At 70.6% G+C, this 57,671-nt stretch carries 44 protein-coding genes and 7 pseudogenes (1 of these 51 running past the window's edge); 37 read left to right on the forward strand and 14 right to left on the reverse strand.

The features are described 5' to 3' along the window. Nucleotides 1–327: 327 nt before the first annotated feature. The 4 genes and pseudogenes from cseB to KUM40_RS27525 all read left to right on the forward strand — a co-directional run bounded on the left by cseB (nucleotide 328) and on the right by KUM40_RS27525 (nucleotide 4,640). Nucleotides 328–1,068: a two-component system response regulator CseB gene (gene cseB / locus KUM40_RS27510; protein ID WP_308401248.1), complete on the forward strand. Its 741-nt coding sequence runs from the start codon at nucleotides 328–330 to the stop codon at nucleotides 1,066–1,068. 1 nt (nucleotide 1,069) lies between these two features. After that, on the forward strand, nucleotides 1,070–2,329 hold the full coding sequence (locus KUM40_RS27515) for a HAMP domain-containing sensor histidine kinase (RefSeq protein WP_217168892.1): 1,260 nt from the start codon (nucleotides 1,070–1,072) through the stop codon (nucleotides 2,327–2,329). Between the two features lie 218 nt (nucleotides 2,330–2,547). Continuing rightward, entirely contained in the window at nucleotides 2,548–3,654 is a 1,107-nt protein-coding gene (locus KUM40_RS27520) for a D-alanyl-D-alanine carboxypeptidase family protein (protein ID WP_217168893.1), read from the forward strand. Nucleotides 3,655–3,661: 7 nt separating this feature from the next. Continuing rightward, nucleotides 3,662–4,640: pseudogene (locus KUM40_RS27525) on the forward strand (endonuclease/exonuclease/phosphatase family protein). A gap of 525 nt (nucleotides 4,641–5,165) precedes the next feature. Here the strand turns inward: KUM40_RS27525 and KUM40_RS27530 are convergent. Next, complete coding sequence (locus KUM40_RS27530; protein WP_217168894.1) at nucleotides 5,166–5,825, reverse strand: hypothetical protein; 660 nt, start codon at nucleotides 5,823–5,825, stop codon at nucleotides 5,166–5,168. A gap of 126 nt (nucleotides 5,826–5,951) precedes the next feature. Beyond that, a pseudogene (locus KUM40_RS27535) lies at nucleotides 5,952–6,113 on the reverse strand (oxidoreductase); the annotation flags it as partial. Nucleotides 6,114–6,172: 59 nt separating this feature from the next. On the opposite strand from KUM40_RS27535, the gene KUM40_RS27540 reads away from it, so the two are divergent. Next, nucleotides 6,173–6,607 (forward strand): hypothetical protein, encoded by a 435-nt coding sequence (locus tag KUM40_RS27540; protein WP_254395761.1) that lies wholly within the window; start codon nucleotides 6,173–6,175, stop codon nucleotides 6,605–6,607. Nucleotides 6,608–6,839: 232 nt separating this feature from the next. Further along, nucleotides 6,840–7,103: a hypothetical protein gene (locus KUM40_RS27545; RefSeq protein ID WP_217168895.1), complete on the forward strand. Its 264-nt coding sequence runs from the start codon at nucleotides 6,840–6,842 to the stop codon at nucleotides 7,101–7,103. Nucleotides 7,104–7,277: 174 nt separating this feature from the next. Here the strand turns inward: KUM40_RS27545 and KUM40_RS27550 are convergent, their stop codons facing one another. Next, nucleotides 7,278–8,567, reverse strand: coding sequence for an MFS transporter (locus KUM40_RS27550; protein ID WP_217168896.1), 1,290 nt, complete (start codon nucleotides 8,565–8,567; stop codon nucleotides 7,278–7,280). 198 nt (nucleotides 8,568–8,765) lie between these two features. On the opposite strand from KUM40_RS27550, the pseudogene KUM40_RS27555 reads away from it, so the two are divergent. From KUM40_RS27555 to KUM40_RS27565, 3 genes and pseudogenes are all read left to right on the forward strand, one after another. Beyond that, a pseudogene (locus KUM40_RS27555) lies at nucleotides 8,766–8,939 on the forward strand (VOC family protein); the annotation flags it as partial. Between the two features lie 153 nt (nucleotides 8,940–9,092). Further along, a complete protein-coding gene (locus tag KUM40_RS27560; RefSeq protein WP_374227432.1) occupies nucleotides 9,093–9,398 on the forward strand; it encodes a helix-turn-helix domain-containing protein in 306 nt (101 codons plus the stop codon). After that, a pseudogene (locus tag KUM40_RS27565) lies at nucleotides 9,395–9,980 on the forward strand (glyoxalase). The gene KUM40_RS27560 and the pseudogene KUM40_RS27565 overlap by 4 nt, the downstream one beginning before the upstream one ends. A 231-nt stretch (nucleotides 9,981–10,211) precedes the next feature. On the opposite strand, the gene KUM40_RS27570 reads toward KUM40_RS27565, so the two are convergent. Continuing rightward, nucleotides 10,212–10,754 carry an AAA family ATPase gene (locus tag KUM40_RS27570; protein ID WP_217168897.1) on the reverse strand — a complete coding sequence of 181 codons (543 nt, stop codon included), beginning with the start codon at nucleotides 10,752–10,754 and terminating at the stop codon, nucleotides 10,212–10,214. Between the two features lie 361 nt (nucleotides 10,755–11,115). On the opposite strand from KUM40_RS27570, the gene KUM40_RS27575 reads away from it, so the two are divergent. Both KUM40_RS27575 and KUM40_RS27580 read left to right on the forward strand, forming a co-directional pair. Continuing rightward, nucleotides 11,116–11,691: a snapalysin family zinc-dependent metalloprotease gene (locus KUM40_RS27575; RefSeq protein ID WP_217168898.1), complete on the forward strand. Its 576-nt coding sequence runs from the start codon at nucleotides 11,116–11,118 to the stop codon at nucleotides 11,689–11,691. A 169-nt stretch (nucleotides 11,692–11,860) separates the two neighbouring features. Continuing rightward, complete coding sequence (locus KUM40_RS27580) at nucleotides 11,861–12,781, forward strand: endo-beta-N-acetylglucosaminidase H (protein WP_217168899.1); 921 nt, start codon at nucleotides 11,861–11,863, stop codon at nucleotides 12,779–12,781. 296 nt (nucleotides 12,782–13,077) lie between these two features. Here KUM40_RS27580 and KUM40_RS27585 read toward each other — a convergent pair whose 3' ends face one another. Both KUM40_RS27585 and KUM40_RS27590 read right to left on the reverse strand, forming a co-directional pair. After that, a complete protein-coding gene (locus tag KUM40_RS27585; protein WP_217168900.1) occupies nucleotides 13,078–13,425 on the reverse strand; it encodes a VOC family protein in 348 nt (115 codons plus the stop codon). A 422-nt stretch (nucleotides 13,426–13,847) separates the two neighbouring features. After that, a pseudogene (locus KUM40_RS27590) lies at nucleotides 13,848–14,566 on the reverse strand (NAD(P)-binding domain-containing protein). 31 nt (nucleotides 14,567–14,597) lie between these two features. On the opposite strand from KUM40_RS27590, the pseudogene KUM40_RS27595 reads away from it, so the two are divergent. Further along, nucleotides 14,598–14,758, forward strand: a pseudogene (locus tag KUM40_RS27595) (winged helix-turn-helix transcriptional regulator); the annotation flags it as partial. A 405-nt stretch (nucleotides 14,759–15,163) separates the two neighbouring features. Next, a complete protein-coding gene (locus KUM40_RS27605; RefSeq protein ID WP_217168901.1) occupies nucleotides 15,164–15,445 on the forward strand; it encodes a hypothetical protein in 282 nt (93 codons plus the stop codon). Between the two features lie 313 nt (nucleotides 15,446–15,758). Here KUM40_RS27605 and KUM40_RS27610 read toward each other — a convergent pair whose 3' ends face one another. Together KUM40_RS27610 and KUM40_RS27615 are read right to left on the reverse strand one after the other, a co-directional pair. Next, on the reverse strand, nucleotides 15,759–15,971 hold the full coding sequence (locus tag KUM40_RS27610) for a hypothetical protein (RefSeq protein ID WP_217168902.1): 213 nt from the start codon (nucleotides 15,969–15,971) through the stop codon (nucleotides 15,759–15,761). Between the two features lie 49 nt (nucleotides 15,972–16,020). Next, nucleotides 16,021–16,932, reverse strand: a complete 912-nt coding sequence (locus tag KUM40_RS27615) for an enolase C-terminal domain-like protein (protein ID WP_217168903.1) — start codon at nucleotides 16,930–16,932, stop codon at nucleotides 16,021–16,023. On the opposite strand from KUM40_RS27615, the pseudogene KUM40_RS27620 reads away from it, so the two are divergent. Then, nucleotides 16,927–17,172: pseudogene (locus KUM40_RS27620) on the forward strand (helix-turn-helix domain-containing protein); the annotation flags it as partial. The gene KUM40_RS27615 and the pseudogene KUM40_RS27620 sit on opposite strands and share 6 nt — an antisense overlap. Nucleotides 17,173–17,209: 37 nt before the next feature. Here KUM40_RS27620 and KUM40_RS27625 read toward each other — a convergent pair. Continuing rightward, a complete protein-coding gene (locus tag KUM40_RS27625) occupies nucleotides 17,210–21,055 on the reverse strand; it encodes a glycoside hydrolase domain-containing protein (protein ID WP_217168904.1) in 3,846 nt (1,281 codons plus the stop codon). A gap of 212 nt (nucleotides 21,056–21,267) precedes the next feature. Between KUM40_RS27625 and KUM40_RS27630 the strand changes: the two genes are divergently transcribed. The 9 genes from KUM40_RS27630 to KUM40_RS27670 all read left to right on the forward strand — a co-directional run bounded on the left by KUM40_RS27630 (nucleotide 21,268) and on the right by KUM40_RS27670 (nucleotide 36,534). Continuing rightward, nucleotides 21,268–22,650: a sugar porter family MFS transporter gene (locus KUM40_RS27630; RefSeq protein ID WP_217168905.1), complete on the forward strand. Its 1,383-nt coding sequence runs from the start codon at nucleotides 21,268–21,270 to the stop codon at nucleotides 22,648–22,650. Nucleotides 22,651–22,786: 136 nt separating this feature from the next. Continuing rightward, the gene (locus KUM40_RS27635; RefSeq protein ID WP_217168906.1) at nucleotides 22,787–24,505 is read left to right on the forward strand and encodes a class I mannose-6-phosphate isomerase; all 1,719 of its coding nucleotides are present in this window, start codon (nucleotides 22,787–22,789) and stop codon (nucleotides 24,503–24,505) included. Further along, nucleotides 24,505–25,425 (forward strand): ROK family protein, encoded by a 921-nt coding sequence (locus tag KUM40_RS27640; protein WP_308401250.1) that lies wholly within the window; start codon nucleotides 24,505–24,507, stop codon nucleotides 25,423–25,425. The genes KUM40_RS27635 and KUM40_RS27640 overlap by 1 nt, the downstream gene beginning before the upstream one ends. Nucleotides 25,426–25,530: 105 nt before the next feature. Further along, on the forward strand, nucleotides 25,531–26,514 hold the full coding sequence (locus KUM40_RS27645; RefSeq protein WP_217169782.1) for a LacI family DNA-binding transcriptional regulator: 984 nt from the start codon (nucleotides 25,531–25,533) through the stop codon (nucleotides 26,512–26,514). A gap of 284 nt (nucleotides 26,515–26,798) precedes the next feature. Then, complete coding sequence (locus KUM40_RS27650; RefSeq protein ID WP_308401251.1) at nucleotides 26,799–28,085, forward strand: ABC transporter substrate-binding protein; 1,287 nt, start codon at nucleotides 26,799–26,801, stop codon at nucleotides 28,083–28,085. After that, nucleotides 28,082–29,035, forward strand: a complete 954-nt coding sequence (locus tag KUM40_RS27655) for a carbohydrate ABC transporter permease (RefSeq protein ID WP_217168909.1) — start codon at nucleotides 28,082–28,084, stop codon at nucleotides 29,033–29,035. Before KUM40_RS27650 ends, KUM40_RS27655 begins: the two co-directional genes overlap by 4 nt. A 2-nt stretch (nucleotides 29,036–29,037) precedes the next feature. After that, complete coding sequence (locus KUM40_RS27660; RefSeq protein WP_217168910.1) at nucleotides 29,038–29,853, forward strand: carbohydrate ABC transporter permease; 816 nt, start codon at nucleotides 29,038–29,040, stop codon at nucleotides 29,851–29,853. Nucleotides 29,854–29,894: 41 nt separating this feature from the next. Beyond that, nucleotides 29,895–32,942, forward strand: a complete 3,048-nt coding sequence (locus KUM40_RS27665; RefSeq protein WP_217168911.1) for a glycoside hydrolase family 38 C-terminal domain-containing protein — start codon at nucleotides 29,895–29,897, stop codon at nucleotides 32,940–32,942. Nucleotides 32,943–33,024: 82 nt separating this feature from the next. After that, a complete protein-coding gene (locus KUM40_RS27670) occupies nucleotides 33,025–36,534 on the forward strand; it encodes a hypothetical protein (RefSeq protein ID WP_217168912.1) in 3,510 nt (1,169 codons plus the stop codon). A 25-nt stretch (nucleotides 36,535–36,559) separates the two neighbouring features. Here KUM40_RS27670 and KUM40_RS27675 read toward each other — a convergent pair whose 3' ends face one another. Next, a complete protein-coding gene (locus KUM40_RS27675; RefSeq protein ID WP_217169783.1) occupies nucleotides 36,560–37,696 on the reverse strand; it encodes a sorbosone dehydrogenase family protein in 1,137 nt (378 codons plus the stop codon). A 216-nt stretch (nucleotides 37,697–37,912) separates the two neighbouring features. Between KUM40_RS27675 and KUM40_RS27680 the strand changes: the two genes are divergently transcribed. After that, nucleotides 37,913–39,886 carry a serine/threonine-protein kinase gene (locus KUM40_RS27680; RefSeq protein WP_217168913.1) on the forward strand — a complete coding sequence of 658 codons (1,974 nt, stop codon included), beginning with the start codon at nucleotides 37,913–37,915 and terminating at the stop codon, nucleotides 39,884–39,886. Between the two features lie 9 nt (nucleotides 39,887–39,895). Here KUM40_RS27680 and KUM40_RS27685 read toward each other — a convergent pair whose 3' ends face one another. Then, nucleotides 39,896–40,684, reverse strand: coding sequence for an FHA domain-containing protein (locus KUM40_RS27685; RefSeq protein WP_217168914.1), 789 nt, complete (start codon nucleotides 40,682–40,684; stop codon nucleotides 39,896–39,898). 157 nt (nucleotides 40,685–40,841) lie between these two features. On the opposite strand from KUM40_RS27685, the gene KUM40_RS27690 reads away from it, so the two are divergent. From KUM40_RS27690 to KUM40_RS27730, 9 genes are all read left to right on the forward strand, one after another. Continuing rightward, the gene (locus KUM40_RS27690) at nucleotides 40,842–41,045 is read left to right on the forward strand and encodes a DUF2997 domain-containing protein (RefSeq protein ID WP_217168915.1); all 204 of its coding nucleotides are present in this window, start codon (nucleotides 40,842–40,844) and stop codon (nucleotides 41,043–41,045) included. Next, a complete protein-coding gene (locus tag KUM40_RS27695) occupies nucleotides 41,033–41,623 on the forward strand; it encodes a 4Fe-4S cluster-binding domain-containing protein (protein WP_217168916.1) in 591 nt (196 codons plus the stop codon). Before KUM40_RS27690 ends, KUM40_RS27695 begins: the two co-directional genes overlap by 13 nt. Further along, a complete protein-coding gene (locus tag KUM40_RS42220) occupies nucleotides 41,624–43,171 on the forward strand; it encodes an AAA family ATPase (protein ID WP_217168917.1) in 1,548 nt (515 codons plus the stop codon). It begins immediately after the preceding gene. 123 nt (nucleotides 43,172–43,294) lie between these two features. Further along, nucleotides 43,295–45,550, forward strand: a complete 2,256-nt coding sequence (locus tag KUM40_RS27705; RefSeq protein WP_217168918.1) for a hypothetical protein — start codon at nucleotides 43,295–43,297, stop codon at nucleotides 45,548–45,550. A gap of 5 nt (nucleotides 45,551–45,555) precedes the next feature. Beyond that, nucleotides 45,556–47,820: a hypothetical protein gene (locus tag KUM40_RS27710; protein ID WP_217168919.1), complete on the forward strand. Its 2,265-nt coding sequence runs from the start codon at nucleotides 45,556–45,558 to the stop codon at nucleotides 47,818–47,820. Between the two features lie 501 nt (nucleotides 47,821–48,321). Beyond that, complete coding sequence (locus KUM40_RS27715) at nucleotides 48,322–48,486, forward strand: hypothetical protein (RefSeq protein WP_217168920.1); 165 nt, start codon at nucleotides 48,322–48,324, stop codon at nucleotides 48,484–48,486. After that, nucleotides 48,483–50,093, forward strand: coding sequence for an Hsp70 family protein (locus KUM40_RS27720; protein ID WP_217168921.1), 1,611 nt, complete (start codon nucleotides 48,483–48,485; stop codon nucleotides 50,091–50,093). Before KUM40_RS27715 ends, KUM40_RS27720 begins: the two co-directional genes overlap by 4 nt. 64 nt (nucleotides 50,094–50,157) lie before the next feature. After that, on the forward strand, nucleotides 50,158–50,565 hold the full coding sequence (locus KUM40_RS27725; RefSeq protein WP_217168922.1) for a DUF1257 domain-containing protein: 408 nt from the start codon (nucleotides 50,158–50,160) through the stop codon (nucleotides 50,563–50,565). A gap of 700 nt (nucleotides 50,566–51,265) precedes the next feature. Next, entirely contained in the window at nucleotides 51,266–51,619 is a 354-nt protein-coding gene (locus KUM40_RS27730; RefSeq protein ID WP_217168923.1) for a hypothetical protein, read from the forward strand. Nucleotides 51,620–51,698: 79 nt separating this feature from the next. Here KUM40_RS27730 and KUM40_RS27735 read toward each other — a convergent pair whose 3' ends face one another. Further along, nucleotides 51,699–52,070: a helix-turn-helix domain-containing protein gene (locus tag KUM40_RS27735; RefSeq protein WP_217168924.1), complete on the reverse strand. Its 372-nt coding sequence runs from the start codon at nucleotides 52,068–52,070 to the stop codon at nucleotides 51,699–51,701. Between the two features lie 97 nt (nucleotides 52,071–52,167). On the opposite strand from KUM40_RS27735, the gene KUM40_RS27740 reads away from it, so the two are divergent. After that, entirely contained in the window at nucleotides 52,168–53,007 is an 840-nt protein-coding gene (locus tag KUM40_RS27740; protein WP_217168925.1) for an SDR family oxidoreductase, read from the forward strand. A 67-nt stretch (nucleotides 53,008–53,074) separates the two neighbouring features. On the opposite strand, the gene KUM40_RS27745 is transcribed toward KUM40_RS27740, so the two are convergent. Further along, entirely contained in the window at nucleotides 53,075–53,614 is a 540-nt protein-coding gene (locus KUM40_RS27745; protein ID WP_217168926.1) for a GNAT family N-acetyltransferase, read from the reverse strand. A gap of 276 nt (nucleotides 53,615–53,890) precedes the next feature. Between KUM40_RS27745 and KUM40_RS27750 the strand changes: the two genes are divergently transcribed. The 3 genes from KUM40_RS27750 (at nucleotide 53,891) to dacB (ending at nucleotide 56,593) form a co-directional block, all read left to right on the forward strand. Beyond that, complete coding sequence (locus tag KUM40_RS27750; protein ID WP_217168927.1) at nucleotides 53,891–54,682, forward strand: N-acetyltransferase; 792 nt, start codon at nucleotides 53,891–53,893, stop codon at nucleotides 54,680–54,682. After that, nucleotides 54,679–54,903 carry a translation initiation factor IF-1 gene (gene infA / locus KUM40_RS27755; protein WP_217168928.1) on the forward strand — a complete coding sequence of 75 codons (225 nt, stop codon included), beginning with the start codon at nucleotides 54,679–54,681 and terminating at the stop codon, nucleotides 54,901–54,903. Before KUM40_RS27750 ends, infA begins: the two co-directional genes overlap by 4 nt. Before the next feature lie 334 nt (nucleotides 54,904–55,237). Next, nucleotides 55,238–56,593: a D-alanyl-D-alanine carboxypeptidase/D-alanyl-D-alanine-endopeptidase gene (gene dacB, locus KUM40_RS27760; protein ID WP_217168929.1), complete on the forward strand. Its 1,356-nt coding sequence runs from the start codon at nucleotides 55,238–55,240 to the stop codon at nucleotides 56,591–56,593. Nucleotides 56,594–56,972: 379 nt separating this feature from the next. Here the strand turns inward: dacB and KUM40_RS27765 are convergent, their stop codons facing one another. After that, on the reverse strand, nucleotides 56,973–57,671 hold the 3' portion of the coding sequence (locus KUM40_RS27765) for an SDR family oxidoreductase (protein ID WP_217168930.1). The gene runs 66 nt beyond the window's last position; 699 of the gene's 765 nt are visible here — the last part of the coding sequence; its start codon lies beyond the right edge, outside the window — the gene reads right to left on this strand; it ends in the stop codon at nucleotides 56,973–56,975.

The following is a 57,671-nucleotide window of genomic DNA, read 5'->3' on the forward strand; positions in this document are numbered from 1 at the left end:
TCCCCCGGCGCGAGAGCGCGTCGATCAGGACCAGGTGCCGGAACTTGAGCCGGCCGTCGAGCAGGCGGGGGATCTCCACCCCGCGACTCTATCCACCGTCTCGGCGACACGGCCCACTCCGGGTCGATCCCGGCACGGCCCACTCCGGGATCCCGGCACGGCCCGCTCCGGGTCGATACGCGGCTGATACGCGGCCGAGTCGTGCCGGATGCCCGGTGGCGACGTGCGGAAGGCAGAATGCGGACGGCACGAGGTGACAGGCCACCGCGCGGGAATCCGGCGGTGTGCGGCAGACAGAGAGCGGCAGGAAGAGAGAGGTCGGGCCCAGTGACCGAGGAGGACGCCCCGGCGCCAGTGACGATCCTGCTGGTCGAGGACGACGAGGTCATCCGCAGGTCCGTCACGCTGGCGCTGGAACGCTACGGCTACCGCGTCGTCTCCGCCGATGACGGCCTGACCGGTCTCGAGCTGTTCCGCGAGGGCCGCCACGACCTGCTGCTCCTCGACGTGATGCTGCCCGGACTCGACGGCATCGGGCTGTGCCGCCGGATCAGGGAGACCGGCATGGACCCGATCCTGATGATGTCCGCGCGCGGTGACGCCCTGGACGTGGTCTCCGGCCTGGAGGCGGGCGCCGACGACTACGTGGTCAAGCCCGTCGACACCTCGGTCCTGCTGGCCCGTATCCGCTCGCTGCTGCGGCGGGCGGTCTACGCCCCTGCCGCGGCGACCCCGCCCTCGGCGGGTCAGGTGCCGCCCGGACCGTCCCGGCCCGGCGAACGCGCCCCGCTCGTCTTCGGCGACCTGACCATCGACACCGCGGGCCTCGTGGTCTCGCTGGCGGGCCGGCCCGTCGCGCTGGCCCCGACCGAGCTGCGGCTGCTGCTGGAGTTCGCCGCCAGTCCCGGCACCGTGCTCGACCGGCAGACCCTGCTGCGCAACGTGTGGGACTACGGCTGGGACGGCGACAGCCGCGTGGTCGACCTGTGCGTCCAGCGGCTGCGGAAGAAGATCGGAGCCGACCGCGTCGAGACCGTACGCGGGTTCGGCTACAAGTTGCGGCGCTGACGTGGGTGCCCTGCGCGACCTGCTCAACTGGCGTTCGCTGCGCTGGAAGACCGCGCTGCTCGTCGCCGTGTGCTGCTGCGCCGTCGCGCTGACCGTCGGGACGCTGGTGCACTCCAGCACCCTGACCCGGTCGATGAACGACGGCGGCGCCAAAGCCGTCGCGACGCTGGCCCGGCACCTGGAGGACTACGAGCGGGGCGGCGTCCCGCCCCCTGGACTCCACACCGGGCCCGGGGAACTTCCCGACGAGCTGCTGCAACGGCTCCGCGATCGGCGGGATGCGGGACGGGGCGACGTCACCTGGTACGAGGAACCGGGCCCCGGGGACCATCCCTCGATGTGGGCGGCCCGCACGTACCGCGGTGAGCCCGTCGCCGTGGACATCGACATGACGGCCGACCTGCTCACCCGCCGCGCCCTGGACCGGCACATGTGGAAGTACTCCCTTGTCGTCCTGGCCGTCGTCGTCCCCGTGTCGGCGCTCGCCGCGGAGCTGCCGCACCGCCGGCTGCGGAGGGTGGCGCGCACCGCCCGCCGGATCGAGTTGGGCGACCTCACCGCGAGAACCGGGGACGGCCGCGGCAAGGACGAGATCACCGCCATCTCGGCCACGGTCGACTCGATGGCCGACAGCCTGCACCAACGGCTGCTGACCGAGCAGCGCTTCACCGCGGACGTCGCCCACGAACTGCGCACCCCGCTGATGGGCCTGGTCACCGCGAGCGGACTGCTCCCCGAGGGGGAGGCCACCGAGCTGGTCCAGGACCGGGTGCGGGTCCTGCGGGCCCTGGTCGAGGACCTGCTGGAGATCTCCCGGCTCGACGCGGGCGCCGAGCGGTCCGAACCGAGGCGGGTGCCACTGGCCGAGGCGGTCCTGGAGTCACTGCAGCGCGCCGGGCTGGAAACGCGGATCACCACACAGGACGCCCGGTGCGCCGAGACCGACCCGCGCCGTCTCGACCGGATCGTCACCAATCTCGTCGTCAACGCCCACCGCCACGGTCACGCGCCCGTCGAGGTGACGGTGACGGGCACCGCCGTGACCGTGCGGGACCACGGCCCCGGCTTCCCGCACGAGCTGCTCACCGGCGGGCCCCGGCGGTTTCGCACCGGGACGCCGGAACGCGGCCGCGGCCGCGGCCACGGCCTGGGCCTGACCATCGCGCTCGGCCAGGCCAAGGTCCTCGGGGCGTCGCTGTCGTTCGTCAACGCGCCCGACGGCGGGGCCGTCGCCACCCTGCGGCTGCCGGCCGCCGACTGACACGACCACGGCAGGACCGCGGGCACCGCACGCCCCCCGCACCGCCTCGCACGCCCCTCATACGGCCCCGCACGCCCCTCGTACGGCCCGTGCTGTTACGGAACGGATGACCGGCCGAGCGGGAGCGGAGACACCGTCACGGCTGTGCGGACATCCGCCGCACCGAGAGTGGCCGCGATGCGTGAACGCCGCGCACCGTGACCCCTGGAGGTGCTCCCATGCACCCGACGCCCGAACCCGGCGAACGTGACCTCCCCCGCACCCCGCCGCCGCGGTCGCGGCCGGTCGACGCGTGGCCGGCGTCCTGGCTGCCGCACCGCCTGCGGCGACGTCGCCCGGCGCTCCTCGCCGCCGGCGCGACCGCCCTGGTCACCCTGGTGGCACTCGGGAGCGTGCTCGGCACCGGCGCAGCCGGGAACGACGTGCCATCCGCCGCAGGTCTCCTCGGCGGGTCCGAGGGGCGGCAGGGCAAGTCCGTGACCGCGTCGCTGCCCTGGCCGGACGAGGGCCAGGCAGCCGTCTGGGTCGAAGGGTTCGGGGAGCACGGCGCCCCGGGCACCCACGGACCGCGGCGGCCGGTGCCGATCGCCAGTGTCACGAAGGTGATGACGGCGTACGTGATCCTGCGCGACCATCCGCTGCGCGACGGCGGGTCCGGCCCCCTGGTCACCGTCGACCAGCAGGCCGCCAACGAGTCCTTCTCCGGATCCGAGTCCACCGTCGAGGTGAGGCAGGGGCAGCGGCTGAGCCAACGGCGGCTGCTGGAACTGATGCTCATCCCCTCCGGCAACAACATCGCCCGGCTGCTGGCTCGTTGGGACGCGGGGTCGCAGGAGGCGTTCGTCGCCAGGATGAACCGCGCCGCCGACGACCTCGGCATGGACCAGACCACCTACACAGGGGCCAGCGGCATCGAGCCCACCACGACGAGTACCGCGGCCGATCAGGTGAAGCTGGCTCGGCGGGTCATGCGGGACAAGGCCTTCAGGTCCGTCGTCGCCCTGCCGCACACCACCGCCGCAGTGGGTTCCGGCACGCTTCCCAACGGCAACGAGCTGCTCGACACACCGGGCGTGATCGGGATCAAGACCGGCTCCAGCACCCCCGCCGGGGGCGCGCTGATGTGGGCGGTCACCGTTGCGGACCGACGCGGGCAGCAGCATCTCGCCCTCGGCGTGGTCCTGCACCAGAGCGCGGGCACCAGCCCGCAGGAGGGCCTGCGAACCGTCTTCGACACCAGCCGCACGCTCGTCGAGGGGGTCCGGCACCGAGTGTCCGCGGCCGAGCCCGCCACGACGTCCGGCACCCCTTCCCGAACCCGGTGAGACGACTTTGACCTCTGTCCTCGACGCTTCGTGCGCCCCGCCCAAACCCGCTCGCCCCCGACGGCCGCGCCCTCACCCCGGCATCTGGCGCCGGGGGCGGATCGCCGCCCTCCTCGCGCCGTTGGCCACACTCGTGATGCTGGGGCATGACCGGATCCCCGACCGGGCCGGCCACCTCGGCAGTCTCACCGAGACCTTCCTGCCCTGGACGGGCCTGGTCGTACCGCTGCTCCTCGTGTGCGCGGCGCTCCGCGACCGCCGCCGCGGCCGCACTGCTGCCCGCCCTCGTGTGGGGCGCGCTCCACGGCGGGACACTCGCCGACAAACGCGCGCGCGGCGACGACCTGACCGTGGTGACGCACAACGTCAACGAGCACAACCCGCACCCGGCCCGCACCGCCCGTGCCCTGGCCGTCTCCGACGCCGACGTGGTGGCCCTGGAGGAGTTGGGGGACGACTCCGCCGTCTACGAAAGGGCGTTGGCCGCCGACTACCCGTACCACTCGGTGCGGGACACGGTGGGCCTGTGGAGCCGCTATCCGCTGGCCGACACCCGCACCGTCGACATCGCCCCCTGGCCGCGCGCCCTGCGTGCCACCGTCCGCACCCCCGAGGGGCCGGTCGCCGTGTACGTCGCCCACCTCCTGTCCGTCCGGCTCAGCCCCACGTCGGGCTTCGGCACGGACGCCCGCGACCGCGCCGCCGGCCGTCTCGCGGCGGCCCTGCACGCCGAACCGCTCCCCCGCGCCCTGCTCATGGGCGACCTCAACGGCACGACGGACGACGGCGCCCTGTCCGCCCTCACCTCCCCGATGCACTCGGCCCAGGAGGTGGCGGGTGCCGGATTCGGGCTGAGCTGGCCGGCGGCGTTCCCGCTGGCCCGCATCGACCACATCCTCGTACGCGGTGTGGAGCCGCGATCGGCGTGGACCCTCCCGGCCACCGACAGCGACCACCTGCCGGTGGCGGCGTCCGTACGGCTGTAGGGGGCGGGGCGCCAGCCGGCGAGCTGCCAGTCGCCGGCCCGCACCACGAGCACGCCGAGAGCCTCGGGCCGGAAGCCGGAGTGCTCCTGGGGCGTGTTGCGGACCGGCGTGCAGCACACCCGGTGAGCCGCCACCTGAAGACTCTGCCCGGTACGCCCTGGTCAACGGTCTGGCGGCAGACCTCGTTGCCGTCCGCGTCCGGCGGCTCGTCCGTACTGGCCGGGGCGCCGCTCGTGTCCCCATCCCCATCCCCGTCCTTGGCCGACGGGGATGGGAACGGCACGTGCTGGGCGCCGCACCCGGCGGCACGGTGGAGGGGGCTGTCACCATCTCTTGCGCCGAAGGCTCCACCGCCGCCCCGCCCCCGCTGTTCAGCGACCGGGCGGGCGGCCCGGGGCGGGCCGTGACGCCCCGACGGCGGGGGAACCGCGCACCCGGGGTTCACTCCACGGGTGCGGCCCATGACCTGGGACGGACACGGAGCCGGTTGATGTTGTCGAGCTCCGAGCCGTCGGGGCCGCCCCGCTAACGCGAGGAGCGCGCGTGATCGCCTGGACGGCCTCCTGGCCAGCCGTGTCGGATGAAGACTTCGCGGACGCCGGCCAGGTCCGCTTCCTTCCCCTTCTCGTCTTCGTACCGGCCGCTCTCGTCCCGGATCGCCACGACGGTTTCCGGAGTGAGGTCCTGGCCGAAGCGGTAGACGTCCAGGCAGTAGTCGAAGCCGGACTCGCCGAAGAGGTCAATGTCCTCGCGGCGGCAGTACTCCACCAGGCCGTCGGACACGTGCCAGCGCGTGCCGTCGTACCAGAAGACACCGCCCGCGTAGTGAATCGTCCGGCCCGTCGCGGAGTCCGTGAGGTTCAGCGACTCGTAGTTCTCGGGGCGGTCGCGGACCAGGGTGACGAGGGACTCGGGGACGCCCTGGTAGAAGGACTCCTGAAGGGCGAAATCCTCCTCGGCGTACAGATTAAGCACCGACTCGTGGTCGAACGTCAGCAGCAGCACACGGCCGTCCTGCGCGAAGTACCAGACCGCGGACTGGCCGCCGCCGTCGTTCCAGGCCAGACGGCGTGCGCCGGCCGACGTCACCGGTTCGACCCCGGCCAAGTCGTCCACGACGGCCGCACGGCGCCGCACTTCCGGGAGGGGTGTCGCTTCCAGGGCATCCCATGTCGCGTTGCTCATTGCCGCAGGCTATCCACCGCCCATGACAAGGCCGTCACCAACTACCTCGCCACGTGGCCGGTCATGTCCAACTCGGCGATCTCCCCGTCGCAGAGCGGGAGTCCCGCACCGGTGACGTACTCGCACAGACTGCAGGGGGTGAAGCGTGAAGCCGCCGAGCGGGAAGAAGGGAACGTAGGCGATGCCGATGCCCTGGCCGGCGAGGGTGTCGATCAGCTCGTCGTGCCGACGGTGGGCGAGGTTGTACATGTTCTGCACGCACACGATCGGCTCGATCGTCTGCGCCTCGTCGCACTCGCCGCAGCGCATGACGCAGAGCTGACTGTCGCGCCCGCCGGTTCGCCGAGATGGTCATCGTCGACGGCGACGGCTACATCGACGCAGACCAACTGCGCGCCACCGTCGGGAAACCCAACGGCCCGACCGTCGCCCTGTCCCGCGCTGTCCCGCGCGGCGTGCGCGAGGACTGGTGGCGCGATGGCATCAGTGCGCCCATCGCACCGGTGCGGGACCCGGACAACCCCGGCCGGCACAAGAACATCGCCTACGAGACGACCAGCGAGAACGTGCCCGTCTTCCGTTCCGCCATCGCAGCCCTGGCCACCGGCCGAGGGACCCCCATGTCACCGGAGCCGCCCGCCCCTTGGAGCGGAGAGACGCCGTCCGCCTTCGCCGTGCCACCCGGCTGGGACACCGTCGACAACGCACCGCGGGTCATGCTCGACGAAGGCGGCAGCGATGCGGGCGCCGACACCAATAGCGAGCAAGTGCAAGGCAGATGAGGCAGGCCAAAGAGGGCTGCGCGGCTAACCCCCCGCTCCCCGACAGTCGGCGCGGTCCGTCACCCCGACGGGCCATGACCGCCGTCCCCCAGGAATGACACCGCCATACCCGTCCTCGTCTCCCTCACCCTCGACAACGGCCTGGATCTTCTCCGCACGGGCCAGGGCCAGTGGCTGAGGTCCTCGCCCGGTGCGAACTGGGAGAGACACCTCGGGGCAGCCTGTCCGGAAGGTGAGCTTCACGATCCTGTTGCAGGCTGCCGCCGACCAGATCGTCGCCGGGAAATGGACCAGCGTCACCGAGCCGATGACGCTGGTCGGCGCCATCGGCCATGTTGTCCTGGCAAACCTGGTCCCGGAGCAACGGAGGTGGCGGGTGAATTCACGAATGCTGAAGAGGTACAGCAAGTACCCCTTCAACCGGAAACGGCATCCCCGGAAAGCGCAGAAACACACCCTCCACACCGAAGTGATCCCTGACGGATGGGCCCCTTGACAGCAGCGTCTCCCGCCAAAGGCAACGGTGTTGCACCCGGCGGGACTCCATCCGTGCCATCGTCGACCGCCTGACCTACGGAGGGGACATCATCGAGACCGGCAGCGACTCCTACCGCCCTATCGCCTCGCCGGCACCAGGGCCGCCCAGGCCCGAAAAGACACCGCGAGCTGATCAGTCCTTGCTCTCCCCGGCAGCGGCTTCTGCGCCGTGCCGTGCCAGGTCGGCCGTCGAGGGATCGAGTTCTTCGGCAGTACGGGCCTTCCGGGTGGGAGAAAACGCCAGCACGAGTGCCTGGACGACTGCTCCGGACAGTCCGATCCACAGGGCGAAGCGGTAGCTGACCCGGTCGGCGAGTACTCCGCCCAGTGGCGCCCCCACCGCTACCATTCCCCAGTTCATCGAGCGGATCGTCGCGTTCATCCGCCTGCGCAGCCGGTCGGGTGTCACCGCCTGGCGGTAGCTCATCTCCACCGGGCTTTCGATGCCGATGGCCAGGGACACGAGGAAGAAGCCGAACGACACGGAGGCGAGCGCCCACGGTCCACGCTCGGCCAGGACCAAAGGCAGCCATCCGACGGCGGCGAGCAGGCGGAAGGCGATCAGGGTGGCGCCGACGTCCAGTCTGCTGGCCACGCGCCCGGAGAGCGCACCGCCGATTATCACGCCTGCACTCGCGAAGGCGTAGGTGACCCCCAGACCGAATTCCCCGATCTTGAGGCCGTGCAGGGCGAAGACCACGAAGACGGTGGTCACCATGCTGTTGAAGAGGAGCATCGCGTGCGAGGTCAGGGCGATGGACGACAGCGTGCGATGCCGGTAGACCCAGGCCACGCCCTCGCGCAGCTCGCTGCCCAGGCTGCGCCGTGCGCCTCGATCAGGGACGGGGTCGGGTGCCTTCACCGAGGCGAGGAGCAGGCCGGACATCAGATAGGTGAGGGCGTCCACCAGCACGGCAAGCGGCGCTCCCATGATTTTGATCAGTGCCCCGGCGATCAGCGGGCCGGTCGAGCCGGCCACCGCGTCGGCCTGTTGCACACGGGCGTATCCCGCGTTGAGCAGCTCTTTAGGTACGAGCTGTGGCACATACGACTGGCTCGCCGCCTCGAACAGCAAAGACAGCACCCCGAACACGAAGACGAACATGCACAGCGCGGGGATGCTGAGCCGATCCAGCGCGTACAGCACCGGTATCGCACCGAGCAGGACTGCCCTTCCGAGGTCCGTGGCGACCATCATCGGCTTGCGCCGCCAGCGGTCCACCACGACCCCGGCCATGAGCCCGAAGAGCAGATACGGAACCCAGCGGGCGGCATTGACGATGCCGACCTCCGTGGCGGATGCGCTCAGCGTCACGGCGGTAAGAATCTGCAACGCCAGCCCCGTGACCTGAGAACCGAACGCAGACACGGCCGAGGCGGTCAAGAAACGTACATACCCAGGGACTTCCACCAGGCGCGGCATGACCGGACCGTATCAGCGAAGATCACCGGCAGACGATGGCGGAACGGGTCACCCAACGACGGCAGACATGTGCCAGTGTTGTCGGCTCTCATCGATATTTCCGAGGGTCCCGCCCGGAACGGATCAGGAACGGAGAAGTTCCCGGCACGGGTCCGCGGCTAGCGCCGGTTGGATGGACCTCACCCTTCATACGAGTTCTGGGCCATGCTCGCCACCCTGGACCTCGACGCCACGTTCGACAGGGTGCAGGCAGCCGACGCCGAGGTCGTCCAGGAGCCGGTCCGCCAGCCGTACGGGGTGCGCGACTGCGCGTTCCGTGACCCCGCGGGCAACCTGATCCGCATCCGGGAACTGCGCTCCGACATCGACTGAGAGGGGCTCCGCCATGTGTCACCCCGCATGGAGGCAGGCGCTGATCGCCGCGCAACGCCTGCGCGATCTCGCGCGCCTGCGCCGCGTCCGCAACCGGATCGACCGGGAGTACGCGCGGCCACTGGACGTCGAGGCGCTCGCCCGTGACGGGGCATGCCGCCCGGACAGCTCGGCCGACGGTTCCGTGACGCGTACGGCCAGTCGCCGTACGCCTGTCTGACGGCACGCCGCATCGAGCACGCGATGGCCCTGCTGCGGTACGGCGACCACAGCCCGGCCGAGCTCACCCGCGCGGCCGGCTGCCCGTCGACGGCCGTCCTCGTCGCCCGCTTCGCCGAGTTGGCCGGCAAACCGCGCGGCGACTACCGGCGCCGCGAGGCTGCCGTGGCGTGCGAGGCACCGGTGTCGCCATCGAGCAGCAATGAAGAAGCTCCAGCGTGGGCCCCACAGCTAGCGTGACTGCCATCACTTCCGTCACCCTCGAGGTGGCCGACCTCTCGGCCGCCGACCGCTTCTACACCGCCTCCTTCTCCCTGGGCTCACAGGTACGTCTACGGGCCTCCGCCGCACCGACGACCGGCTTCCGCGGGTTCACGATGGCGATCACGGTGCCCCAGCCGGCCGACGTCGACAGCTTCATCGCCTCCGCCCTCGAGGCCGCCACCACGTCCCTGAAGCCCGCCGCGAAGTCCTGTGGGGCTACGGCGGCGTCGTACAGGCCTTGGACGGCACGATCTGGAAGCTGGCGACCTCGTCGAAGAAGAACACCGGCCGGGCCACCAGGAAGATCGACGACCTCGTGCTCCTGCTGGGCGCGGAGGACGTCAAGGCGAGCAAGCAGGTCTACGTCGAGTTCGCCTCCGACGACGCCGACCCCGTCAAGCTGGCGCTGTACAAGCGCCGGGGCCTGGCCAAGGACGTCGGTGTCCCCGACTACGGCAGCGGCTCGCACCGGATCGTGCTCGGCGGCACCACCGGGCCTTCACCGACCCGGACGGGTTCGCCTGGGAGCCCGCGCCGGTGACGTCCACGTCCGCGTAGGGCGAGGCGACTGGATCAAGCGCACCCAAGGGTGAGCTGTACCGAACGATTTACAGTCCCCAGCGTCAGGCACTCAGCACCAACAACACGACACGAATCCGGCGGCTCGGGTCGGGTCGGGTCGGGTCGGGTCGGGTCGGGTCGGGTCGGGTCGGGTCGGGTCGGGTCAGGTGGACGTGACGGCCATCGGCGCGGTTTCCGTCCTGCCGGGGGGCGGGTGGCAGATCGCGGTCATCGGTCGATCGGATGCACGCGGTCCAGGCCGGTGTCGCGCATGATCCGCTGGACCGTCTCGTCCAAGGTGCTTGCTGCGTCGATGACGGTCTCCACGGCGTCGGGCAGCAGGTCCCTTTCCCGGTACCAGTCACGGAGATGGTCTTCGGTGACGCGTGCCAGGTAGGCGGCATCGGGTTTGGTCGCGTGCCGGAACACCGTCGTCGCGAACGGCACGTCGAGGTAGTAGCAGCGGGTGACGCCGCGGTGAGCACGCACCAGGTCGTGCAGCATCGCACCGTAGCGGTCGGCGTACAGGATGCCCTCGATGACGACGTGGAATCCGTTGTCCAGGGCGTAGCGGGTGGTGAGGTCGATCAGGCCGATGTTCGCGCCGCCGGGCCGGTCACGTTCGCGGAGCACGATACGGCGGAGGTTGTCCTGGCCGACGATCGCCAGATTGCGCCCGAACCTCTCACGCAGGCCCGCCGCGACGGACGACTTCCCCGAGGCGCTGTTGCCGCGCACCACGACCAGCCGCGTGTCTTCGCTTCCCACCACGTCCGGCACCCTATCGACAGTGCCTGACGCCGAGCTCAACTTCGCTGGTCGGTCCTGGGGGTGACACGCCGTCGGTGGCGGCGTCGAGGACCTGCGCACCGCGATCTGCGAACTGTGGCAGCGCCGCCCGCAACGACTCCGGCCGCGCAGCCCACGTCTACCGAGACTGGGATCCGGGTCCGGCGGCTGCCACCGGGCGCCAGGACCGGGACAAAGGCATCCGCCGGGGCGGCGATTCGAGGTCGTGTCCGCTGAAGAAGTAGCCGACCGGCCGAAGTGACGGGTTGACAGCGGTGCCCAGCGGGCAGGGAAGCAAGTGGTGTCATGAGCACGACCCCTCTCCCCCACAAGGAGGTCGGACATGCACGTCCGCAGACTGACCGGATATGTCACCGCCGCTGTGCTGATGTCGTTGCCGCTGCTGAGCGGCGAGGCCGCGGCCGCGGATCCGCCGGGCGACACCGCGGGCTCTGTGGCCGCGGCCCGGGTTCTCACCTACGACGCAAGCGGTACCGCGGAGTTCAGGTCCGCGGTCGACCGGGGCGCCGCCATCTGGAACGAGAGCGTCGAGGGCGCGGAGCTGCGTCCCGCCTCGGCCGGGCAGCGGGCCAACATCCGGATCCTGGCCGACGACGGCTGGCCACGCGCCCTCACCACCTCGTTGGGCAACGGCACCGTCTGGATCGGACGCCAGGCGGTGAACCAGGGCTACAACACGGTACGCATCTCGTCCCACGAACTCGGTCACATCCTGGGTCTGCCGGACCGCAAGCCCGGGCCCTGCTCCAGCCTGATGTCAGGATCGAGCGCGGGCGTCCCGTGCACCAACCCGTACCCGAACGCGGCGGAGAAGGCGGAGGTCGAGGACAACTTCGCCGGTGCGGCCGACTCACCGTCAGCGGTAGTGGGATCCGCACCCGTCCTCATCAAGGACTGAACGGGCAGGGCCCCCGCACGGCACCAACCCCGGTGCCGTGCGTCGTCCCGTCCGGATCGCCCCGCGTCGGCGTTACCTGACGGTGAAGGCAGCGGGATGTTCGAAGGGCTGGGCTTTTCCCGGTGCTTACGAACAAGCAGGCGCCGACCATGCGACAGGAGACCGATCAATGACATTCACTCCGGTACGGAGCAGAGTACGGACGGCGGCGCTCGCGCTCTCGGCCGTCGCGGCCCTGGTACCCGGCACGGCCGCCGCGACCGACGCGACAGCGGCCCCCGCTCCCGCGAAGCAGGGGCCAACCTCGGTGGCCTACATCGAGGTGAACAACAACAGCATGAGCAACGTCGGCAAGTACACGCTCGCGAACGGCGGCGGCAACGTCTTCGACGTCGCCGTGATCTTCGCGGCGAACATCAACTACGACACGAGCACGAAGACCGCGTATCTGCACTGCAACGAGAACGTGCAGCGCGTCCTCGACAACGTCGCCACGGAGATACGACCGCTGCAGCAGAAGGGCATCAAGGTCCTCCTCTCGGTGCTCGGCAACCACCAGGGCGCGGGGTTCGCCAATTTCACGTCCCAGCCGGCCGCTTCGGCGTTCGCGAAACAACTATCCGACACAGTGGCCAAGTACGGCCTGGACGGCATCGACTTCGACGACGAATACGCCGAGTACGGCAACAACGGCACCTCCCAGCCCAACAACAGCTCGTTCGTGCACTTGGTGACGGCATTGCGCGCGAACATGCCGGACAAGATCATCAGCCTTTACAACATCGGTCCGGCCGCGTCCCGCCTGTCCTACGGCGGCGTCGATGTCTCCTCCAAATTCGACTACGCCTGGAACCCCTACTACGGCACCTGGCAGGTCCCGGGTATCGCGCTGCCCAAGTCGAAGCTGTCACCGGCGGCCGTCGAGATCGGCCGGACTTCACGGAGCACGACCGCCGACCTCGCTCGTCGCACCGTCGGCGAGGGGTACGGCGTCTACCTGACGTACAACCTCGACGGCACCGATCGCAGCGCCGACGTCTCCGCGTTCACCAGGGAGCTGTACGGCAGTGACGCCGTCTACACGCCGTAAGGCGCCCGCACGTACCGGCACGCGGTGCTCCGGTCCCTCGGGGGCTGCCGCGCCGACGCCCTGTTGCCCAGGGTCGGTGTCGCAGCGGCCACGGCATCGACTTTCTCAGGAACAGGGAAGGTGTTCCGAAGTATGCCCGTTCTGGAGTCGGCCAACGGATCAACTTGCACGTGGGCCGACTTTCCTGGCGATGGACCACACGCAGATCCCGACTGCAGGCTCTCCTCTGCCTTGTGGTGACGCAGCGTTCGGATCGTAGGTTCAACTCCGCGGATCCTCGCCGGACTCCCTACGGCTCAGGCCACTGGATTCTCCAACAGCGCGACCCGGTTGCCGTCAGGGTCCTTCAGGGCGGCGAACCGGGTACGCTCACCGCCCGTCTGCACCGGCCCCGCGGCCAGGCCGCGCTCCGCGAGCTGCGCAAGGGCATCGTCCAGGTCAGGCACCTCCAGATTGAGAAGTGAGGAACCGGAACGTTCGGCGTCCTGGAAGACCTGGAGCCAGCCACCCGTGGTGAGGTGCCAGTCAGCCAGCGACGGCATGGGCCGGGTGTCCGCCGGGCGCCCCAGCAACCGCTGGTACCAGGCCACCGCAGCCTCGATGTCTCCCACGGGTGCGACCATCAGTACGCGTGCAATGTCCATACAGGCAGCTTGAGGCACGAGAACCCATCACTCGTTGCCAGACACTCATCACTGGTACACATGGCTCCGTACTCGGTCGGAGCCTTCGGAGGGGTCACCGAGCTGCACGGCGACGCTGAGGCTGTCCTTCGTGTGTACGAGGCCACCCGGCAGAGTGGCATCGACCCGGCTGCTCCGGCTGGTTCGTCGGGCTGTTGTCCCGCAGACCGCCGCCCGACGCTCGCGCTGGGCTTGGAGTCGGCGCTCCAACGGCTGCGGACAACTCCGCACCGAGGGCCACGAGATCACGTGGCGAGGGACGTCGCCCCGCCGTCTTCGCCGCCCACGTCTCGGCCGCGCGGTGCAGGGTGGCGCTGGAGCGTGTTGTGAAAGTACTGGTCACAGTACCCAGCACGGTCGCTTCTGGGGCGGCAGGTGGCCGGTCAGCGCACCAGCAGGTCAATCACGCCCGTCAGATCCTCCTCGCCGCTGCCCTCAGCCAGGCGGCGTCGCATCAGCTCGAAGTACGGGCTGAGCAGTTCCGGGCTGACACCCTGCTGCTCGCCGGTACTGCGGAAGGTCGGCGTGCCGGCCACCTGCATGGCGAGCGACGCGGGGTCGATGTCCTCCTTGCGGATCAGGGCGAAGACATGCGCGGCCCCGGCGAACATTCCGTACATGGCGCTGAGCAGGGCGGCCACGTCGTGCAGGGCCGCGAAGCCCGCGTCCTCGCCGACGTAGGTGGTCCCGGCCGGGACGACCAGGCTCTGCTGGTGCCGCTCGAACAGCTCCCGTGAGCCGCTGTAGAAGACGTAGCCACCGGCCCCTGGGACGCCGATCATCGGAGGGACGGCCATGATCCCGCCGGCCACGTAGCGGGCGCCTCGCTCGCGGGCCCACTCGGCGCGGGCACGTGCCTGGGCAGGGGTGCCGGTCGTCAGGTTGACCAGGTCCCTATCGGCCAGGTCGGTCTCGGTCAGCACCTCCTCGACCGAGGCGTCGTCCAACAGGCATACGCGGCGAGTGCTGCGGCGCGGGCCTGGGTGCGGTTCCAGACGGTGACGGGGTGGCCGACGACAAGCCAGGTACGGGCCAGCGCGAAGCCCATCGCGCCGACGCCCAGCAGTGTGATGGCGGTCTTCTCAACGGTGTTCTGTGTCATGCCTATTAGACAGGTGTCGGAGGGGTGGGGCATGACGACGCTCAACCGGCCGGGCGCACCGGACGGACACGTAAGGTGCTGATCCTCTGGGCGCTCCGCGAGCACCCCCGCCGGCGCTTCGGCGAGCTGCGTCGACTGCTTCCCGGCATCACCGAGAAGGTGCTGGCCGCATGGGGTCGCGAGCGGCCGGCCACTCGGGGGCTGAAGGAGAAAGCAGGCTAGGGTCTGTGGTGGACGTGCTGCTCACAGTCAATCGTTGATGGCCGCGACCAGCACGGTCGCCTCGTAGCCGACAGCGAGTTTGTTGTACCTCGTGGCCACCGTCCGGTGGCGTTTCAGCCGGTTGATGCCACATTCCACGGCGTGGCGCTCCTTTTCTCGTGGTCGAGCTCTTCCGCCCCTGCCCGCTCGGCATCTCCCGTGACGCAAACCCGACTTTGGCTCCAACTGAAGCCAGGCGGCGCACTCCTGTGGCGGAGAGATTGCCTCCGCACGCCGAATACGTACAGACTTCAGTCGAATACCTTGGGTGATGCCAGCGGGTCGCATCATGTGCGGTCCGCTCTACGAGGGGATCTCCACATGATGCGACGACGCATGGCAGTGACTCTGGGAGCACTGGCGGCCGCCGCGACCCTGGCCGTCGCGGTGCCGGGATCGGCGTACGCGGCGGACGGCGTCCTGGTCGTCAACGGCAACGAGTACAAGGACCCGAGCGGCTGCTACGGCATCGACTGGTACCCGTCCTCGGTGACCAACCACACCGACGCGATCGCCGAGGTCCACTCCGGGCCGGGCTGCACCGGCCCGGTCGAGTGGCTGGTCCACCCGGGCGGGACGTACTACACAGAAACAGCTCAGAGCGTCTTCATCCTCTGAGCCCACCGGCGGCATGGGCGCCTCGTTCCCAGCGGGGCGCCGCGTGTCCGAACTGCCTGGTCACGACTCGGCACAGGGGCTCGTCCTGTGGGATGGGCGAGCCGTGTGGGTGCGCACCCGGGGCACTTCCGTGACTGCTCGGAACGTTCGTACAGAGCCGCGCGTGCGCCTGACGCTGCCGGACACCTTCGACGTGGTGCTGGTGCTTCCCGGAGCAGGGGGAGTCCGGAGGGGCGGCGGAGGCGTTCGCCGACAAGTTCGGGGGGATCCGCGCGGGGATGGAGGTTTCATTTTTTTGCGGGCGCGGCGTATCTCATGCGGGCGTGGTGACCGCCCTGGCGGCGGTCCTGCGCGACCCGAAATCCAGCACCGCGCGGCAGGTGAACCAGATCGGCATCAGTGAGGGGTTGCGGGTGCGCCGCGCGCAAGGGCTCCACAGCAGCGGGGTCGCCTTGGCGCTCTCCCCCACGGGGTGGGCGGTGGGCGGTGCTGGGGACGAGCGGAGGGGCGCGTGCGCGGCTGCCATGGGTGTACTGCCGGTTTCCTGTGGTTCGGCGGCCCTCTCGTCGAGGAGGTCATCTTCGGCGGGATTCGCTCACCGCGGTGGTGACCTCGGCCGGCACCGACGGGATCGGCGTGACGCCCAGACCGGGCTCTGTCGGGACCGTCAGGTGTCCGTCACGCAGGACGAAGGGCTCGGTGATGTCGGTGGTGTAGTACCGGTCGGAGGCGGACACGTCCCCGGGCAGCGTGAAGTTGGGCAGCGCCGCCAGTGCGGCGTTGCCGGCCCGGCCGAGGCCCGGCTCGAGCATTCCACCGCACCACACCGGTACGCCGGGGGCGTCCAGGCAGATGGGTGTGCGCAGACTTCGGGCCAGGGCGGCGTGGCCGAGGAGGTCCTCCTCGTCCAGAGGTTGCTCGATCAGGAGCAGGTCGAACGCGTCCAGGCCGGCGAGGTGCCGCGCGTCGGCCCGTGCGTAGGCGGCGTTCGCGTCGACCTGGAGGAGCGTGTCGTCGCCGAAGCGCTCGCGCACTGCGCGTACCGGTGCGAGATCCCAGCCGGGTTCGATCTTGAGCTTGATCCGCACGTGGCCCTGCTCCAGATAGCCCTCGACGGCGTCGAGCAGTTCCGGGACCGAGTCCATGATGCCGACCGACACGCCGCTCGGCACGCGGTCGGCGACGGCGCCCAGTCCTGCGGCGAACGACATTGCGTGGGAACGCAGTTCGGCGTCCAGGACCGCCGTCTCCAGCGCGGCCTTTGCCATCCGGTGGCCCTTGACGGCGGCGAGCAGCGGTCCGACGGTACGGGCCGTGACGTCCTCGGCGCCCTCCACGTACTCCGACGAGTAGCCGGCGTCGGCGCCGGCGACGCACTCCCCCCGTCCCTCGGCGTCGGACGCGGTCACGTGCACCAGAAGTGCCGAGCGCTCGTACTCGATGCCCAGGGAAGTGCGGAACGGGGTGACGAGCGGCAGGGACGGCACCTCTACACGGTGCTGTCCCGGTCGGGAATCAGCCTCGGAGACTGGATCCGTACCCGCCGCCTGGCCGAATGCAGGCGGGAGCCGGCCGGGCCGAACGGACGGGTGCGGACCATCGCGGCGACAGGACGGAGGTGGGGCTTCGTGGACGCGACCCACTTCAGCAAGGTGTTCAAACAGGCTTACGGAATCTCACCTCGCGTCTGGCGCGACCAGAACCACCACCCCCGCTCCCCCGCCTGACGCCTGCGCGCGGCCACCGTCAGGAGGCGCTACTGCCCTACTTCGGCCGCACCGGATCGCTCTTCGCGCTCTCGGGCCCCCGCCCGGCCATGTTCTCGGCGGTGACGGTGAAGGTGTACGTCTCCCCCGCGGTGAGGCCCTTGACCTCGGCCTTCGTGGCCCCTTCACCCACGCGGACGGGTGCGAGCGGCTTTCCGTTCCGGTAGGGCCTGATCAGATAGCCGGTCACCGGAACGCCGCCGTCGAACGCCGGAGCCTTCCACCGCACCGAGGCACGGCCCTTGCCCGGTGACGCCGAGACCGCCTCGGGGGCCTCGGGTGCGGAGGGCAGGGCGTCCACCTCGAACTCCAGCAAGCCGTTGTTGAAGCCCGTACCGCCCACGGTCTGGAAGCGCACCCAGTCGAAGGTCTTCATGGCGAAGTTCACGGTCTTCGGCCCCTCGGCGGGGATGTCCCCGACCTCGACCCGGCTGCCGTCGGAGAAGGTCAGGACGCCGCCGTTGGCATCGTCCTTCGTCGTGCGGTCGGACAGCACGATCCGGTCCGCCTTGATCTCATCCGGCCAGTCGAGCTGCACCCACGGGTCGAGTTCTCCGTCCGAGGCCCAGTCCGCGCCCGGCGTGGCGCCGCCGGAGTCGCAGCCGTCGTGGACGTTTTCCGCCGGGTAGTCGTCGCTGTACTCGGACGACGCCGTGGCCACGACGTCCGGCCGGCAGGCGGCGTTGCCGCGCAGTTTGGCCTTGTCGAGGCCGATGTCGACCAGCTTCGAGGCGGTGGCGTCCCCGCTGTCGGCGGAGGCGGCGGTGACACGCACCCGGCCGTCGCGGTGGTTGACGGTCAGGATGCCGTCGTCGTCGATGACCGCCTTCTCGGTCGGGGATCCGTCCGGCTCGGTCACCGACCAGAACACTCGCTTGAACGTGGCGCCGGCGGGTGCGACCGTGGCCTCGAAGCGGGCTTCGCCGTACGGCTCGTCCAGTGTGCTCGGACCGCTTACGGCGATGTCCTTCACGAACGTGGATGTGCGTCCCTCGGACTTCGACTGTGACGGCGGCAGGTGCTCGGTGCCCCAGTCCTTGTCGGGCTCGGAGCCCATCCACAGCTCCAGTGTGCCGCCGTCGGCGAGCTGGTCGTGCCGGAACCAGGCGTTGTCCAGCCGCTTGCCGTCCAGTCTGGCGTGCTGGATGTACATGTTCTCGGCCGAGTTGTGGTGCGTGACGATGCGGAAGCGCTTGCCCTTGGTGTGGCGCGGGTCGAGCTTGATGGTGATCTCGTCGAAGACCGGGGAGGTGATGTCGTAGACCGGCTCCTGCAGACTGCCGCCGGTGACCTCGAAGAGCCCCATGCCCATCAGGGCGCTGAGGGCGCCCATCTGCCCCTGGTCCTCGTCGAAGTGGCCGTAGCCGTCGTCGGTCGCGGTCGAGCCGTAGGTCTTCTCCTTGACCTGCCGCACCCAGTACTGGGTCAGCCACGGCTTGCCGACGTAGTTGAACAGATGGGCCATCTCCAGACCGGGCTGATTGCCGTAGGAGACGTATCCCTCCCCGTACTCACCGATGAAGTCGTCCTTCTCCGCCCTCGTGAAGGCGTAGTTGAGCTTGTCCGCGTACGCCGTCTCGCCGCCCATCAGGTTGGCCAGCCCCATCACGTCCTGGGTGGTGAACCAGGTGGCCTGCCAGGCGTTCGCCTCGACGAAGTCGTCCGGGGCGAGCGGGTCGAAGGGGGTACGCCAGCGGCCGTCGGCGTCGCGCGGGCGGATGAAGGCGGTGTCCTCGTCGTAGAGGTTGCGCCAGTTGCGGGAGCGTTCCTCCAGGTACTGCTGGGTGTCGGTGTCGTCCCAGGCCTCGAACTCGTTCAGGCCGACGTTCTCGCCCTCGCCGCCGGTGGCGGTGAACTTGACCGAGGTGACGTCGCGCTTCTCGAACCGGACGGTCTTCCTGCCACCGTCGGCGGGGATGTCCTTCACGTCCACGCCGGAGCCGTCGCTGAACTCCAGCCGTCCGGAGCGGACATTGCTGTCGTTGTCCGCCCGGTCGCTGAGCACTACCTTCCGCAGCGTGCGCGGCTCGTCCCAGGTGAGCTCGATCCAGGGGCTCTTCTCCCCCGCCGACGCCCACTCGACGTCGGTGGGCGCGCGCAGTGGCCGGCCGTCGATCGCGTGGGCGGCGCCGTGCTCCTCGTCCAGCTCGGACGAGGCCGTGGCCTTCGCGTACTGGGTGGCGTTGATGCCCCGTTTGCCCAACTGCTTCGCGAACTGTGCCAGTGCCCAGTCCTGGTTCGCGTATTCCAGGGTCTGGCCCGCGCCCTGACCCGTCGTGCCACTCGGCACGTAGCCGAGGTCGAGGTACTCGCGGTTGCCGCCGGTGCCCCAGCCCCCGTAGTCGAACCAGGCCTTGTCGAACAGCCCGCCCACCGACTGGGCGTCCATCATCGCCTCGTACGCCAGGTCCGTGTCGAAGTCGCGGATGCCCTTGTTGTAGGCGCCGGTGATGAAGGACGTCACGGGTGAACCGCTCATCACCATCGAGTAGTTGCCGGCGACCGGCCCGCGGGGCAGCAGCTCGCCGTCCTTGTACATCTGGAGCTGGGACTTCACCAGGCTGCTGTAGATCTCCGGATAGGCGAGGCCGAGGACGCTGTTGAGGTTCCACTGGGTCAGCCACAGCGCGTCGTAGTTGTACATCGCGAACTCCGGCCTGCCGTCGCGGCCGACCGGTACGTGTCCGACACGGCCCCTGCCCCAGGTGTTGTCCAGGTAGGCGCCGTCGGCGTCGCTGACCATGCTGCGCCCGCACAGGACGTGGAACAGGTCGGTGTAGAACTTCTCCTGCTGCTGGTCGGTGCCGCCGCGGACGTCGATGCGGCCGAGCATCCGGTTCCACTGCTTCTGGGCATCGGCCTTGACCGCGTCGAAGTCCCAGCCGGGCAGCTCGGTCCGCAGGTTCTTCTCCGCTCCCGCGGTGCCGGTCAGGGACAGGCCGACCTTCATCTGCACCTGTTCGCCCGCCTCGAGTCGGTCGTAGCGCACGTAGGCGCCGGCGTCGGTCCCCGAGACCTCGTCGACGGGCTCTCCACCGTCGACGAGCTTGCCGCCGGCCCAGCCGTGCAGGGAGTCGAAGGGCTTGTCGAAGCGGATGTCGAAGTACAGCTTCACCTTGTGGTCGGCGTCGTCCTCGGCGAAGCCCTCGCCGTGCTGCAGTACGTAGCCGGCGATCTCGCGGTCGTTGCTCCTGGTCACGTGCGCGTCGTCCATGATCGCCTCGCCCAGGTGGCCGCCGAGGTTGACCAGGATCTCGCTGGGTCCGGCCTTGTCGTACGTATAGCGGTGCATGCCGACGCGGTCGGTGGAGGTGAGCTCCGCGTCGATGCCGTAGCGGTCCAAGTGCAGCTTGTGGTAGCCGGGTTGTGCGACTTCACCGTTGTCGTGGTCGACGTGCGACTGCCAGCCCTCGTCGCCGTCGAGCTTGGGTACGCTCTCGCCGCTGGTCGGCATCACCTGCACGCCGGACAGCCGCCAGTCGTGGAGGTGGCTGAAGCCCTTGACCTGGTTCTCGTTGCGCCGGTAGCCGGTGTCGCGGGAGGAGTGGGTGCTGGTGTCCGGGCGCAGTTTGACCATGCCGAACGGTCTGCTGGCCGACTGGAAGAAGAAGTACCGGCCGATGTCGGCCTCCACCCACGGGTTCACCCGGTCCACGTAGTTCCGTCGGTCCTCGTGGTCGCGTTCGGCACCCGCGGAGGGTGCGGCCGCGGCGACGGGCGTGCTCGCGCCGCCGTCCACCACGCCCAGAACCAGCAGGAGGGCGCTCAGCAGTAAGGTCAGGCGGCGGGCGAGTCGGGAGGCGGCGGCTCGGGCTGCCCGCCCGTCTCTGGGACGACCTGGCATGAAAGTCTCCTCGCGTGCGGGTTAGCGTTAACGTGAGAATCCAAGGCTGGAGCGTCCCTGCTTCACAGGGTCGTGTCAATGGCGCCGACACAACCGGCTTCCCGACAGCCTGGGCCCACAGGTGCGTTTTCAGCTTCCGCACATCCGTTGACGCCTCCGCGACGCGCCGCTAACTTCCGTGTGAACGTTAACTCAAAATTCGGAGGTCTTTCGTGTCCCAGGCAGCGGCACCCGACGCGAAGAGCGTGGGCAGGTCCTCCACCAGACGCATCTACTTCTTCGGCGCCCTCGGCGGCCTGCTCTTCGGCTACGACACCGGGGTCATCGCAGGCGCACTGCTCTACATCCGGGACGAGTTGGGGCTGACCCCGCTGACTGAGGGTCTCGTCGTCAGCTCCCTTCTGGTGGGGGCGATGGCGGGAGCGACCACCGCGGGAAGGCTCGCCGACACCCTCGGCCGGCGCCGCGTCGGCATGGCCGCTTCGGTCGCCTTCGGCGCGGGCGCGCTGGCCGCGGGCCTGGCCCCCAACACGGCACTGCTGGTCGCCGCCCGCGTCCTGCTGGGCCTCGGTGTGGGAGCGGCCTCGGTCGTCGTTCCCCTCTACCTCTCGGAGATGGCCACCACGCGAAGTCGCGGCGCGGTGTCGTCCCTGAACCAGTTGATGATCACCGTGGGCATCTTCGTGGCCTACGTCACCAACTCGCTGCTGGCGCCGGCCGAGGCATGGCGCTGGATGCTCGGCCTCGCGATCGTGCCCTCGACGGTGATGCTGGCGGGCTTGATCGTGATGCCGGAGACGCCGCGCTGGCTGCTGCGCAACGGGCGGGAGGAGGAAGCCCGCGAGGTGCTCGCGCGAACGCGTGGTGCGACCGGGATCGAGGCCGAACTCGCCGAGATCCGGCAGGTAGAGGCCACCTCCCGGGAGCGGGCGGGACTGCGGGAGGTCTTCGTGCCCTGGCTGCGTCCCGCGCTCGTGGTGGGCATCGGGCTCGCCGTGCTCAATCAGGTCGTCGGCATCAACACGATCATCTACTACGCGCCCACGACGCTGACCGACGTCGGGTTCAGCGACTCCGCCGCGATCTACGCCAACACCGGAATCGGCGCGGTCAACATGGTGATGACGCTGGTGGCCATCTGGCTCATCGACAAGGTGGGCAGGAAGCGGCTGCTGCTGACCGGAGCGACGTGCATGTGCGTCAGCCTGACCGTGCTGGCGGCGACCTCGCTCCTGCTGCCGGAACCGGACGGCCCGGGTGCGGTCGGCGTGGTCACGCTGGCCTGTCTCGCCGCGTTCATCGTCAGCTTCTCCGCGTCCTGGGGCGCCGTGTGCTGGGTGGTGATCAGCGAGGTGTTCCCGCTGCACGTGCGGGGCGCCGCGGTCGGCTTCTGCACGATGCTGCTGTGGCTGGCCAACTTCGTCGTCTCGCTCAGCTTCCCGGTCCTGCTCGACGCCGTGGGCATCGGCTGGCTGTTCCTCGGGTTCGCGGCGATCTGCGCCCTCGCCCGTGTGTTCACGGCACGGTTCGTCGTGGAGACCAAGGGGCGCAGTCTCGAGGACATCGAGCTCGCCCTGCGCGCCCGGGAGGCCTGACGTCCGCCCCATCGACGAACCACGAACACCTCGCCCACGGTCACCCCACCGTCGCCCCCCTGTACCGCCTTGACTGGGGCCGGACCCCGCACCTTACAGTTAACGATAACATTCAGATCGACCCCCGGAGAGTGCCGTGACCCGCTCCTACCAGCGCAACCCCCGCTACCCGGCTGTCGACGGAAGGGTCGCGCGCGGGTGGGAGGCCGCTGTCCGGACCCTGCCCGCCGGGCCCGCCGTACTGGCCCTCGACGGCCCGGCCGCGCTCGACTGGAGTGCCGTACACAGCCATCTGTCCCGCGCGCTCGCCGCGCACTGCACGCCCGCCCGTTTCGTGGACCTGCGCGAGTTCGAGGCCGACTGGGACACCGTCCTCGAGCGGACCGGCGACGGCCCGGGCGCGGATCCGTACTACCTGCCCCTCGCCCGCGCCTCCGTTGCCGGGGCGTACACCACGCTGCCCCGGACCGACACTCCCGACGAGGGGCTGCTGATCGCCCTGGGCCCGGGCGCCGCACTCGTCGGGCACGACCTGCTGTGGTACGCCGACCTGCCCAAGCGCTACGCCGAAGCGGCCGTCAGCGCCGGGGACCCGGCCGTCGGCGTCAACCTCGGCCGGCACGGCGCGCCCGGCGACCTGCGCCGTCTGTTCTACGCGGACTGGCCCGTGCTCGACGCCCACCGCGACGCCCACGCCGCCGACATCGACCGCTGGCTGGACCTCCAGGACATCCGACGTCCGGCCTCGATCGACGGGAGCACCCTGCGCGCCACTCTCGCGCACCTGGCCGCCGGCCCGGTCCGTACCCGCCCGTGGTTCAACTCCACCCTCTGGGGAGGACAGTGGGCATCGAGCGAACTGGGCTTCACGCCGCAGAGCGGCAACACCGCACTCGGCTACGAGCTGATCGCACCCGAGGCCGGCGTCCTGGTGGGCGACGGGCCCGAGGCCGAGGTGGAGCTGCCCTTCCAACTGCTCTGCGTCCTGCATCCCGAGGAGTTCCTCGGTGCGGCGGTGCACGAGGAGTTCGGCACCTCCTTCCCGATCCGCTTCGACTACCTCGACACCGTCCGGGGAGGCAGCCTCTCGGTCCATCTGCACCCGCGCGAGGAGTACATGCGCGCACACTTCGGTTGGGCCTACACCCAGCACGAGACCTACTACCTCACGGCCACGGCCGCCGAGGACCCCCGCGTCCACCTGGGGCTCCAGCAGGACGCCGACATCGAGCTGATGCGCAAGCAGGTGATCGCCGCCATCGAGCACGGCGAGGAGATGAACGTCGAACGCTTCGTCCAGAGCCATCCCGCCGAGGAAGGCCGGCTCTACCTGATCCCGGCGGGGACACCGCACGCCTCGGGCACCGGCAATCTCGTCCTGGAGATCAGCGCCACACCGTACCTGTACTCTCTGCGCTTCTACGACTGGCTCCGCAAGGGGAAGGACGGAGCGCCCCGCCCGCTGCCCTACGAGCACGCGTTCGCCAATCTCGACGACACCCGCCGGGGCGAGGCGGTGAGCCGCGACCTCTTGCAGCAGCCCCACGTGCTGCGCGAGGGATCAGGCTGGCGGGAGGAGGTTCTAGGTGCGCTGCCGGAGATGTTCTACGAAGTGCGCCGCGTGGCGCTCGAGCCGTCCTGCCGGGGCGCCGCCATGGACACGGCGGGCCGGTTCCACATCCTCAACGTCTCCGCCGGGGAAGGCGTCGTGATCGAGTGGGGCGACGGCCGTTCGCACGACCTCGCCTTCGCCGAGACCCTGACGGTCCCCGCCGGGGTCGGCCCCTACCGGTTGCGCCCGCTGGGCCCGAAGCCCGTGCACGTCGTCACCTCACTGGTCAGGGAGGACCGTTGATGCGGCCGGTACTGGAGATCGGCGGCACGCATGTCACCGCCGCCATGGTGGACCTGCCGGCGGGAGCCGTGCACGGGGAGACCGCTCGGGAACCGCTGCCCCCGCACGGCTGTGCCGAGGAGATTCTCGGCCGTCTCGCCCGGGCCGCCTCCCGTCTCGGGGCGCCGCCGTCCGCCACCTGGGGCGTGGCCGTGCCCGGGCCCTTCGACTACGAGGCCGGTCTGGCACTGTTCGAGGGCGTCGGAAAGTTCGACGCGTTGTACGGCGTGGATGTCGACGCCGCCTTGCGTGCGCGCATCCGCCCGACACCCGCCACGCTCCGCTTCGTCAACGACGCCGACGCCTTCGGCCTGGGCGAACACACCGGCGGGGCCGCGGCCGGACACGCACGCGCCATCTGCCTGACTCTCGGCAGCGGCGTGGGCTCGGCCTTCCTGGCGGACGGCATGCCGGTCAACGACGGACCACACGTACCGCCACAAGGCAGTGCCCACCGGCTGGCCTTCGACGGACGCCCGCTGGAGGACACGGTCTCACGCCGCGCGATCCGGGCCGCCTACGCCCGTGCCGCGGACGGCAGTCCGGACGACGTGCCCGACGTACGGGGCATCGCCGCCCGCGCACGCACCGGAGACGCCCTTGCCGGCGAGGTGCTCGAACACGCCTTCCGCGCCCTGGGGGTCGCCATGGCCCCCTGGGTGAACCGCTTCGCGGCCACCGTGCTGGTCGTCGGCGGCTCCATCGCGACGTCCTGGGACCTCGTCGTGACGCCACTGCGCGACGGTCTGGTGGCCGGCGGAGCGTCCGGGCCGAGCCTCGCACCCGCCCGCCTGCCCGACACGGCCTCGCTTCTGGGGGCCGCGCGGTGGGCCGCGTCCCGGGCGGCGGACGGGGAGGAGAGCCAAGGCGTCCGCCTATGATGGTGGATCCGCGCAGACGGCGAACGGCTGCCGGTGCCCGAAGGGAGCAGCAACGCAGTGTCCGGGTCCGTAACCGCCGGAGAGCCGCCTCGCCCCAGCCCCACGATGCGAGACGTCGCGGCACGCGCCGGCGTCAGCGCCATGACCGTCTCGAGGGTGCTCAAGGGGAACGAGGGCGTCGGCGAATCCACCCGTCGACGCGTTCTCGAAGCCGTGACCGACCTGGGCTACCGCCGCAACGAGACGGCGCGCAATCTGCGGCTCGGCCGGCACAGCGGGCTGGTCGGACTCGTCGTCACCAACCTCGCCAACCCCTTCTACGCCCAACTCGCCCTCGGCGCGGAGGAAGTGGTGCAGGCGTACGGCCTCAGGCTGGTGCTCGGCAACACCGCCGAACAGCTCGCGCAGGAGAAGCACCTTGTCCAGGACCTCGTCTCCCGGCAGGTGAACGGTCTGATCGTCGTCCCGGCCGGCTCCGACCAACGACATCTCTCCCCCGAGGAGCTGGAAGGCACCCCGCTCGTCCTGGCCGCGCGCCCGCCGGCCGGCATCGAGGCCGACACCGTGCTGGTCGACGACTTCGGCGGTGCCCGAGCCGCCACCGCACGGCTCGTGGCGGACGGCCACGAGAAGATCGGGTTCGTCGGCAATCCGCCCACCCTCTTCACCGGTGCCGAGCGCTTCCGCGGCTGGTGGTCCGCGCTGGAGGAAGCCGGACTCCGGCCGCGCGAGGAGTGGGTGCGGCGGGGCCCGTACACCGTCGTCACGGCTGAGGCCGCCGCGCTGGAACTGCTGGACCAGCCGGACGCGCCGACCGCGTTGTTCTGTGCCAACAACCGCCTGACCCTGGGCGCCTGCCGTGCGGTGCGCGGTCTCGGCACCGCCGCCGCGATCGCCGGCTTCGACGATGTGGAGTCCGCCGACCTGCTGGGTGTTCCGCTCACCCTGGCCTCCTACGCCCCGGACGAGATCGGCCGCCGCGCGGCCCAGTTGCTCATGGACCGTTTGGAGGCCGGATCCGGGACAGGGCCGACCGGCCCGCCGCGCAGGACGGTCATTCCCACCCTGCTGGCCACCTACGGCCGGTGAGAACCAGGGCCCGGTCATGGGCCTGGTTGGCCGGCATCCGGGGACGTGACTCCGTGGGCGAAGCGTCGCAACGTTAACGATACCAAGCAACGAGTCGACCCCTACCGCTACCTGCAGTGCCCACATCAGCCGATCTGACCTGGTGTTTCTTCATGACGGGCGATTGAGTCCAGCGAAAACCTTGTGGGTGCCGGATGGTGTCGTTAACGTTCTCGTCCGGAGACCATCTGCGGCACCCCGGCGAAAGGGCACCGATGAACCCCTTTGGTACGACAGAGAGAGGCGTGCGGCCGGGCCCCACTCGCCGCCGTTTCCTCGCCGGTCTCGGCGCGGGCGTCTCCGGGCTCGCGCTCGCCGGCTGCGCCCGAGGCGACAGCACGGCCGCGGTCGAGGGCACGGCGAGCTTCAGCAACGACAACGGAAGCTGGGACGAGGGCTACGCCCTGGCCTCGGACGCGCTGCGCCCCCTGACCGGATACTCGCTGCGCCCGCAGTCGGTCCCGGAAGCGATCGCGTACCAACTGGTCACCCAGATGACGCTGCAGACCTCACACGCGCCGGATCTGATCAAGTGGACGTCCGGCTACGAGCTCAAGAAGCTGGCGCGCGGCGAACAGCTCACCGACCTGTCCGGCCTGTGGAGCGCGTACGCGGACAAGGGATGGATCACCGAGTCACAGCGCGACATCATGCAGTACCGCGGCGCTGTCTACGGAATCCCGTTGTACGAGTCCTACTACGTCGTCTTCTACAGCCCCCCGGTCTTCGCCCGGCTCGGACTGCGCGTGCCGGAAAGCTGGGAGGAACTGCTGCACTGTGCCACCGTCCTCAAGCGGCACGGCACCACGCCCTTCGTGGCCACCCAGGCCGGCGGCTGGCCGGCCTACGAGTGGTTCCAGGAGCTCATCAGCAAGGTCGACCCCGACTTCTACACCGCACTGGTCGAGGGGAAGGCCCGCTACACCGACGCGCCGGCGGTCCGGGCGATGGACATCTGGCACGAGTTCATGCGCAAGGGCTGGACGACCCCACCCGACTACGACCAGGGAAAGGGCGCCGCCGAACTCCGCGAGGGCCGGGTGGGGATGTTCCTGCACGCGACGTGGCACACGAAGAACCTGAGCGGTGCCGACATGCGGCCGCTCAAGGACTACGACGCCTTCGTTCTGCCCACCGTCACGCGGTCCGCGAAGAAGTCGGTGATCACGGAGAGCAGTGCCCTCGCCGTGCCGCGCCGTGCCACCACCCACGAGGCCGGCATGGCGAGCGCCGGGGCCTGGCTGCACCCGAACGTGCAGCGGGCATGGACCGACTACCTCCAGGACGGCTCGGCCAATCCCACCGTACGGTCCAGCAACCCTGTGGTGGCCGGCCTCAGGGACAACATCACGAAGGAACGGCGGGCACGTCTCGTCCGCTACAGCGAGGCCAGCCCGCCCAGTCTCATCCAGGGCAACATCCAGGACCTCTCGGCCTTCATGACCGGTCAGATGTCGCCCGGAGCGACGCTGCGCAGCATGGCGGAACGCGCGGACGAGGAATGGCACACGTGGAGGCAGGACGAGGCATGAGGACCACTACCGCGCCACCCACCACCGCCGGCCACCAGCACCGGTCGCCCGATCCACGCCCCCGCCGGCCACCTGCCGATCCGCCTCGGACGGCGGTACGTGATCGCCTCGCCGCCGGCGCTTTCCTGACCCCGTCGGTCCTCCTGGTCGGTGTGGTGCTGCTGGCGCCCTTCGCGACGACGATCTACCGAAGCTTCTTCGACGACCACCGTCACTCCGGCTTCGCCGGTGTGGACAACTACCGGCTCTTCCTCACCGACGACGCACTGCTGCGCTCCGTGGAGAACACGCTCCTTTGGGTGGCGGGGACCGTGGCCCTGCCCTTCGCACTCGGCATGCTCATCGCCTGCCTCTCCGACGCCACCCGCTGGTCACGCTTCGCCCGGTTGTGCGTCGTCATCCCCTACGCGCTGTCCGGCGCCGCCGTGGCCGTCGTGTGGAACTTCGTCCTGAGTACCGACGGTGCGCTCAATCAGATGCTGTCGGCGGTCGGCCTGGGCTCCCTCAGCCAGAGCTGGCTGCTCGACTGGCCGGGCAACACCCTGGTCATCATCTGCGTCAACGCCTGGCAGGCCACCGGTGTAGCGGTCATTCTGATCCTCGTCGGGCTGCAGGGCATCCCGCCCGAGACACTGGAAGCAGCCGATCTCGACGGCGCCGGTCCCTGGCAGCGCTTCCGCTTCGTCGTGCTGCCCCAGCTCCGTCCGGTGTCGATCATCGTGATCGGCATGAGCCTGGCCAACGGGCTCAAGTCCTTCGACCTTCTCTGGGTTCTCACCCGGGGCGGCCCCGGACGGGCCACGGAAACGCTGGCGGTCTCCATGTACCAGGAGACCTTCCTGCTCCAGCGGCCCGGAGCAGGCTCCGCGATCGCGGTCGTCCTCACAGTGATCGTCCTTGCGGCGTCCTGGCTGTACCTCCGGCGCCAGTTCGACGAGAAAGGCGCGTGACGATGCGTCTCGGCAGAGTTCTGCGGAACACCGTACTGATCCTCCTGTCCCTGCTGTGGGCCGTCCCGTCCTGGCTGCTCCTGGTCAACGCGCTCGTTCCCGCGCAGGAATACACCGGTACACCCCACTGGCTGCCGAAGAGCTTCGGGCTCTTCGACAACTTCGCGACGGCGTGGAACGAGGCGGACCTGGGACCCGCCATGGGCAACAGCCTGCTGTACGCCGTCGTCGGCTCCCTGACCGCGGTGGTCATCGCCACCGCCGCCGCGTTCGCGGTAGTGATCATGCCGGTGCGGCGCCGCGTGCTGTGGTTCTGGCTGATCTACTCGGGCACTCTGCTGCCGCTCCAGGTGTTCCTGCGCCCGCTGTTCCTCTCCTACGCGCATCTCGACCTGTACGACACGCAGATCGGCATGTTCCTGGTGTACGCCACCATTTCCATCCCGTTCTCGTTCTTCCTCATGCGCAACTACGCCACCACCGTCCCCCGGGAGGTCGTCGAGGCGGCACGGATGGACGGCGCCTCGTGGTGGCGACTGTTCTGGCAGATCCACGTACCGCTGTCGAAGTCGGCGATGGTGGCCGCGTTCTCCTTCCAGTTCGTCGCCATCTGGAACGACCTCCTGTTCGGCATCACCTTCAGCACCAGTGACAACATCCGGCCCGCCATCGCCGCGCTGTCCGAGCTCCAGGGCAACTACTCCGACGTCGGACCCCCCGTGGTCCTGGCGGGCGCCCTTCTCGTCTCGCTCCCCACCCTCCTTCTCTTCTTCTCCGCGCAGCGCTTCTTCGTCAACAACCTCAAGCTCACGCGCTGACCCCGTTTCTGTACCCCCCACTGCGTTGCGGAGCCCCATCCATGCATGACGACCGTGAACTGACCGAAGCCCGACTGCGCCGGGTGCTGGAACAGCGCATTCGCCCCGCCGTGTATCCCGCCTCCGTGCCGCTGGAGGTCGCCGCGTGGGTCTCGCCCGGCGAGCCGGTTCCGGTGGCCGAGGGGCTGACGGCCGCCCACACACCCGTCGCCGTGGGAGAGCGGTGGGGCGCCCCCTGGGACACCACGTGGTTCCGGGTACGCGGCGAAGTGCCCCCTCAGTGGGCCGGGAAGACCGTGGAGGCCGTGCTGGACCTGGGCTTCGACGAAGGGCAACCCGGTTTTCAGTGCGAGGCCCTGGTCTACACCCCGGACGGCACGCCGGTGAAAGGGCTCAACCCCCGTAACCAGTGGGTCCGGGTGGGCACCCGGGTCCAGGGCGGTGAACCCGTCGAGTGGCATCTGGAGGCCGCCTCCAACCCGTGCCTGGATCTCGGCTCGTTCCTGCCGACGAGGCTCGGCGACCGGCACACCGCGGGCACCGAACCCCAGTACCGCCTGGCGCGGATGGACCTCGCGGTCTTCGACCCGCAGGTGTGGGAACTCGTTCAGGACCTCGAAGTACTGGACGAGCTGATGCACGAGCTGCCGCTGGACGCCGAACGCCGCAGCCGGGTGCGGCGCGCCGTCGGCCGGTCCCTGGACGCTCTCGACCCGCAGGACGTGAACGGCACGGCTCCCGCCGCCAGGCGGGAGCTGGCCGACGTCCTGGCCTCGCCGGCCCACGCGTCCGCGCACCGCGTCAGCGCGGTCGGGCACGCGCACATCGACTCCGCCTGGCTGTGGCCCCTGCGCGAGACCGTACGGAAGGTCGCGCGCACCGCGGCCAACATGACCGCGCTGCTGGAGGACTCCCCGGAGTTCGTCTTCGCCATGTCCCAGGCACAGCAGTTCGCCTGGATCAAGGAACACCGGCCCGAGATCTACACCAAGGTCAAGGACGCCGTGCGTGGCGGGCGCCTGGTGCCCACGGGCGGGATGTGGGTCGAATCCGACACGAACATGCCCGGTTCCGAGGCGATGGCCCGTCAGTTCGTGCACGGGAAGCGGTTCTTCCTGGACGAGTTCGGAATCGAGAGCGACGAGGTGTGGCTGCCCGACTCGTTCGGCTTCGCCGCGGGTCTTCCGCAGATCATCGCCGCCGCGGGTGCCAAGCGGCTGCTCACCCAGAAGATCTCCTGGAGCCGTACCAATTCCTTCCCTCATCACACCTTCTGGTGGGAGGGGATCGACGGGACCCGGATCTTCACCCACTTCCCGCCCGTCGACACCTACAACTGCTCGATGCTGGGCAGTGAACTCGCGCACGCCGCACGCACCTTCAAGGAGCAGGGCGCGGCCAGTGGCTCGCTCGCGCCCACCGGGTGGGGGGACGGCGGAGGCGGCACGACGCGCGAGATGGTCGCCAAGGCGGCCCGGACGCACGACCTCGAAGGTTCTCCCACCGTCACCTGGGAGACACCGGAGGCGTTCTTCACCCGGGCCCAGGACGAGTACCCGGATCCCGCCGTCTGGGTCGGCGAGCTCTACCTCGAGCTCCATCGGGGGACCTTCACCAGCCAGGCCCAGACCAAGCAGGGCAACCGGCGCAGCGAGCACCTGCTGCGCGAGGCCGAGCTGTGGGCGGCCACGGCGGCCGTTCGGACCGGGTTCGCGTACCCCTACGCGCGACTGGACCGCATCTGGAAGACGGTCCTCCTGCACCAGTTCCACGACATTCTGCCCGGTTCGTCCATTGCCTGGGTGCACCGGGAGGCCCGGCGCACCTACGCCGAAGTCGCTCGGGAGCTGGAGAGCGTCATCGGCTCGGCGCTCAAGGCGCTGGCCCCGTCGGGAGACACCGAACTGCTCGCCAACTCGGCGCCCCATCCACGGGGCACGGTGGCGGCGGGTGCCCTGGGCGCTCCCGCGGCCGACGGCGCCGACGTCACGTCCGAGCCGGACGCCGAGGGCGGCTTCGTCCTCGACAACGGGCTGCTGCGGGTCCGCGTCGACGCCCGCGGACTGATCGTCTCGGCCTACGACCGGGAGGCCGGCCGGGAAGCGCTGGCCCCGAACGCGGCGGGGAACCTTCTGCAGATCCACCCGGACCTCCCCAACGAGTGGGACGCCTGGGACGTGGACGCGTTCTACCGCAACGTCGTCACGGATCTCGACGACGTGAGGGAGGTACGCCTGGAACACACCGGAACGGACTCGGCGACGATCCGGGTGTCGCGTTCCTTCGGGAGTTCGCAGGCCGTTCAGTGCCTGACCCTGGCGCGCGGGCAGCGCCGGATCGACCTGGAGACGGAGGTGGACTGGCACGAGACGGAGAAGTTCCTGAAGGTCGCCTTCCCTCTCGACATTCATGCCGAACGGTACGCCGCGGAAACGCAGTTCGGGCACCTGTACCGGCCCACCCACACCAACACGAGCTGGGAGGCCGCCAAGTTCGAGGCGTGCGCGCACCGGTTCGTGCACCTGGAGGAGCCGGGCTGGGGCGCGGCGGTCGTCAACGACTCGACGTACGGACACGAGGTGACCCGCATGGTGCGCGCCGGCGCCGAGCGAGGAACGACCACGACCGTTCGCCTCTCCCTGCTGCGGGCACCTCGCTTCCCGGACCCGGAGACCGACCAGGGCACACACCGCTTCCGCTACGCCCTGGTCCCCGGAGCGCGGCTGGCCGACGCGGTCCGCGAGGGGCACCGCGTCAACCTGCCCGAGCGCCGGGTGCCGGGGGCGGCCGACGGCCCCGGCACCCTGCCCCTGGTCGGCGTCGACACCGAGCAAGTGGTGGTCACCGCCGTGAAGCTCGCCGACGACGCCGGCGGCGACGTGATCGTGCGCTTCCACGAGGCACACGGCGGACGGGCCACGGCCACCGTCACCGCGGGCTTCTCCGTCGCCGGTGTCACCGCGGTCGACCTCCTGGAACGTCCCATCGACGCCCCCGCGCCCATGACGGCGGAAGGGAACTCGGTACGCCTTGCCCTGCGGCCCTTCCAGATCGTGACCCTGCGGTTCACCAGGAGCAACCGTGTCTGAGGGTCGGGGCACCGGACGCCGCCGACCCGTCACACCCGCCCGCGGCCCCATGGCCGCCCGGCCTCCAGAGGAAACCCCCCGCATGACCTCCGACCGCTCCCTGTGGACAGCGACCCCCGCCCCCGTCACCGGATCATGGCCGGTCGTGGACGGCACACCCACGCTGCACGTCGACCTCGACCGCTCCGACGCCGGGTGGCCCGAGGTGCACCCCGGCATCCACGACGCCGACGGAGGTCACCGGGCGCACCGCATCGTGGCGTCCTTCACCCTGGAACACGCCGAAGACGCCGTCCTGCACCTCGCGTATGCGGCGGAGCGCGGCCCCTGCCCCGACCTCGAAGTCGTCCTGGACGGCGCCCGTCACTCGCTGCACCACCTGGCCGTCGAGCGGGCCGACCGCGCCCGCACCGGGGACCCGGGCCCCACCTCCGGGCACGGCACGCTCCGCATCCCGCTGCCCGCGGCATGGCTCACCCCGGGACGGCACGAGCTGACCGTGACCACCGTCCTGGACGAACCCGCGGCCACTGGAGCGCCCCGCGCCGAGGACGGGCGCCCCGCCCGCCGCCCTGGCGAGGCGCTGCCCCCCGCACGCGCCCACTACGGGAAGTGGTTCGGCTCCTATCTGCGGTGGAACGCGGTCCGGCTGGAGTCCGGCGGCACTCCACCGCACCACGCCCCGGGGTGGTCCCTGCGGGCCACACCCCTCTATCTGCACGGTGATCCGCAGCCGGTTCCGCTGGTCGAGCTCACGGCCCAGGTCCCCGCGGGGGCCGCCCTTCCCGGCGACCTGTCCCTGCGTTACGCGGACCGGGTCCTGCCCGTTCCCCGGGCTCCGGAGCGGGACTTCGGCATGGTCCGCTGGCGGCTGCCCGCGCCCGGCTTCGACACACCGGCCGAGTTCGCCCTCCACGCGGGTGACACCCTCCTGCACCGTGCCGACCTGACTCCGGCCCGCCGCTGGACCGTGCACCTGATCCCGCACGTGCATCTCGATCTCGGCTTCACCGACACCCAGCCGAAGGCGCTGGAACTGCACTGCCGCAACATCGACAAGGCCCTGGACCGCCACGCCCGGGACCCCGCGTTCCGCTACAGCGTGGACGGGGCCCTCGTGGTCCGGGAGTACATGCACACCCGCTCACCGCGGCGACGCGCCCGTCTGCGGGAGGCCATCGCCGCCGGAGTGATCGGCGTGAACACCTTTCACAGCAACCTGCTCACGGGCGTCACCGGTCTGGACGAGCTGCGCCGCGCGCTCGACTTCGGCACTTCCCTCCCCGCCGGACCCGGCACCGTTGCCCGATACGCCAACATCACCGACGTACCCACGTGGACGGGGGCCCTGCCCTCGGTGCTGCGGATGGCGGGCGTGGACGCCTTCGTGGGCATGTCCAACCATCACCGCGCGGCCACCGCCGGCAGCGACGAAGTACACCTGGCCTCACCGGTGCGCTGGCAGGCCCCCGACGGCAGCGAAGTCCTGGCCCACTTCGCCGACCACTACTCACAACTGCGGTTCATCGCCGCCGATCCGCAGTCCGTCGCCGGCGCGGTGAACGGCCTGGAACGCTGTCTCGAGCGTTACGAGCGCCCGGACTATCTGCCCACCGATCTCGCCGTGATCGGCACCCACGCCGACAACGAGGACCTCGGTGACGGTGACGCCGGGTTCGCCGAACGGTGGAACGAGGCTTTCGCCCACCCCCGGGTGCGGGTCTCCACGTTCGGCGACTACCTGAGTTCCGTCGCGCCGCTGCGTGACCGGCTGCCGCTGCACCGGGCGGAGGGCGGGAGCTTCTGGGAGGACGGGCCCGCCGCCTCCGCCGCGGACGCCGCCGCCTACCGGCGGGCTCAGGCCATGCTGCCTGCAGCCGAGAACCTCGGTGTCGTCTCACAACTGACCGACGGGCGCTATCGCCCCAACCGGGAGGCCCTGGACCGCGCCTGGGACGGCTTGATCACCGGGGGCGAGCACACCTGGACGTGGGCCCGTGGCGTCTCCCACCCGCACGCGCCGCAGATCGACGACCAGCTCCACTGGAAGCGCCGGGCCATCGACGACGCGGCGCGGATCTCCCTCGACGAGAGCCGCCGCGTGCTCGGTCAACTGGCCGAGGCCCTCGACCTGGACGGCCCCTGCCTCCTGGTCCACAACCCGCACCCCTGGCCCGCGTCGCTGACCGTCGAGGCCGACCTGCCGCAGGGCAGCGTCCCGCTGGACGCGGAAGGGCGACCGGTCCCCCTCGAGGTGCTGAGCGACTGCGCCGGCATGCTCCGCGTCAGGCTTATTCTCGAGGAGATGGAGGCCTTCGGCTACCGTTCCTTCCCCCTGAGCGACCGGAGCGACACCGTTCCCGCGGGGGAACAGGCCCCGGCGGCCGTACACCCGCCCGCGTCGCACCCCGCCGACGAGCGGACCCCGGTGGGGGCGGCAACAGCCGGTCGGACGCGGGCGAGCGACGTGTGGGAGGTCGGGCTTCGGGACGGCGACGGGCTTCCCGTCAGCCTGCGTCATCTGCCCACCGGCCGCCAACTCCTCGACCCCCGGGCCCCCTTCGCGCTGGGAGAGCTGATACGGCTGACGGCCGCCGAGGCGAAGAGCAGCGGGGCCCACGACCGGACGATGATCAAACAGCTCGATTCGCGTCTCCACCCCGGCACGCCCACCGCACTCGCCGAAGAACGCCCCGCGATGCGGCTGCTCGGCGCGCGCCGCACTCCGGACGGCATGCGGCTGCGATGGGCCGGCGAAGGCGCGGGCCTCAGCGCCATCACCGTGGAACTGCTGCTGCGCGATGCTCCCGACCAGTGCGAGCTGACCGTCGAAGCGACGAAACTGCCGGTACTCGACATGGAGTCGGTGTCCGTCGCCTTCCCGTTCCTGGTCGACACGCCGACGGTGCGCTACGACAGGCAACTGGGCTGGGTGGAGCCACGCGCCGATCACGGGCCGGGCTCGTCCAACGAGTGGCTCTCCGCCACCTCCGCCGTGACCGTCACGGCGGACGACGGGCCGGGCGTGATGTGGGCGGCCCCGGACAGTGCCCTGTTCTCCTCCTCCGACCTGGTCCGCGGAGTCTGGCCGGAGCGGTTCTCGGAGACGAACGGGTACCTGTACGCGTACGTGATGAACAACTTCTGGCCGTGCAACACGCCGCCCACGCAGTCCGGCCGAGTGCGGTTCCGCTACGTCTTCGCGGCCGTCGACCGCCACGCGCCCGAAACGGCGTCCCGGTTCGGAGCACAGGCCAGGCTCGGCGCCCTGGCTCATGAGGTGACCCCGCTGGACCGGTTCACCGAGACCCGGCCACCCCGGTTCGCCGAGGGCGCACTGCTCGACCTGGGAGACGTGCCCGACTGCAGGATCTCCCTGACCGGCGAGGAGGACCGCCTCGTCCTGCGGATCGCCAACCTGCGTGCCGGGGAGAACCGCGACATCGCCCTCCGCGTTCCGGACGGCTTCCGTGCGGTGGAGAGCGATGTCGCGACGTCGGCCGCCGACCGCAGGCTCAGGCCCTGCCTGGCACCCTTCGGCGCCGTGGAACTGTTCCTGCGGCGCGGTGAGTCCCGGCAACCGGACAACTGACGGTGGCGGGCGGGCGGTTACCGGATCACGCGGGGTCGAGGCGGGAGACGGTGCCGCCGATGGCGAGGACGTACAGCTCGCCGTCGCCGTCCTGGGCGAAGGACACGACCTCACCGCCGTTCACACCGAGGTCTGTCTGGCCGGTCACCTCGCCGTTCTCGATCTCCAGGGAACGCAGTGTGCCGTCGCAGTAGTCGCTGTAGACGTACTGTCCCGCGAGGTCCGCGATCGCGTCGCCACGGTAGACGTAACCGCCGGTGACCGAGCAGCCGAGGCCGCCCCGGTCGTACTCGTGGATCGGCGGGACGTGGTTCGCCGGCTCGGTGCCGCCCCGGAAGGGGTGCGTGCCCTCCATCTGGGACCAGCCGTAGTTCTCTCCGCCCTTGCTGCTCGCGGGCGCCCAGTCGATCTCCTCCCATGCGCTCTGGCCGACATCGCCGATCAGCAGGTCGCCCGAGCCGGCGTCGAAGGAGAACCGCCACGGGTTGCGCAGCCCGTACGCCCAGATCTCGCCCTTGGCGTCCGGGTCGCCGACGAAGGGGTTGTCCTGCGGGATCGCGTACGGGTCGCCGCCCTGCGGGTCGATGCGCAGCAGCTTGCCGAGCAGGGTGTCGAGCTTCTGACCGTTGCCGTCGGGGTCGCCGCCGCCTCCCCCGTCACCGAACGCGACGTAGAGGTAGCCGTCGGGACCGAACTTGATGTCGCCGCCGTTGTGGTTCGACTCGGGCTGTTCCTGGGTCAGGACGGTGCGCCGGGTGTCCTCCTGGATCGTCCCGTCCTCGACGGCGAACTCGTCGATGGTGCTGGTGCCCTCGAGGTCGGTGTAGGAGATGTAGAGGTGCGCGAACTCCTTGTCGAACGCCAGCCCGAGCAGGCCGCGTTCGCCGTCGGTGGTGGTCTCGTCGGAGATGTCGAGCACGGGGTCGCCGAGTCCGTCGTCGTTCAGGACCCGGACGGTGCCCGCACGTTCGGCGACCCAGACCGTGTCACCGGGACCCGCGGTGCCCGCGGTCGGGTTCTTGGCCTGGGCCACCTCGGTCAGCACAACGGGCGCCGCGCGCTCGGAGGCGGCGGGCTCGTCGGCGGACGCCGTGGCCAGGGCCAGGGACCCGACGAGGCCCAGCGTGCCGATGATCGCCGACAATCTGGTGCGAACTTTCACCATGGCCTCCCGGAGGCGGTGAGTGGGGGGAAGGTTGTGCCGCCGGTCACCGCAGAGAATACGAGACCGGAGCGTCCTGGCCCAGACCAATGTGCGTCTCTTCTGGGGTGTGGGGGTTGTTCACCCGGCTGAGGATGCTGCTGAACAAATGCCGACGGCGATGTACTGAGGGGAGCAGACCATACGAACGCGACCGCTCTGCCGAGGGGAGGATCCGTGCGTTGCGGGGACGAGTTCGCCGGCCGCTACGTCCTCAAGGAGGTCGTCGGCGCGGGGCGCGGCGGTGACGTGTGGCTGGCCCACGACACGGTGGTGGGCCAGGACGTCGCCCTGAAGCCGGAACGGACGGACGGCGGGGGCGAGACCGCCGAACGGCGGCTGCTGGGCGAACCGCGTGCCATGGCCAAGTTCCGCGGCCATCCCCACGTCGTGACCCTTTTCGACGTGGTGAGGGTGGCGCAGGACGGGGACCGGGCGAAGGTCCGGACCGGGACTCGGGACCCGGCCGGAGGGGCAGGGCAGGCGTTCTGGTTCGTCATGGAGTACGTGCCCGGCGGCGGCCTGGACCTGCGCGCCCGGCTCTCTCCCGCGCGGGCGGCCCGCATCGGTGCCCAGCTCGCCGACGCACTGGCCGCCCTGCACGAAGCGGGCATCGTCCACTGCGACGTCAAGCCCGCCAACATCGGCCTCACCCGTGACGGGACCGCGAAGTTGCTGGACTTCGGCGCCGTCTACCGGGCCGGCGGCACCGAGACCATCACGGTCAACGGCCCGTCCAGCTTCACCCCTGACTACGCCGCTCCCGAGCTGGCCCGCGGGAACCTCCCCCGGCCGGCCTCGGACGTGTTCTGCCTGGCCGCCACGCTCTGCGCGCTGGTCACCGGCGCGCCGCCGCGCGGGGGCGTGCCCCAGGAGGCGGACGCCCTCTTCGACCGGGCGGGGGGCGACGCCGAGGAAGCCGACCGGCTGAAGTACTGGAAGGCCGAGCAGGGCGTCGTCGAGCTGGACGCCGCCGCCGTGGGACCTCTGTACCCCGTGCTCACCGCCATGCTTCAACGTGATCCTCGGCGACGCCCCGACGCCGCCGAAGCCAGGCGGCTCCTGGAGGGCGTCGCCGGAGCCGGGCCGAAGTCCCCCGGGGAGACGGCCGGCACCGTCACCGGGCGGCGATCGCGGCGGCGGCCGCTGCTCGCGGCCGCGGCCGCTCTCGGCATCGGCGCCGTACTGGCCCTGGGGCCGGCCGTCGTCCATGACCACGGGGACGGCGGGCAGGCCGCTTCCCGGCCCGTCCAGAGCCGACTGGAGGAGGACGCCCCGGACGGCGGACCCGAGGCCCTGATCGGCGATCCGCACACGGCCGACGTCTGCGCCCTGGCCGACCCCGCCGCTCTCGACCGGTTCGGTGACGGGGAGGTGCGCGTGGACGTGGACTACGGGAATTTCGACCGCTGCGACGTCCTCGTGGGCATCGACGACCGGACCCGGATCGACGTGTCGATCCGGATTCTTCGGGGCTCGTCGCCCGAGGGGTCGAAACCGTCCCGCACCGTCGGGAGGATCGGCATCCGGGAGGATCAGGCCGAGAGCGACGCATGCGAGCTGCTGCTGACGTCCGCCGGCGACACCGACTCCCGGGTCGGGGTTCGCGTCAACATGGGCAAGGGTTCCGTGGTCGGCGGCAACGCGACCCTGTGCGCCGTCGCCGACAGAGCCGCCACGAGGGCGGCCGAGCTCCTCGACCGAGGTCCGCTCCCCCGCCGTTCGCCCGCCTACCCGCGCACCTCGCTGGCCTGGGCGAACGCCTGCGAGCTCCTCGACACCGAGGCGCTGTCCGTCGTACCCGGCCTCAAGGTCGATGTGCCGGACGTCGGCGTCGCGAACTGGAGCTGCGCGTGGTCGAGCGACGTCGACGGGCTGGACGCGGAGATCGCCTTCTTCCGCGATCAGCCGAAGTCCGCGGTGGACGGTGCCACCGCCGCCACGCTCAGCGGATACCGCTCCGTCCTCGGACCTGCCGACGACGACACCTGTACGGCCTTCGTCGAGTACCGCAGGTACAGCGGCCGGGACGGCGAGACCGCCGCCGAGATGGTGCGCCTGGACGTCCATGGGCAGCAGCCCATGGACAGGCTCTGCACGATGGCCGGGGAACTCGCGGCCTCCGCCGCCGCCGAACTCCGCACGCGATGACACCGGATCTCAGGGAGCGGAGTCCGGCCAGGCCGCGTCGTCCTCCATCAGCTCCAGATCCGGCGGCACGAGCGTCGTCGACTCGACCAGCCCCTTGATCAGATTGTGCAGCAGGCTGTTGTCGCCGGGGCGGCCCTGCGACTTGTCGTGGATCAGCGGGTACCGGAAGCCGGTGCGGTGCAGGCGACGGCGTACGGCCTCGATCCGGTACTCGATCTTGCGCTCGTTCCAGCCCGCGTCCGGGCGGAGGTAGGCGAACTGCTTGGCGGCGGTCGCGTACGTCAGGGGGCGCGGGTCCTCCTCGTACAGCAGATACCGCTGGCCGAGGACGACCAGCAGCAGCCGTTCGTCGTCGTCGAGTGCCCAGGTCTCCGGGCGCGCGGTCGCGGCGCGCCGCCGGGACACGGGTCCCTGGTCGTCGTGGCCGGCGACATACAGCTCGACCAGGTGCTCCCGGTAGCCGGAGCCCTTCACGAACAGCGGGGTGTAACCGGTGGCGAGCGGGACCGGCTCGGTGCTGAGGTGCATCATCCGGCCGCGCGGCAGACGGACCAACTGCTGTCCGGTGTTGCGCAGCCACCACTGCCCCGCGCGGTACGTCAACTCCCCGTGCCGACGGCTCACCCGCAGGTCGTCGATGCCGACTCCCAGGTCCACGTCCGGCTTCTCGCCCCGTCCGAAACGGACCGTCAGCCCCGGGCGGGGCGGTGCGGTGAGCTCACCCGTGACGGTACGGGCGTGCAGGATGCCGGGTGTGGTGGGCGCGACACCACGCGCGAGGCTGGCGGAGAGGGGCATCGCTGGTCTCCTCGGTTCGTGGGCTGCTCCACCCGCTTACGGGGCCCTGTGGGGCATGCCCGCACGATGCAGTGTCCCCTCCGGGACCCCTCCCGAGTCACGCCCCGCACAGTGGGCGGAGTCATTTCCGCTCATCCCCACGGCGAAGGGTGACTCGATGGCGCAGGAGAGTGTCGAGATCGTGATCTCGGCGGACGGCACCGCCGAGGTGCACGTCCGGGGTGTCGCCGGAACGAGGTGTGTGACGGACACCGACGCGTTGGTCGGGCTGCTCGGCGGGACGGTGGAGCACCAGACGCTCACCGAGGAGGCGTACCAGCAGGACGCGGCCGAGGAGCAGGATCGCCTGTGGCAGGGGTGAGCGGCCTGGGCACGCCCTGGCGGCTGCACGCCGTCGTGCCCCGAAGCACCGCCAACGGTCCGGGGGTCCGGTACGTCGCCTGGAGCCAGGGGTGCGCCCTGGCCTGCCCGGGGTGCTTCAATCCCGAGACCCATCCCGCGGCTGGGGCCGGCCCGGCGCGTACGGCGGGTGAGGTGGCCGACGAGGTGCTGGCCGACGCCGCGTCCCTCGAGGGCGTCACCCTGACCGGCGGTGAGCCGCTGGAGCAGCCCGCCGCGGTCGCCGCGTTCTGTGCCGAACTCCGGGCGCGCAGCGGCCTGTCGGTGATCGTGCTTACGGGGTTCACCCGGGCCGAGATCGAGTCGGACGAGGCCCGGTCGGCGGCCGTCGCCGACGCCGATCTCGTGATCGCCGGCCGCTACAACACGCGGCTTCGGCTCGCCCGGGGACTGCGCGGCTCGTCGAACAAGGAGTACTGGACGCGCACCGGGCGCTACACGCCGGACGATCTGGCCGCCGTACCGGAGTTGGAGATCACCATCGCGGCCGACGCGACACTGACGTTCACCGGCATGGCCGCGCCGGGAGGAGAGTTCTGAGTGGGCACTGTGGGCATCCATGACGAGATCCGGCTGTATCTGCGCGCCCGGGTGGCGCTGATCGTGCTCGTCACGGTCGAGGAACAGCGCGCCCTGGCGGTACTGGATCAGGTGCGGCTCGACCGGGACCCGTCGTCCGACCTGGTCACCTGGGACATCGCCGACGGCCTGGAGTCCGCGGCGGGCCGAGCGCTGCCCAAGGCGGCGGGTCCACCGGACGCGCTGGCCAAGATCAGGGAGCTTTCGGAGAAGGACCCGCGCCGTCGTGATCTGTACGTGCTCAAGGACTTCCACGCCTTCTGGGAGCGCGACCCGGCGGTGCGCCGACGCCTGCGCAACCTCGCCCACAAGCTCGTCTTCACCGGCTCCTCGCTGATCGTGACCACACCGGTGCGCGGCATCCCCGTGGAACTGGGCGACGACGCGGTGGTGGTCGAAATGCCGCTCCCGGAGGCCGACGCGCTGCGCGGCGAACTCGACCACCTCGTCGACAGCACCAAGGGAGTGAAGTCCACGCTCACCCCGGCGGGTCGCAGCCGCCTGGCCCAGGCCGCGCTGGGCCTCACCGCCGCCCAGGCCCGCCGGGCCTTCGCCAAGGCCATCGTCCGCGACGAGGTGCTCGACGACCGCGACATCAAGGCGGTACTGGCCGAGAAGAAGGCGGTCATCCGGGAGAACGAGGCGCTGGAGTTCTACGGCGCCGAGGAGAGCCCCGACGACCTCGGCGGTCTTGACGTGCTCAAGGAGTGGCTGCGGCTGCGCGAGCGCGCCTTCGGCGACGCCGCCCGCGAGTTCCGCCTTCCGGCACCCAAGGGCATCGCGCTCATCGGCATCCCCGGCACCGGCAAGAGCCTCACCGCGAAGATGATCGGCGGACTGTGGCGGCTGCCGCTGCTGCGCCTGGACGTCGGTGCGCTGTTCGGCTCCCTGGTCGGTGAGTCGGAGGAGCGGGTGCGCAGGGCGCTGCGGCTGGCGGAGACCGTGTCGCCCTGTGTGATGTGGATCGACGAGGTGGAGAAGGCGCTGACGTCGGGCGGCCATGACGGAGGCACCTCGCAACGGGTCTTCGGCACCGTCCTGACCTGGATGCAGGAGAAGACCGCCCCGGTGTTCGTCGTGGCCACCGCCAACGACGTCAGCGCGCTGCCCCCGGAGACACTGCGCCGGGGCCGGTTCGACGAGGTGTTCTTCCTCGACCTGCCCACCGAGGAGGAACGACGCGAGATCATCACCGTCCACCTGCGCAAGCGCGGCCGCAGCCCGGAGGCCTTCGACGTCCACCAACTGGCCCGGGACTGCGACGGGTTCGTCGGGGCGGAGCTGGAACAGGTCGTCGTGGACGCGATGTACGAGGCGTTCGCCGAGGAGCGTGACATCACCACCGCCGACATCGCCCGCGCGGCCCTGCGCACGGTGCCGCTGAGCAAGTCCCAGCGCGAGGTCATCGAGGACCTGCGCGCCTGGCTGCGTGAGGGCCGCGCCCAGTCGGCGTCCTTCGCCGGTGCCGCGCAGGCGGCCCGGTATCAGGTTCCGGTACTGGAGGTGTGAACGTTGCCGCACATCCGGATCGCGGTGGCGGCGCTGCGGCTGCCTCTCGGACGGAGGTCCCGGTGGCGCCTTCGGTCTCTGGTGACCGTGCTGCGTACGGCGGACACGTGTACGCCGAGGGTCGTGCGCGCCGTCACGGGCGCCCTCGACTCCCTCGGGCCCGAGACGGTGTGGCGGACGTGGGCGGAGCCGCCGACGTCCGGACCGTCCCGGCGACGGTGGGAGTCCCCGCTCGTGACGGAACTGCTGGCCGATGCGGCGCAGGTCCCGGACCTGCTCGTCGATGCCGCTTGGCGCGACTGGCTCGCCGAGCCCGGGACGGGGGTGTGGTGGCTGCTGGCTCGCTGGAACCGCGCCGCCACCACCACCGAGAGCGGGCGGGTGCGCTTCCTCAGCCGACTCGCGCTGAGCGAGGACGGCGGGGCTGTCGACGCCCGATTGCTCGCCGATGCCGCCGTCCGCTTCGACCACCCCATCGGTGAGCGGGCGCGAGCCCGGCTGCTGGTACTGAACGATCCCGAGGCCGTCGACCTGTACTGCGCGGCGGCGCTTGAGTCGCCGCAGGCGGCGGCCTTCTGCGCCGGTCACCATCTCGCGCCCGGTGACGAGGTGCGGCGCGCCGTCTTCTTCGTACGCACCGGACAGCAGGAGCAGTACCGGGCCCTGGACCCCGATGGCACGCTGCTGGCGCTCGGCTATCGCAGCGCCTCCACCGAGGAGCGCGCGGTGCTGCGGACCGCGATCACCGCGCTCGGCGACATCGACACCCTGCAGGTGCTGGCCGGGCAGCGTTCGCGGCACGAGGACGTCGCCTCTCTCGACCGGCAGGAACGCGCTTATCTGATACAGCAGTTGACGGAGCGGGGGGACTGGGACCGGCTGTGGCGAGTCGCCTTGCCGCTGCCGCTGACCGAAGCTGTCGGTACCGTCGGCGCCTTCGGGGCCTGGCGGCCGGCGGGCGAGGACGACCGCCGCGTCTTCGACGCCCTGCGCGCCGCTGATCCCCAGACCGGGGACGGCCGCGTGTACGCCCTGTCCGGAGCGCCGGTGTCTTCGCTCGCCCCGCACACCCGCATCCGGCTCGACGAACTCGACCAGCGGCTCCGTGGCATCGCCGCCCTCGGATTCGCGCCCGACGGCACCCAACTCGCCCTGGCCGGACCGGTTCACGTCGGCACGGAGGGCGACGGCCACGTCCCCTCGGGCGAGCCGGTTGCCTGGGCAGGGATCGTGGACCTGGGCAGCGGAACGCTGTCGCGGCTGCATTGCGACTTCACCTATCCGCTCGGCAGCGTCGTCCATCTGGGCTCCGACACCATGGTCGTCGCGGAGGCCGACGCGTACGCCGATCCGAACGCCGTGGAGAACGACTACTCCCACCTGGCGAAGATCTATTACGTGGACCCCGCCGGTGTTCGGCCGGTCGACACGGGAGCCGAAGAGGTCTTCGGCCTGGAGCGCGTCGCCGGAGACCGCGCCTTCGTCGTGTCCGCGTTGGTCGAGGACGCGGACGCCTTCGAGCATCCGGTGCTGTTCACCGGCGGGCCCGGTGGGTCCCTCGTCCCGAGTGGACCGCTGGAAGGCCTCGACGACTTCGAACCACTGATCGTCGCGGTGGATCCCGGCGGCCGGCTCGTCGCCATGGTCGACGTTCTGTACGAAGCCGTGGTCGCCGACCTCCGCACCTGCGGGGTGAACAGGCTCGACGACGGATCGGGCACGGAGGACTACGCCATGGAGCCCGCGGCTCTGTCGCCGTCCACCCTTGTCAACTGCTCCGCGTCGGGCGACCTGAACGTGTGGCACGAGCCGCTCACCTCCACGGAACCCCCGATGGCCTTCCGTGCCTGGTCGGCGGCGACCCGGCCGAGCGCGCTCGCCTGGTCGCCCGCGCTGAACCGGTTTCTTGCCGTCGACGTCGTCCAGGGGCCGCACCTGGAAATTCTCGAGGTGCCGCCGACCCGGGACGCCACCGTGACCGAGCCGGCGCCCGACTTCGTGCCCGATCTCGTGGCCGAGCGGATCGCACTGGCCGAGAACGCGGGCCCGGCACCGATCGTGCGGCTGTCACCGAGGGGCGACCTGCTGGCCGTGGGAAAGGGCGGGCACCAAACGGTCGACCTCTACGACCTGACCGGCCTCGTGGTGCGCTCGTTCGTCACCCGGCCCATGGGTGCGATGACGCATCACGACCTGGCGCACGTGGTCGAGATGCAGCAGCGTCCGCTGCTCGACGCCGTGTCCCGCACGGCGCTGACGCTGCTGCGAGCCTGCCTGGAACACCGGTTGCGGCACGACGTGGCCATCGGGACGGCGGCGGGTGCGGCGGTGGTCGCGGGGGACTTCGAGATCGAGCTGGGCGAGGACGGCGAGGAGTGAGGCCGATGCGGGTGCGGACCGCCGTGCTGGTGCTGCGGCTGGGAGCCGCTGCGGACTCGTGGCTCGGCCGCCGGGCCCTGCGTGCCGTGTTGCGTGCGGCGGAGTCCGGCGCGACCGCGGCCCTGCGCGCTGTCAGCCGCGCCATGGAGACCCACGGCGCGGAGGCGGTGTTCCGGTCGTGGCTGACACCGTCGGTGTCCGGGCCGTCCCCCCGGCGGTGGGCCTCTCCCCTCGTGGCGGGGCTGGAGTCCTCCGCACCCGTGCCCGCCGTACTCGTCGACGCCGCGTGGCTGGACTGGCTGGACCGGCACGGCGGCGAGCTGTGGTCGCTGCTGGAGCGCTGGGGTGCCGCCCCGGCGACCTCCGAGTCCCGGGTGCGTTCCCTCAGCCGGCTGGCGCTCGGTGACGGCGACGTGGCCCTGGAACGGCGTGATCTCGTAGACGCCGCTCTCCGTTTCGACCATCCGATCGGAGAGCGTGCCCGGGCCCGGCTGCTGGCGCCGGGCGATCCCGAGACCGTCGAAGTGTTCTGCGCGGCGGCGCTGGACTCTCCGGAGGCGGCGCGCTTCTGCGCCGGGCACCACCTCGCGCCCGCCGATCAGGTCCGACGCGCCTTGTTCTTCGTACGCACCGGGCAGTCGGCGCAGTACCGGGCGCTGGACCCCGACGGCTCGATCCTCGCACTCGGCTACCGCGGGGCCGGTGCGGAGGAGCGCTCGATTCTGCGAGCCGCGATGAGCGGACTGGGCATCCTGGATGTGCTGCGCGTGTTGGCGGGACAGAGTACCCGTCAGGGGGACTTCGCCTCGCTCGACGAGAGCGAACGTGCCCATGTGATCGGGGAGCTGGTGGACCGGCGCGACTGGGACCGCTTGTGGTCCCTCACGCTGCTGATGTCGCTTCCCGAAGCGGTGGGGACGGCCGACGAGTTCGGCGACTGGCGGCCGTCCGGCGAGGACGACCGCCGCCTGTTCGAAGCCTTGCGTGCCGCGGACCCGTCTGCCGTCACCCGGTTCGTGGCCGCCCTGGCCGGTACGGGCCCGTTCAGCTCTGTCCCCTCTGTCCCCCGCACCCGCATCTGGCCGACCGACACCCACGAGGAGTCGATCACGATGCACGCCCTCGACTTCGCGACGGACTGCGCGCAACTCGCCTTCGCCGGGCGAGGGACCGGACATTGCGCCGGGATCGTGGACCTCGACAGCCTGACGCTGGCGTGGGTGGACGACGACCTCCCGCAGCCGGCGCAGTGGATCGCCCATCTGGGACGTGACGCCATGATCGTGGCGGCGCGCAAGTCCATCCACTACGCGGACGAGAGCGGCACCCGGGCCCTCGGCAGTGCGCCCAGCGACGTGGGCGGCGTGGTGCGCGTCGCCGGAGACCGCGCCTTCATGGTGCCCGCCAGGCACCGCGGCACACCGGGCATGACATCGGGGTGGGCGATGTTCGTCGGGGGCTGCGACGGCCCTCTTGCCGACGGCGACTGGCCGCGCGACCGGCGGTACGACCTGCCGAGGAACCCCGCGGCGGACGCGGAGGGGCGGGTGGTCGCCCTGGTCCACGGGCTCCTCGACGTCACGGTGGCCGACCTCGCCGACTCCACCGTGAACACGCTCAGCCACCCCGAGACCGCGAAGTCCCGCATACGCCACGCCGCCCTCTCGCCTTCCGCGCTGGTCTGCAACACCGAAGCCGGTGACCTCCACGTGTGGCACGAACCTCTCACCTCCTCACAGGCACCGCTCACGACCCGTCCCTGGAGGTACGGGACAAGTCCGATCCACCTCGCCTGGTCACCCGCACTGGACCGGTTCCTCGCCGTCACGGCCACACATCTGGAACTTCTCGACCTGCCGCCGACACAGGACACGCCTCTGACCGAGGACTGCGTGTCGGAGCGGGTCCGCCTCCTCGCCGACCGCCCGGGGGCCAGGGCGCGGTGCGCTCGGGTGTCACCGAGGGGAGACCTGCTGGCGGTGGGCGACCTGGACAAGGGCGCCGTCGACATCTACGTCCTGACCGCCCTCGCCCTTCGCCCGTTCATCGCCGAACCCATGGGCGCGATGAACCACAAGGACCTCGCGAAGGTCGTCGAGGTCATGGAGAACCAGGCCCTGAACGAATTGTCCCGGCAGGCGTTGGGGCTGTTGCGGGCATGCCTGGAACACCGGTTCCGGCACGACGTCGGGATCGGCGGGACAGCGGGTTCGGCGGGGTCGGCAGGCGCGGCGCGTCTGGGCGACTACGAGATCGAACTGGACGGGTGAGCGCCGATGCCCGGCGCGGACGAGACCGCCCGACTGGTGCGGCGTGCCGCGCTGCGACGGGCCGACGGCTCGCGCGGGCTGCGTGCCATGGCCGCCGGCCTGCCCGAGGCGGATGTCCTGGACCCCGACGGTTCACTGCTGGCCCTGGCTGTCGGGCGGCGGCTCCCGAGGTCCGTGAGCGGCTGCGTACGGTGCCGGCCGCCGCGGGGGACGCGGAGAACGTCCGGGTGGTGGTCACCGGGGATCGGCGGGACCGGACGGCCGACCTCTCCGCGCCCGAACTCCTTTGAAATGGCCCTGAGATACGGCACTGAAGGGGGTGGACAGCGGAAACTCGATCCGGCACCTGGGCGACGAGGTCCTGGTGCGCCTGCGGTACGCGGGCCGAGCGGTGGCGCGGTGCTCCTCCATCCCGGGGCCGTGCTCCACGAGACGCAGGAACACGGCAGGAGCTGGGGCGGGTTCAATCCCGCACCTTCCTTTCTCTCGGCGAATTCGCTGGTGCCGCACAGGCAACGGCGCACGGCTCGCGTCCGGTGGCCCCACGCGCTGCGCCCGAAGAGCGGCGACCCGGCCGGCATCCCCGTGGGCGCTCCCACCGACATCGCCCTCGGCCGAGTACCGGACAAGCAGCAGGGACCGGACGAGCAGCAGGGAGACGTATGACCACCCGTATCGGTATCGACTTCGGCACCGCCAACACCGTGGTGGCGGGCTGGGACCATGAAGCGGGCCGGGGCGTTCCCATCCCGCTGCCCGGTGTGGACCTGCTGCGCGAGGCCGGTCCCGGGCCCACCCAGCGCGTCGTGCCCTCGCTCATCGCCTACACCGACGACGGCGCCACCCGCCGTCTCGGCGCCCAGGTCACCCCCGACCTGTCCGAGACTCCCGGCGTCACCGTGTTCGCCTCCACCAAGAGCAACGTCGCCGGGCAGTCCTACGACGCGGCCCGCCCGGTCGGCGACCGCAAGATCACCGGGCGGGAGGCGGCCGTCCAGTTCCTCAGCGACATCATGGCGCTCGCCCTGCTCACCATCGAGGACGACGACCTCGAGATCGTCGTCACCGCGCCCGTCGAGTCCTTCGACGGCTACCGCGACTGGCTGGTACGGGAAGTGCGCGACGGACTGCCCACCGCCCGGCTGCGGGTCGTCGACGAGGCCACCGCGGCGGCCGTCGGCTACTGCGCCCGCCTCAATCCCGGCGACGCCTTCACCGTGATCGACTTCGGCGCGGGCACGCTCGACGTCTCGGTCGTACGGGTGCAGGAACCCGAGACCGCCGGCGCCGGATCCGGCGTACGCACCATCGCCAAGAAGGGTCTGGACCTGGGCGGCAACACCATCGACGCGCTCCTGGCCGAACACGCCGTCGCCCAGCTCTCCCTGCCGTCCGGCGACCAGATCGGCCGCAACCAGGTCTTCAGGCGCCTGCTGGCCTCCGCCGAGCAGGCCAAGCGCACTCTGGCCGACGCCGACCGCGCCGTGATCACCGCTCGCGACGCCCGTACCGACGCCGTGCACCAGGTCGCCGTCACCCGGGGCGAGTTCGACGCCCTGCTCCGTGACAAGGGGGTGCTGCGCCGGGTCAACCAGGCGCTGCGCGGCTGCCTCGACACCGCAGCCTCACGTGGCTTCGCCACCGACGACATCCGGCAGGTGTTCCTCGTCGGGGGAACCTGTCTCGTCCCCGCCGTGCAGGAAGTGGTGCACCTGCACTTCGACCCCGACGTCGTACGCATGGACCGGCCGCTGGAGGCGGTGGCGGCGGGAGCGGCCGGTATCGCGGGCGGCAGCGAGTTGTTCGACCACATCCAGCACGACTACGCCATCCGGCACGTCGACCGGGGCACCGGGGCCTACGAGTTCGAGACCCTGGTCGAGGCGGGCACCGCCTACCCCACCCCTCGGCCGGTCAGGACGCTCACCGTCAAGGCGGTGCACGACGGGCAGCGGCGGCTCGGCCTCGCCGTCTACGAACTCGCCCACGCCACCTACCGGGATTCCAGCGCCGAACTGGAGATCACCTTCGACGCCGGGGGCGGTGCCCGCGCCATGACCGTCACCCCGCAGCAGCGTCAGCAACGTTCCATGCTCTGGCTCAACGAGGACAGCCCGACCTTCCTGCGGGCCGACCCGCCGGCCACCGCGGGAGAGGACCGCTTCCGCCTGGAGTTCCGCATCGACGCCCACAAACGCCTCACCGTCACCGCCTACGACCTACGTCGCCACACCCTGGTCCTGGACGGACAACCGGTCGTCCGACTCGCCTGACCACGCGCCCGCGTGACCGCATCCCCCTTCGGCAGCCCCACCGACAACCACCAAGGGACCCGTCATGTCGCACTTCACCCGAGTCCGCACCGCACTGCGCGACCCCGACCTGCTCGTCCAGGCCCTCGCCGCGGTCGGCTTCACCACCGTCGAGGCCCACGACACACCGCAGACCCTGTACGGCTACCTGGGCGACGCCCGCCCGGACCGCGCCGAAGTGGTCGTCCGCCGCGCCCACATCGGCCGTGCCAGCAACGACATCGGCTTTCGCCGACGCGACGACGGCACCTTCGAAGCCGTCATCAGCGAGTACGACAGGCGCCGCTACGGCCAGCCCTGGCTGACCGAGGTCGCCCGCGCCTACGGCCACGCCGCCGCGCTGCGCTACGCCGAGGACAACGGCTACGAGGTGGACTCCGACGTGCTCGAAGAGGGCGGCCGACGCCGTCTCGTCCTGCGCCGCTACGTCTGATGCGCGGGCGGTACGTGAAGGTGCCGTCGCTCTGGCCGCGGTGGCTCAGGTGGCGTCCGGCATCGCGGGCCTGGCTGTCGCACGCATCGGTGACCCGGCCATGCTCACCGTCGTGCCGGTCCAGCTCGCGGGGCAGGGCAGCGGTTCGGCCCAAGCCGGATTCGAGGTCTCGGCGCGCTCCAGGTGTCGGCCGGGGGCGACGTGGCGACCCTCACCTGGCCGCAGGACGGTTGCCCGACCGGCGAACTCGCCCTGTCCAAGCGCGGCGGCCTGACCAGGGGGATGGACTGCGGTCACGGCGAGGACGGCACCGTCCTGCTGTGCGCCCTCCAAGCAGGACGGTGCGATGGCGGCGGACGACAAGGGCAAGGGAGGTCCACCGTGCCAGGCGTTGACCGGACCGTCCGGCGCGGGACCCCTCCCCAAGCCGAGTCCGTACGATCCCGGCATGTTCTCGGGACCAGGAACGATCCGGCGGGCTCGCCCCTTGCTGCTGGCTGTGGCGGCGGCCGGAGCCCTGCTCGTCGCCTGCGGTGGCGATCCGGCACCCGCCGCGCCGGAGGCCTCTCCATCGCCATCGCCATCGCAGTCGGGATCGCAGTCGCCTGCGCCGACCTCCGTCCCCGCCGCCCCGGAGTCCTCCGCACCGTCGACGACATCGCCGCTTACGCAGGACACTCAAGAGGCCTTCCAGGCCGCGATGGATGCCCATCCGGGCGCGGACCTGGACAAGTGCGCCATGAACGCCTCGCTGGACGACGCCGGCTGCGGGGCGGCGCTCATCGCTGCCGAGCAGGTCGCCGCGGACACTGAGCGGCGGCTGCGGCGGAAGGGCGCCGAACATGCCGACCTGCTCTATGGCGCGGCGCTCCTGGCCGCCGGTGCCGTTCAGGACGGCATCGACCGGCTGCGCCACCCGATCCCCTGCTACGGCCTCAGTGACGCACCGCAGCCTCCACCGCCGCTGCACGCAGAGGCCGAGGGCATCTGCGCCGAGGGGGCCGACATCGCCAAGGGTGAGTGGCAGATCTTCCTCACGACCGTGGCGCTCTAGGCCGCAGGATCACGACTGCGGTCTCCAGGGGGATCCGCTCCGCTCCGGGTAGCCCTCGGACTCCGGCGCGTTCTGGTGACTATCCCGCGCCGCTCGGCGACAGCCGCTGTGTGATCCGGTCGAACAGCTCCGTCAGCGGCTCGCCCACCTCCCGGCCGAACTCGGTCAGCCCGTAGGTGACCTGGGGCGGCGTCGTCGGCTCGACCTCCCGCCAGAGCAGGCCGTCCTGGACCAGCGCGCGCAGGGTCTGGGCGAGCATCTTCTCGCTGACGCCCTGGATGCTCTCGCGCAGTTCGTAGAACCGGAGGCTGTTGCTCCGCAAGGAGATCAGCACCCAGATGCCCCACCTGCTGGTCACGTGGTCGACCACGTCGCGCGCGGGGCAGTCGGTGTGAAACACGTCATACCGGCGGTCCGCCTCAACCTGTCTGTGCTGCACGCCTCCTGTCACGTCATGAGCTTACCTCTAGGTACGTCCTTACCGAGAGTTAGCCCTTGCTCCTAGCGTGGCGGCCAAGAGCACAGGGACATCTGACAAGGAGCTGAACATGATCGTGGTGACTGGGGCTACCGGGAATATCGGGCGGCCGTTGACGCAGGCGCTGACCGAGGCGGGCCACGAGGTGACGGCCGTTTCACGACACACGACGGCCGTGCCGAACGGGGCTCGCCACGTTGCGGCCGACCTGGCCGAGCCGGCCGGCCTCCGGCCAGCGCTGGACGGCGCGAAGGCGCTGTTCCTGCTGCTGTCCGGCGACCTGCACGCCACTGGAGCCAGCCCTGCCGACATCATCGGTGAAGCTGCGGCCGTCGGGGTCCGCCGGGTCGTCCTGCTCTCCACGCTGGGCGTGGTGACCAGGCCCTTCGGTTCCACGCGGATCGCCATGCGCGAACTGGAGGACACCCTGCGGGAGTCCGGCCTGGACTGGGCCATCCTGCGGCCGGGCGGCTTCGCCTCCAACGCCCTGTGGTGGGCCGAGTCCGTCCGCACGCAACAGGTCGTCGCGGCGCCCTTCGGCGACATCGGGGTGCCCATCATCGACCCGGCCGACATCGCCGCGGTCGCGGCGGCCTGCCTGCTGGACGACCGGCACACCGGCGCCGCATACGAGCTGACCGGCCCGGCGGTGATCACTCCGCGCGGGCAGGCGGAGGCCATCGCCACCGCGCTGGGCTCGCCGGTGAGGTTCCACGAACTCACCCGCGACGAGGCCGAGGCCGCCATGGCCCAGAGCATGCCGGCGGAACTCGCCAACGACACTCTGGACATCCTCGGCTCCCCGAGCCCGGCCGAGCTGCGTGTCAGCCCGGACGTCGAGCGGGTCCTCGGCCGCGCCCCGCGGCCCTTCGCCGACTGGGCCGCCCGCAATGTCGACGCGTTCCGCTGAGCCCGTTCGGTACCGCTGAAACCACTGCTCGTGCTCGGTGGTCCACTGCTGGTGGAGCGGGCCCGGCTCAACCGGGCGGCGTGACCGGGGACCGCAGGCCGAGCCACTGCTCGGCGTCCCATGCCTCGAACCGCTCCACCTCGGTGAACCCCAGCTTTGCCGCGAGGCGCATCGAGCCGACGTTGGCGGTCTGGGTGGTGAGGACCACCGGCTCGTCGGGAAGGACGCCGTCGAACCAGTCGAGTGCCGCCGCGCACGCCTCGGCGGCGTACCCGAATCCCCACGCTCGCGGCAGGAACAGGTAGCCGAGATCGGCCTTCCCCGCGGCCACCGGGCGCCGGTGTCCCGTTGCTCTCCTGAGCAGGATCTGGCCGATCATCGCCCCGTCGAGTTCAACGACGAAGCTCCCGGGCCACCGCTCGGGCACCCCGGGCAGTTCACGCTCGAGCTCGTCACGCGGCCGGGGACCGCCGAGGTAGGTGTGCACCTGCGGCGACGCCAGCAGTTCGACGAACGCCGCACGGTCCCGGGCTTCGGGCTCGCGGAGCACGAGCCGCTCGGTCCGTATCGGGGCAGGTGGCCAGGTGACGGGCCCCAGTTGAGTCATGGCGGGCAACCTATCTCACGCCCGCCGGGCGGGGGCCGGCCCGTTGTCGCCCGGCCGTGCGTGGCCCGGCCGTGCGTGGCCCGTCCACCGGAAATGAATTGAGGGAGGTGTCGCCCCGCTGCTACGGTCCTGATGGACCGTGAAGTCGTCATCTGGAGGTGAGTCCCGTGAACACAGTTACCCATGGGTGCTCCCTCAATCCGTCACGGTCCGGCGGCTGACCTTCGGTGTCGCCAGGAGCGCCTGAGATCGAGGCACTCCTGGAAGGAGACGCCGATGAACATCAAGCCCTTCACAGTCGGCCCCAGCGAGAACGCGGTGCTGATCACGCGCGTCGCGGACCGGCAATGGCATGCACTGGACGACGACCTGGTGGTCGGCCGCGGCCACGCGGAACACCGGCCGGACGGACGCCTGTTCGTCAGCATCGACGCCTGGCACGACGCCACCTTCGACCGGCTCGCCGAGGCGATGCTGGCAAAACTGCCGACGCCCTTGTACACGGTGGTCGACGAAGCCGACGTCGAGCTGACGGCCGGCTGGCGGCGGGCCGGTTTCACCATCCGGCGGCGCGAGTGGGAGTACGCCGTGCCGACCGACCCGCGGGTCACAGGGCTCGACGAGGTCCGGCCGCCTTCGGCGGTGACGATCGTTCCCGCCGATCAGGCGGACGAGGGGCTGCTGCGGGCGGTGGACCGGGCGATCCGTGACGAAGTCGAGGCAGCCGTCGGATGGCAGTCGATGCCCGCGGAGGTGATCCCCCGCCGCGAAGACGACACCGTCGTCGACCCGTCGAAGTACGCGGTGGCCGCGGCGCCGGACCGCTACCTGGGCCTGATCCGGGTGGTGACGGTGAACCGGCCGCGCATCGGACTGGTCGCGGTCCGGGCCGGCGAGCAGCGCCGCGGCATCGCGCGGGCGCTGTTGGCCCACGCGCTGGGGACGCTGCACCGCTCCGGGTTCGCAGCGGCCTGGACCGAGGTCCACGAGTCCAACCAGGCGGCCTCGGCGATGTTCGAGGACATCGGCGCCCGGCCGATGAGCAGCAACCTGGAGCTGGTGCGATGACGAAGCACAAGAACGTCGTCGAGGTCGAGGGCAAGGTCGTCGAGTGCCTTCGCAGCGCCATGTTCACCGTGGAGCTCGAGAACGGCCACCAGGTGCTCGCGCACATCAGCGGGAAGATCCGCAAGAACTACATCAAGATCATGCTCGAGGACCGGGTGCTGGTGGAGCTCCCGCCGTACGACCTGACGCGCGGCCGGATCGTGTTCCGGTACCGGAACTAGCGGCGGTTCGCGCCTTCCGCGACGGCTGATCCCGTGGCCCCGGTCAGGGCGACTTCCTGACCGGGGCCCCGATGACGGCTCCTGGTGCATGAAAGGGCAACGGAATTGCCCGTACGGCATTTCGCAGTTCGCTCTCCGTCGGGAAACGGCCGCCGCACCTTGCCACAACTGCCCACTTCCGAGGGCGTCCAGGCAGCGCATTCGCGAGACGGTCATGAATATTCGCATGACGTTCACACTCAATTCGTTTGTTCCAGCCGCTCATGTGACGGCTGGTAGCGTGCCCACCGTTCGACCCCACAGAACGAAGTACCCGATCCTTGGATTTCTGTTTATGACTGGTACGCCGGACGAATCCCCCACGAACACTTTCGCCCCTGGCGGGCGCCGTCGACACCGCAGGGCAAGAGTGAGCCGCATCGGCGCGCGACGGGCCGTCGTGCTCGCGATGGCCGTTCCCGTGGCCTCTGCCACGCTGGCCGGTACCTCGGCCTTCGCCGCCGACGACAGCACCACGACGGCACAGGGCATCTCGGTCGACGATCTCTCGGCCGACGACGCGCAGTTGGTCGAGAACCTCAACGAGCGCCTCGCCGACGAGCGCCTCGGCTCCGACGTCGGCGGCGTGGTGCTCGACGCCGACTCGGACACGCCCCTGTGGGACCACAACGGTTCCACCGCCCTCATGCCGGCCTCCAACGCCAAGCTCGCCACGGCGACCACCGCCCTGACGCTGCTCGGCGCGAACCACGAGTTCACCACGAAGGCCGTGTACGGCGAGGGCACCCTCACCCTCGTCGGCGGCGGTGACCGCACCCTCACCAGCGACGACGTCGCCGAGATGGCCAAGACCGCCGCGGACGGGCTCAAGGCCGCCGGCCGGACCGACGTCAAGGTCCGGGTGGACGACAGCCTGTTCGCCGACCCGAGCCTCGCCGAAGGCTGGAACGAGGGCTACTACCCCAGCGAAGTCGCGCCGGTGCGTTCGCTCGTCGTCGACGGCGCCGCCGTCGAGGACACGTCGATCAACGCCGGCAAGGTCTTCGCCGAGAAGCTCGCCGAGCAGGGCATCACTGTCGACGGGGACGTCAGCCGCGCGACGGCGAAGGACTCCGACGTACCGGTGGCGCAGCACAAGTCGGCGCCGCTGGCGGACATCGTCAAGCAGATGCTCAAGACGAGCGACAACAACATCGCCGAGACTCTGCTGCGGATGTCCGCCGTGGAGCTGGGCAAGCCGGCCACCTTCGAGGGCGGCACCGCACTCGTCCGCCAGGTGATGAGCTCGTACGGAATCTCTCTCGACAACTTCGAGATGCACGACGGCAGTGGCCTCTCGCGTGCCGACCGCATTCCGGCCGCGACTCTCGCGCAGCTCCTCGACGCGATCACGGAGTCCCCCGCCCTGAGTTCGATCCTGGAGGGTCTGCCGGTCGCCGGCGAGGCCGGTGCCAGTCTCGGCCCGGAGTGGGGACGCTTCGACGACCCGAACTCCGAGTGCGCCGTCGGCAAGGTGCACGCGAAGACCGGCACGCTCACCGGAGCCGTCGCCCTGAGCGGTGTCACGCGGACCGAGGACGGCGAGTGGAGGATCTTCTCCTTCATCGAGAACAACTCGTCGGCCGACCCGAGCGACATCAAGGACGCCATGGACGGCCTGGCCGCGACCGTGAACGGCTGCTGGGCCTGACCGGCCACCGCGTCTGACACTGACACATCGCACTTCACGGTCTGTCTGCGCGTCGCCCACCGGCGGCGCGCAGACGCGTGAACCTCCCGGGCGTCCCCGCTCGTTCACCTCTCTCACAGCGTGCACGCGGGCGACTGTTTGAGGAGTTTCGGTGAAAGCTCTCGCGGTCTCGATCGCTTCGATGGCTTCGGTGGCTCCGGTGGCTTCGGTGGCTTCGGTGGAAGTGATGAAAGCGATGGAGCAGCTCGCCACGGTCCGGCGGGCCATGGCCCTGGACCGCGGCCTCCGGGGGCAGACCTACGTGACCTTCCGGGCATCGACGACCGGGCAGGGCGACCTGGACGACGCGGCGGGACGGGCGGGGCGGACGCCCCGCCGGCTACTCGCCGTGCGGGTCCGAGTGGTTGAGCGTCCGGACGACCTGCTCGTAGTCGCCGCGGGCCTCACCGTAGCGCAGGTACTTCACGCGCTCGACCTGGATCTCCTCGGCGTCGGGCTGCGCCTCGATCAGTTCGACCACCTCGGCGATGAACTCGTCGAGCGGCATGGCGTGTTCGTTGTCCTCCTGCCCGGGCAGGAGCGCGGTGCGGACGGACGGCGGCTCGAGTTCCAGGACCTTCACCGAGGTGCCGGCGAACTGGAGCCGGACGGACTCACTGAGCATGTGGATCGCCGCCTTCGACGCGTTGTAGCTCGGCGTGACCTTGAGCGGCGTGAACGCCAGGCCGGAGGACACCGTCATGATGGTGGCGTCGGTCTTGGCCTGAAGATGCTCGACGAGCGCGGCGACGAGGCGGATGGGACCGAGCACGTTCGTCGTGACCGTGGATTCGGCGGTGGCGAGGAACGACGCGGGATCGCGCCAGTCCTCGATGTGCATCACGCCGGCCATCGCCACCAGGACGTTCAGGTCCGGATGGCCGGCCAGCACCTGCTTCGTGGCGGAGGCGATACTCGCGGCGTCCGTGACGTCGATCTGCACGGTGTCGATGCCGGGATGCGCCGCCGCGATCTGTTCCAGCAGTTCGGTACGTCGGCCGCCGACGATGACGGTGTTGCCCTTGGCCTGCAGCGCGAG

Source organism: Streptomyces sp. AC512_CC834, assembly GCF_019049325.1.
Classification (GTDB): domain Bacteria; phylum Actinomycetota; class Actinomycetes; order Streptomycetales; family Streptomycetaceae; genus Streptomyces.

Bases quoted from the DNA above. Each gene is read 5' to 3' on its own strand.
- KUM40_RS27520 (WP_217168893.1), top strand. From the start codon at position 2,548: ATGCACCCGACGCCCGAACCCGGCGAACGTGACCTCCCCCGCACCCCG.
- KUM40_RS27530 (WP_217168894.1), bottom strand. From the start codon at position 5,825: ATGAGCAACGCGACATGGGATGCCCTGGAAGCGACACCCCTCCCGGAA.
- KUM40_RS27540 (WP_254395761.1), top strand. From the start codon at position 6,173: ATGGTCATCGTCGACGGCGACGGCTACATCGACGCAGACCAACTGCGC.
- KUM40_RS27550 (WP_217168896.1), bottom strand. From the start codon at position 8,567: ATGCCGCGCCTGGTGGAAGTCCCTGGGTATGTACGTTTCTTGACCGCC.
- KUM40_RS27560 (WP_374227432.1), top strand. From the start codon at position 9,093: ATGCCGCCCGGACAGCTCGGCCGACGGTTCCGTGACGCGTACGGCCAG.
- KUM40_RS27575 (WP_217168898.1), top strand. From the start codon at position 11,116: ATGCACGTCCGCAGACTGACCGGATATGTCACCGCCGCTGTGCTGATG.
- KUM40_RS27580 (WP_217168899.1), top strand. From the start codon at position 11,861: ATGACATTCACTCCGGTACGGAGCAGAGTACGGACGGCGGCGCTCGCG.
- KUM40_RS27585 (WP_217168900.1), bottom strand. From the start codon at position 13,425: ATGGACATTGCACGCGTACTGATGGTCGCACCCGTGGGAGACATCGAG.
- KUM40_RS27605 (WP_217168901.1), top strand. From the start codon at position 15,164: ATGGCAGTGACTCTGGGAGCACTGGCGGCCGCCGCGACCCTGGCCGTC.
- KUM40_RS27610 (WP_217168902.1), bottom strand. From the start codon at position 15,971: ATGGCAGCCGCGCACGCGCCCCTCCGCTCGTCCCCAGCACCGCCCACC.
- KUM40_RS27625 (WP_217168904.1), bottom strand. From the start codon at position 21,055: ATGCCAGGTCGTCCCAGAGACGGGCGGGCAGCCCGAGCCGCCGCCTCC.
- KUM40_RS27640 (WP_308401250.1), top strand. From the start codon at position 24,505: ATGCGGCCGGTACTGGAGATCGGCGGCACGCATGTCACCGCCGCCATG.
- KUM40_RS27645 (WP_217169782.1), top strand. From the start codon at position 25,531: ATGCGAGACGTCGCGGCACGCGCCGGCGTCAGCGCCATGACCGTCTCG.
- KUM40_RS27655 (WP_217168909.1), top strand. From the start codon at position 28,082: ATGAGGACCACTACCGCGCCACCCACCACCGCCGGCCACCAGCACCGG.
- KUM40_RS27660 (WP_217168910.1), top strand. From the start codon at position 29,038: ATGCGTCTCGGCAGAGTTCTGCGGAACACCGTACTGATCCTCCTGTCC.
- KUM40_RS27665 (WP_217168911.1), top strand. From the start codon at position 29,895: ATGCATGACGACCGTGAACTGACCGAAGCCCGACTGCGCCGGGTGCTG.
- KUM40_RS27670 (WP_217168912.1), top strand. From the start codon at position 33,025: ATGACCTCCGACCGCTCCCTGTGGACAGCGACCCCCGCCCCCGTCACC.
- KUM40_RS27685 (WP_217168914.1), bottom strand. From the start codon at position 40,684: ATGCCCCTCTCCGCCAGCCTCGCGCGTGGTGTCGCGCCCACCACACCC.
- KUM40_RS27690 (WP_217168915.1), top strand. From the start codon at position 40,842: ATGGCGCAGGAGAGTGTCGAGATCGTGATCTCGGCGGACGGCACCGCC.
- KUM40_RS27710 (WP_217168919.1), top strand. From the start codon at position 45,556: ATGCGGGTGCGGACCGCCGTGCTGGTGCTGCGGCTGGGAGCCGCTGCG.
- KUM40_RS27720 (WP_217168921.1), top strand. From the start codon at position 48,483: ATGACCACCCGTATCGGTATCGACTTCGGCACCGCCAACACCGTGGTG.
- KUM40_RS27725 (WP_217168922.1), top strand. From the start codon at position 50,158: ATGTCGCACTTCACCCGAGTCCGCACCGCACTGCGCGACCCCGACCTG.
- KUM40_RS27730 (WP_217168923.1), top strand. From the start codon at position 51,266: ATGGATGCCCATCCGGGCGCGGACCTGGACAAGTGCGCCATGAACGCC.
- KUM40_RS27740 (WP_217168925.1), top strand. From the start codon at position 52,168: ATGATCGTGGTGACTGGGGCTACCGGGAATATCGGGCGGCCGTTGACG.
- KUM40_RS27745 (WP_217168926.1), bottom strand. From the start codon at position 53,614: ATGACTCAACTGGGGCCCGTCACCTGGCCACCTGCCCCGATACGGACC.
- KUM40_RS27750 (WP_217168927.1), top strand. From the start codon at position 53,891: ATGAACATCAAGCCCTTCACAGTCGGCCCCAGCGAGAACGCGGTGCTG.
- infA (WP_217168928.1), top strand. From the start codon at position 54,679: ATGACGAAGCACAAGAACGTCGTCGAGGTCGAGGGCAAGGTCGTCGAG.
- dacB (WP_217168929.1), top strand. From the start codon at position 55,238: ATGACTGGTACGCCGGACGAATCCCCCACGAACACTTTCGCCCCTGGC.